The following is a 57,671-nucleotide window of genomic DNA, read 5'->3' as shown; positions in this document are numbered from 1 at the left end:
ACAGTCGTATATGGGCGTGATAAAAAGTCTGGAGACTTAAAACCAAAGCGTGCGTTGATCACTTCACTAGGACAGAAGCTCGAAAAAGGTTTTAAAGACAAAAAAATATAACAAACTGTTTAAGAGTGATTCGCAACGCGTGGCATTTTTACTATGCGTTGCGTGTAGTGGTTAAGGTGGTATGCGGAAGCATCGGTATTGCGTTGCTCACACCTTAACAGGGCGTTAGTTGGCGGGTGGTTTTTTGAGGCTAGTTCATTGTTATCTCAGGCTGTTCGTTCGGCATCCTCGGCAATTTGGCATTGTCGGTGTCAGTTCTTGAATCACTCAAACCAAAGCGTTTCTCAATGTTCGTGGATTTGCCTCATTTTGGTTTCGAGCCGGTTGGTTGCCAGTTTCGTGGGCGTAAAGTCGCGTGGAGTTTTGGTGTTTCAGGGGCGGGTTTATGCGCTTTTCATTTGCTCGTCAGAATTGCCGCCTCAATAACTTCAACGGGTGTTTTGTGTCTGCTTTCTTTGCCGGAGTGTAGTGGCTCACATTACTTTGAGTAAATCGTGGGTAACTTGGGTTTCGGTGTTGTGCGCTTGGGTTCGGTGGTTTACTTTTTCGTACGGTGGCGTTTCTGGCAGAGCAACGAACTAGCCAACTAACAAGTTACTCAAGTGGACGCCAAACGCTCGGCGGTTTTGGCTTGGAGTTCAGTGGGTTTTGCGAGTTCATCGCAAGCGCCACTTAGCAAGGCGTTAGTTGGCGGGTGATTTTTTAAGGCTAGTTCAGCGTCATCTCTGGCCATTCGTCTGGTGTTATCGGCAATTTGGCATTGTCGGTATCAGTTCTTGAATCACTCGAACCAAGTGCTTTTTAATGTTCGTGGGTTGCCTCATTGTGGTTTCGTGCAGGTTGGTGGCGGGTTTCGTGGGCGTAAAGTTGCGTGGAGTTTTGGTGTTTCAGGGGCAGGTTTATGCGCTGTTCATCTGCTCGTCAGAATTGCCGCCTCAATAACTTCAACGGGTATTTTGTGTCCGCTTTCTTTGCCGTATTGTAGTGGGTCACATTACTTTGAGTAAATCGTGGGTAACTTTGGGTGCGGTGTTGTGCGCTTGGCTGTGGTGGTTTATTTTTTCGTACGGTGGCGTTTCTGGTAGAGCAACGCACTAGCCAACTAACAAGTTACTCAAGTGGACGCTAAACGCTCGGCGGTTTTGGCTTGGAGTTCAGTGGGTTTTGCGGATTCATCGCAGGCGCCACTTAGCAAGGCGTTAGGAAATTTGAGGAAAGTTATGTACGCGGTGATAGTAGAAAATGATGTTTCTCAATGGGACGATGATACAGGCGTTTTGTATCATTTTCCGAAGCGATACTTAAAGTATCTAGAGCCAGGAACTCAAGTCATTTACTACAAGGGACGCATTAAAGACAAAGCGTATCAAGTAAGTAGATTGTCAAACGAACCACACTATTTTGGTATTGGAACAATCGGTAAAGTATTTCCCGATAGAAATAGTACTAAAAGTGACTACTTTGGGACTATCGATAGTTTTGAAACATTCTCTAAGCCAATCCTTGCCAATATAGATGGTAAATATTTAGAAAGTATTCCCTCTAACCTAATATCAAATTATTGGCGAAACGGTGTTAGGCCTATATCCAAAGAAAACTATGACCTAATATTAGGGCACCTTTCTAAAGATGCCCTACAAACTGCCAAGCCTAAGTATGGAGTGGAAGAAAGTAGCGACCAATCAAACATGTTTGAGTCATTTCATGAGGGTAACTTCAATAAGAAGTACGTCACTACGTATGAGAGAAATCCAAAATTAAGGCGCCAAGCAATAGCAATTCATGGGGCTATCTGCGCTGCGTGCGGTTTCGACTATGGCAAAGTTTATGGCAGCATCGGCGAGGGTTACATTCATATCCACCATAAAGTTCCAGTGTCGCGATTAGGTATTTCGACGTTAGTAGACCCAGAAAAAGATCTAGTCCCTTTATGCGCAAATTGTCACGCAATGGTTCATAGGAAAAAAGATCAGACTCTGTCGGTCGAAGAACTAAAAGTATTGCTGGGTTCAAATTCCTAACAAGCAATTTAAGAGGGATTCACAACGCTTGGCATTTTTGCTTCTACTTCAAATTTAGTGTTTGTGGCACAATGCTTTAGGTTGGGTGGATGCGTTGTTCACCCCTTAATTGGGCGTTATGTGTTTTGGAGTTCCGATGGAAGTAATGAAACTTGTATATGAATTAGATAACTCGGATGAGCGCCTAATTCAAAGTGTTGAAGAGCTAGATAAAGCAATCAGTCATATCGTTGAGTTGCTCGATAATTCAGCATGCTTGTATATGAATAAGAGCTACTCTAGTTCACTATTTTTCAGTATTACAGTGTTAGAAGAAGTGGCAAAAGCCCATCTTGGCTCTCACACAAATGGTAATCATCCCGAGAAAAAGCGGAATGTATTCAAAGACCATAAGACAAAGCACATGTTAGCAGCTCTTCCTACTGTAGCTATGGGGTCCCGACTTCAAGACGCAATAGGTGAGGCAGAAATGAACCGTATTATGGTAATGGCAAAGAGTTCGGCATTAGTCCAAGCTAGAGAGCATAGCCTTTACTTCCAAAGAGAAAACGGAAAACTTAAAATACCAAAGGAAAAAGTCAGTCGTAAATTTTCTCGCTCTATGCTGTTGTTCGCAATCGAAGTTTTTGATGACGCCTTATGTGGTTTAACTAACTTTTCTAATGAAGCAGCAGAGCAGACTGATGCATTGTTTGAGCAAATAAAAAACACATAACAAAGCGTTTAAGACAGATTCCCAACGCTTGGCATTTTTCATTTCATCGTTGGGTTTAGTGTTTACGGTGCAATGGTTTAAGTTAGGTGGTAGCGTTGCTCACTACTTAACGCGGCGTTATGCGAATTTCTGAAACAAACATTAACTTACAATGTGAAGTTGGTTTCGTTATGAAGCTATGGTCTCATTAAGTCGTTATGTATGCTGGAGATTGTAATGGGAATTGAAGCGTTAGTTTTTACACTTGATGTATTGATTACTACTTTTTGTATGTTTGTTGCTTCAAAGCTTTCTTTCGTAATGATTGATATCAAGTCACTCTTAATTATTGCGGTCTTGGTGTCGCTAGTGTCTTTGATTCCAACAGTAGGTTGGGTTCTAGGTTTGATGTTGTTTGTGTATCTATTAAGTAAGGCGGCTCATACAAACATAGGTGATTGTATTTGGGTTGTTCTATTCACAAAGGTAGTGTCTGTAGGTGTTACTTTAGCAATAGGTGGGCTATTCGCATAACAAGCAATTCAAGCTGATTCGCAACGCTCGGCACTTTCGGTTTCAATATGTTTGGTGATTACGGCGAAGTGTTTAGGTAATGTGGCAGTGTTGCTCACAACTTAATTGGGCGTTAGTTGGCGGGTGATTTTTTAAGGCTAGTTCAGCGTCATCTCTGGCCATTCGTCTGGTGTTATCGGCAATTTGGCATTGTCGGTGTCAGTTCTTGAATAACTCAAACCAAGCGCTTTTCAATGTTCGCGGATTTGCCTCATTTTGGTTTCGTGCAGGTTGGTTGCCAGTTTCGTGGGCGTAAAGTCGCGTGGAGTTTTGGTGTTTCAGGGGCAGGTTTATGCGTTGTTCATCTGCTCGTCAGGATTACCGCTTCAATAATTCCAACTGGTGTTTTGTGTACGCTTTCTTTGCTGGGGTGTAGTGGCTCACATTGCTTTGAGTAAATCGTGGGTAACTTTGGGTGCGGTGTTGTGCGCTTGCCTTTGGTGGTTTACTTTTTCGTACGGTGGCGTTTCTGGCGGAGCAACGAACTAGCCAACTAACAAGTTACTCAAGTGGACGCCAAACGCTCGGCGGTTTTGGCTTGGAGTTCAGTGGGTTTTGCAGGTTTACCGCAGGCGCCACTTAGCAAGGCGTTATAACAAATTTAAATAAAGGAAAGTTATGTACAAATGTCCGAAGTGTTCTTCTGAGGATACTTATAAAGAAAAAATTAACGGTATGGATACAGGTGATAGGGTTTGCAGAAGTTGTGGTCATATAACGTCAGCCTCTTCATTTAAAAAGAACAGTGATAGGGCTGTTGGCGCAGCGACTGGAGGTGCGATATTAGGAGCCTCGCTAGGTGGTCCGGTTGGGCTAGTCGTCGGTGGTTTGCTTGGAGCTTGGCTTGGAAATGCTGTTGACGAAAACAAGGAGAATAATAATGGATAAAGCTCTATTTATTCCATCTGCTATTGTTGCCGCTATTCTCATTTTGTTCTATGCCTGTCTTACGTATAAAAAAGGCTTAGATTTTGATCAACAAGCTATTACAAATATAATCTTGCAGTCTTTTCAACTCGTTTGTGGTTGTGTTTTGATTGCGAGTACATTTGTTGATGAACTGGCATCACTAGTATCCGACTTGAATCTATATATTCTTATTGCGGGTTCGGTATTGTTTGTTAATGCCCTCAAGACTGTTTATCGTGATATGCCTTTCTCGCTATCACGCAATCGAAGTCAAAAAACAGTTCAAACAGATCGCTAGTAAAAAATTTGTTATAACAAACAATTTAAGAGTGATTCGGCACGCGTGGCATTTTTACTATGCGTTGGTTTTAGTGATTAAGGTGGTATGCGGGAGCGTCGTATTGCGTGCCTCACACCTTAATTGGGCGTTAGTTGGCGGGTGATTTTTTAGGGCTAGTTCATCGTCTTCTTTGGCCATTAGTCCGGTGTTATCGGCAATTTGGCATTGTCGGTATCAGTTCTTGAATCAATCGAACCAAGTGCTTTTCAATGTTCGTGGATTTGCCTCATTTTCGTTTCGTGCACGTTGGTGGCCATTTTCGTGGGCGTAAAGTTGCTTTGAGTTTTGGTGTTTCAGGTGCAGGTTTATGTGTTGAAAATCTGCTCGTTAGCTTTGCCGTTGCAATAACTCGAACTGGTGTTTTGTGTCCGCTTTCTTTGTCGGAGTGTACTGGCTCACATTGTTTTGAGTAAATAGTGGGTAACTTTGGGTTCGGTGTTGTGCGCTTGGCTGCGGTGGCTTACTTTTTCGTACGGTGGCGTTTCTGGCAGAGCAACGAACTAGCCAACTAACCAGTTACTCAAGTGGACGCCAAACGCTCGGCGGTTTTGGTTTGGAGTTCAGTGGGTTTTGTGGGTTGGTCGCAGGCGCCACTTAGCAAGGCGTTATGTGCACGAGCAGGTTCAGCTAAAGTTAGCAGTTTCTGGAATGGTGTAAAACTTTGAATTTTCTAGCTCCGACATCGTCATAGCTTTTAAGCCAACATTCTCTCTATTCATGTTTACCCATTTCAGAAAGTTTGTTTGTGGTACAAACTCAACAAACTTTTTCCTTAATACTTCACTCGATACCGGAATAATTACTCCAACGCTTTTGAAAGCAGCTTTGATAATTTTAATATCGCATTTGTAGAGTTCTCGGGAATACTTTGCAGAAGTTTGATTTAGATAGTTTAGTTCTACGTTAAAACAGTATAGCTGTCGAGATATGTTCACTTCATGGCTGTGGGCGGTTTTAACACCAACTTTATAAGCACAATGAAACTCCCAGTCTTTGACACCACCAATGCCTACTGACTTAATCGTAGATAACCTATGAATAGGATTTTTAGTTATACCTATTTTGAAAACATCTATAGATGGAGAATAAGCTACGTATATATGATCGCAAATGTACTTGTTTCTGCGATAGGGCGTATCTAATGCGCCTTCAGGAATGTCATTAGCCAAAGAAGCCACCATACTGCGAGTTGATGCTCAAACAGTGGCATACTTACAAAACTAAAAAGTTGAGTTTGGTCAATTTGAGCGGAAAAAGTGCACATAACAAGCAATTTAAGAGGGATTCACAACGCTTGGCACTTTTGCTTCTACTTCAAATTTAGTGTTTACAGTACAATGCTTGAGGTTGGGTGGTGGCGTTGTTCACCCCTTAATTGGGCGTTAGTTGGCGGGTGAATTTTTGGGGCTAGTTCATCGTCATCTCCGACCATTCGTTCGATGCTATCGGCAATTTAACATTGTCGGTATCAGCTCTTGAATTACTCGAACCTAAGCACGTTTCAATGTTCGCGGGTTTGCCTCATTTTGGTTTCGTGCAGGTTGGTGGCGAGTTTCGTGGGCGTAAAGTTGCTTTGAGTTTTAGTGTTTCAGATGCAGGTTTACGTGTTGTTCATTTGCTCGTCAGGACTGCCGCTTCAATAGTTCCAACGGGTGTTTTGTGTCCGCTTTATTTGTCGGAGTGTAGTGGCTCACATTACTTTGCGTAAATCGTGGGTAACTTTGGGTGTGGTGTTGTGCGCTTGGGTTCGGTAGTTTACTTTTTCGTACGGTGGCGTTTCTAGCAGAGCAACGAACTAGCCAACTAACCAGTTACTCAAGTGGACGCCAAACGCTCGGCGGTTTTGGTTTGGAGTACAGTAGGTTTTGCAGGTTTACCGCAGGCGCCACTTAGTAAAGCGTTAGGTTGCAAGTGATTACTCGACTTTAAAGCCTGGTTTGAGTATGCAAGTAGATGAGCGTGCAATCTCAGTTTTGATATGGAGTAAATTTCTTCTTCGCCTAAACTTGAGAAGCATTTCTATTTTTGAAAGGAGAGTTGTCATGCGTTCATTTTGGTTAGTAGCACTGTGTATTTTTCCTTCGCATTCATTTGCGAACGTTAGCATGGAAAAAAATGGTGAATATGCGACTATATACGTTGTAAATAATAGTTCTAAAACATGTAGTTACGATATTGTCGTTAAGGATTATTCGAGTTTACTATCATCAGGCAAGAAAAAATGGAATATCAAAGCTGAAGTTGTATTCAAGGTAGCAGCAAACTCAAGTTATTCTTATGAATATTATTCTTCCGGAGCTACGAATTGGAAGTACCAGCTTAGAAATAAAACGTGTAAATAATGTTCTAGAGTTAAAGCAAGAACCTAACAAAGCATTTAAGAGTGATTCCCAACGCTTGGCATTTTTAATTCCATCGTTGGGTTTCGTGTTTACGGTGTCGTGGTTAAGTTTCGCGGTAGCGTTGCTCACACCTTAATGCGGCGTTATACGCTTTTGAGGAAATAATCCAATATGAACAAGGTAATATTCAGAAATTGCGATGAAGATAGTGAGTATTGGGTTGCTCTAGAGAAGCTGTTTCAAACGGAATGGCCTGACTTTCTGTTTGTAGATACCTATAAACTAGAATCTAACCTTCCGCCGGTAATTGTTGCTCTCAGAGAGAACCAAGTTATTGGAGGTCTCGCTTATTCGCGCTTTAAAGAACCTCATGGTGACTCGGAAGTTATTTGGCTTAACGCAGTTTTCGTATCCAATGAGTGGCGTGGTCAAGGTATTGCGAGTGAACTGATCAATCGAGGTGTTAGGCATGTATCAGCAGCAACTCAAAGTAACCTGTATGCTTACACAAATGTACCATCGTTGTATGAGTCTTTAGGTTGGTTAGCGGTTGACATTGAAAGTGAGCCAAATCATAAGGTTATGAAAGTTCCGTTGTAGTGTTAGCACGCGTATAACAAACGGTTTAAGAGTGATTCGCAACGCGTGGCATTTTTACTATGCGTTGGTTTAAGTGATTAAGGTGGTATGCGGAAGCATCGGTATAGCGTTGCTCACATATATGGTCTCCCCCTGTTTTGCAAGTCAGTAGCATGATTAAAAGCGCAGGTTAACTACCATATATACGGCCTGTTGTAACGGCTATCGCCTTGGCCAAGATGAGGCAGTCGAACACGCAGTCCTAATCACCTTATCGACTTTAAAAGCCAGTGTGAGCACAAGGTTTTCAACGTGTAGGATTTATCCTGTTATTCATCTCACTACGTACTTTGCAAAGGGTTGGTGGTGCATGGTGTTTATGCTGGTTGATACTCTTCGTTTTTGGCGATAACAGCCCAAGCTATCCGCATGAGTTTGTTTGCGAGAGCGACCGCAGCACGGTTAGGACCTCGTCGTTCTTGTAACTCAAGCATCCATTTACTGAGTTTGTCAGACTTGAACTTGGCTCGCCGTAAAGCAGCCCTAGCACCATGAACTAGTAACGACCGTATATAGGTGTTACCTTGCTTCGTGATGCCCAGAAGCATCACGTTGCCGCCAGTTGTGTCTTGCCTTGGAACCAGCCCCATCGCTGCAGAGGCATCTCGCCCAGTTTTGAACTGTTTTCCTGAGCCTAACCATACTGCAACGGCTTGACTAGTGAGTGGCCCAAAGCCAGGGATCGACATCAGTCGTTTGGCATTATCGAACTGTTTGACGGTTTGGTTAAGTTTGTCTTCAAACCAACTGATTTGCTCATCGATGTATAGATAGCGTTCGTACTGGCGTGATAGAAGCTCTCGTAATATGGGCGATAGCTGGTTTTCGGCGTCTTCGAGCACTTCGGGAATAGCTTTCCTGAACGAAGCCTTTCCTTTGGGTAGAACAATACCGTATTCAGCAATAAGTCCTCTAACTTGATTAATCAGACGGGTCCTTTCGGTGACGCATAGTCTACGCATTCGAATCAGTGATTGAATATCTTGCTGTTCGATAGATTTGTGTGGGACGGCAGGATGCCGTTGATAGAGGGCAAGTTCTGCAATCGCTTCGGCATCGTTATAGTCGTTCTTTTGTTTGCGTCGCTGACTTTTAACATGTTGAGGCGGGTATAAAAGTACCTCGTGACCGAACTCCACGAATTCTCTAGCCCAATAATGAGCTCCAGAGTAAGCTTCCATGGCGATGGTGCATGGACTTTGACTTGCGACATAGTTAAGTAGTTTACTTCGTTGAAGTTTTTTACGGTTGAGGTTCTTTCCTTTATGATTGATTTCAAAAAGAAAGAAGATATTTTTTGCTAAGTCGATGCCAATGATTTTATGCTGAGTCATGGTCTTCTCCTTTTGCTTCGGACCTGAACACTCCAAGCATGGCTCATGGCCATGTGAAGTGGTAGGGGGAGACCATCTCATCACCTTAACAGAGCGTTATGTGCTTTGACGAACAATTACAGTATTCCACTTGTTGTGAGGAAAATTATGAGCTGTTGGATTTGTGGTGAAGACGGAACAACGGGTGAGCACTTGGTAAAAGCGAGTGACTTGAGGGCTCTATTCCCAGTTAAAACTAGTAAAGAGCCGGTATATTTCCACAAGAACAAACGAAACCCTCAAAAGCTACAAAAGGTTGGCAATAATAAATTTGTTAAGTCGGAAGCAAAGTTATGCGCACATTGTAACGGTGCCAAAACACAGCCTTTCGATAACGATTGGCAAGCGCTTTCAGAGTATGTTCGTAGAAACTACCGACAACTCAGAGCTAACAGAAGAATAAAACTCAAAAATGTATTTCCCGGCAGGACAAAGCGAGCGGCGCTCAATGTTCACCTATATTTCGCAAAGTTGTATGGTTGCCGGGCTACTTCGGAAGAGCTGCCTATTGATACTGCCTCTTTAGCCACTGCCATCAATGAAACTAAAGCAAACCCTAAGTTACATATACGGCTGGAAGTCTGGGATCCAAAAACAAAACTTGCAGGTGTTTCAAAAATTGAAAGTAAGACCCAAGGTGGCGTGAGAGACACATATTGGTATTATGTGATTGACAATATTGTTGTATGTGTCTCTTTCAATGACTTCAAACCTAGCAACCGCCTAAATAAATCACACTGGCACCCACAAGGTAGTGGAAAGTACATTGATTTTAAAAAACGCACATAACAAATTGCTTAAGAGTGACGGCTAACCTTTGGCATTTTTGGTTTGGTTGAGTTTAGTGGTTACGGTGGCTTTGCTCAGGTTTTGTGGTTTAGCCGCACCTTAGCAAGGCGTTAGCCCTATCAGAGGAAAACAATGAAATTGACCTTTCCCCGAGATTAATACTGCCGCCTCGATGAAGTTTCCCATGTTTACGCCACTTGATTGGCATAATCAAGTGGCGACATATAATTTAGAGAGCTATGTGGTCGAATATGGTTGTCGTGCTCTCTCCATAGATTTATTTCGTAACGTGCTTCATCCAGAGTGCGGAACCAGTGTTGATTGAGACACTCATTTCTGAACTTGCCATTTAGGCTCTCCACAAAGGCATTTTGAGTCGGTTTACCTGGTTGAATAAAGGCGAGTGTTACCGACGTTGTCTTTGACCAAAAGAACATGGCTTTGCTGGTAAATTCCGTCCCGTTGTCGCAAACAATGTTATCTGGCTTACTGCGCACCTCGGTTAGTTGAGTTAAAAAACGGGCAACTTGCTGGCCACTGATTGATAGGGACACCAGCTGCCCAATGAGTTCTCGTGAAAAATCGTCAACGACATTGAGCACACGAAAACGTCTACCATTGCTCAATTGGTCAGAGACAAAGTCCATCGACCAGCGTTGATTGGCTCTTGTGGGTGAATTCATAACTAGTCTCGGGCGCTGTAGCTTTTTGCGCTTGTTCGTTCTGACTAGCAGTCCTTCCTCAGTGTAAATACGATACGTGTGCTTCTTATTCACAACTAAGCCCTCTGCTTTTAGTAAACTGTGCAGCATCAGATAGCCATAACGGGAATATTGAACGGCTAACGCTTTTAAACGTTCTCGTAAGGCCCTATCTACAGGGTTTTTAGCTTTGTATCGAAACGCCGTTCGACTCAAACAGGCAAGCTTACAGGCCGCTCTTTCACTCAGTCGGTGAGTGTCAATAAGGTATCGAGCAATAAGCTTTCGAGAAGATGGCGTTACCACTTTTTTGACACAACACCCTTCATTGCTTCGACTTCGAGCAACTTCTCCGCGAGGAGCCGCTTAAGCTTATTGTTCTCAGATTCAAGCTCTCTCAGCCTTTTGGCCTCATTCACTTCTAGCCCTGCATACTTGCTGCGCCAGTTATAAAAAGTGCCCGATGATATCCCCATGTCGCGACAGATGTCGTCAACCTTAGCGCCAGCTTCATGCTGTTTAATCGCCTTGATGATTTGCTCTTCCGTGTATCGCTTTTTCATTTTGAGATCTCCATTAGCTCTAGTGTATTAGAAATCTCATCAAAGTCATGGTGTTAATTTAGGGGGAAAGGTCAGTTACAACAGCTCGTTGAGCGACGAGGTTACAAGCGCGCGGCTGTCGCCCTAGCAGCCAAAAACGCTCGAATAATATGGGCATTATTAACGACTGAAAACGAGTACAAAGCTAACTATATAAGCGGTTAGCCCTTACCGAGTCAAAGCAATAGCAATTGATGAAAATACGGTCAGACCGAGATGCCTGAGCCTGTTTAATTGGGAAGTAGCAAATACTGTCTAACGAATGAGGCTGGCATCAAACGAATATCATCAGGGTGACGGATAGAATCCGGCAAAACACCGAATGTAGAGCTGCTGTCAGACCCACTGTTGTCAGCGGTAGCTATTGTTGACAAAAGAGGGAGTCCATGTAGCCCAATTAAGTAGTGAGCAACGCTGCCACCTACCTAAAGCATTGTGCCGTAAACACCAAAGCTGATTCAAACCTAAAATGCCAAGCGTTGCGAATCTGCTTAAATTATTGTTATGCGCCACTTGCGAACACCTCCATTCAATACCATAATTAGGTACTATTTGGTATTGGGAGATTACAATGGCTAAAAATACTAGCATCACTCTCGGCGAGCACTTTGATGGTTTCATTAGTAGCCAGATTCAAAGTGGACGCTATGGCTCAGCAAGCGAAGTGATTCGTTCAGCCCTGCGTTTACTCGAAACACAAGAAACGAAAATGAACACTTTACGACAACTGCTCGTTGAAGGTGAAGAAAGCGGCATGGCTGACTATGACCTCGATTCGTTTATCAGTGAATTAGATAGCGAAGAGAGAAAATGAAACCATTTCAACTTACCAACAAGGCAAAGTCTGATTTAAAAGATATTGCCTTGTTTACCTCTCGCAGATGGGGTCGCGAGCAACGAAATGTTTACCTTAAGCAATTCGATGAATCATTTTGGCTACTCGCTGAAAACCCTGACATCGGTAAAACTTGTGATGAAATCAGAGATGGCTACCGAAAATTTCCACAAGGGAGCCATGTTATTTTTTATCAACAAATTGGCAGCCAAAACATCCAGATTATCAGAATCTTGCATAAGAGCATGGATGTAAATCCAATCTTTGGCGCATAGCGTTGCGAATCTTCCTTAAATGGTGGTGATACTAAATTCAATGTTAAGAGACGGTGTTATGTGGGATAACAATAGCGCCAAAAACTAACTATTGACGCCATAGTCTCTTGTTATAAGCCATTTATCTTACGTTTTCTCCGACCTATAAACCACGACACGCCGTCAAACACCTTATTGAATACCACAATATAACCTACTGAGTTAGTTAGAAGCGTAAGTAGAAATAAGGGTTCATTGGTATTTGCTAAATCTGGACCAATCATCGTGATCACTTTAACTGATAGATAGCAACCAAACCCAACAAACAACCCTCTTAAGAAATTTTCGATTCTCATTAATTTACTCCTTCCTTGTGAGAAAACCTACAGCCCTGCAATGTAAACTCACTGATTTGCTCGTGGCTTATAACGCTCTGCTAAGGGGTGGGCAACGCAATACCGAAGTCGCCGCAAACCACCTTAATCACTACAATCAACGCACAGTGAAAATGCCACGCGTTGCGAATCCCTCTTGAGCAGTTTGTATGGATAATAACCAAGCCAAAAGGGTAAAGTGAGACCCAGGCTTTAGCTGCAACTAAAGCTTTCTATGTGGCAGTTCGATTGAACGCTGGCTCCTCTGTTGAGAGACCGATAACAAACATGAACGCCTCATAGGACTCCAAGCATAAACCTCGAATAGTCGACTGGGTCTCGAACCCGCATTTCGCAAGCAAGAGTTAGCTTATTATGAACACAAACACACTTCAAAACATTAATATCGGTGCTGATACTGGTAAATCACAGCTCGACATTTACATCCGTCCACTCGATGTCTTTTTTACCGTCCCAAACAACGAAAAGGGTATCAAACAAGCCTTAACTACCATCAAAAAACATAACCCGCAGCGTATCGTTATCGAAGCGACTGGGCGCCTGGAGATGCCCTTCGTGTTAGCGTGTACCGAGGCCGAGTTACCTATTGTTCGTGCCAATCCCGTTCATATCAAACGCTTTGCCGGCGCTATTGGTCGTAGAGCTAAAAACATACGTTTAATGAGTGATTTAGTAATTCGCCGCAATCAGCTGCTCGCGATGCAGACCATGGAAAAAAATCGTATTCAAATTTTGCCAAAGCACTTACATTCGACAATCACACCCATCCTGACAGCGATAAAAAACCAGATTTCAAAGATTGAAAATAAGCTTGTCAAACTCATCGAAGATTGCCCTGAATACCAAACGAAAAACACCCTCTTACAAAGCGTACCTGGTATCGGCAATATCGCCGCTGCGTCTATCATCAGCAATGTGCCTGAGTTAGGCTATGACCTTTCCCCCTAAATTAACACCATGACTTTGATGAGATTTCTAATACACTAGAGCTAATGGAGATCTCAAAATGAAAAAGCGATACACGGAAGAGCAAATCATCAAGGCGATTAAACAGCATGAAGCTGGCGCTAAGGTTGACGACATCTGTCGCGACATGGGGATATCATCGGGCACTTTTTATAACTGGCGCAGCAAGTATGCAGGGCTAGAAGTGAATGAGGCCAAAAGGCTGAGAGAGCTTGAATCTGAGAACAATAAGCTTAAGCGGCTCCTCGCGGAGAAGTTGCTCGAAGTCGAAGCAATGAAGGATGTTGTGTCAAAAAAGTGGTAACGCCATCTTCTCGAAAGCTTATTGCTCGATACCTTATTGACACTCACCGACTGAGTGAAAGAGCGGCCTGTAAGCTTGCCTGTTTGAGTCGAACGGCGTTTCGATACAAAGCTAAAAACCCTGTAGATAGGGCCTTACGAGAACGTTTAAAAGCGTTAGCCGTTCAATATTCCCGTTATGGCTATCTGATGCTGCACAGTTTACTAAAAGCAGAGGGCTTAGTTGTGAATAAGAAGCACACGTATCGTATTTACACTGAGGAAGGACTGCTAGTCAGAACGAACAAGCGCAAAAAGCTACAGCGCCCGAGACTAGTTATGAATTCACCCACAAGAGCCAATCAACGCTGGTCGATGGACTTTGTCTCTGACCAATTGAGCAATGGTAGACGTTTTCGTGTGCTCAATGTCGTTGACGATTTTTCACGAGAACTCATTGGGCAGCTGGTGTCCCTATCAATCAGTGGCCAGCAAGTTGCCCGTTTTTTAACTCAACTAACCGAGGTGCGCAGTAAGCCAGATAACATTGTTTGCGACAACGGGACGGAATTTACCAGCAAAGCCATGTTCTTTTGGTCAAAGACAACGTCGGTAACACTCGCCTTTATTCAACCAGGTAAACCGACTCAAAATGCCTTTGTGGAGAGCCTAAATGGCAAGTTCAGAAATGAGTGTCTCAATCAACACTGGTTCCGCACTCTGGATGAAGCACGTTACGAAATAAATCTATGGAGAGAGCACGACAACCATATTCGACCACATAGCTCTCTAAATTATATGTCGCCACTTGATTATGCCAATCAAGTGGCGTAAACATGGGAAACTTCATCGAGGCGGCGGTATTAATCTCGGGGAAAGGTCACCCTAAATCCAATTCTAGGGTGAAATTTGATTACAAGTGGTTCTGAGGAAGTTGTGATTGTCCGAGTACGGCTACAACTAAAATGAAGCCATCTTCTTTTGTAAAGTAAGCAGTATGCTTGCCCACGGGGAAATAGAACCCGCTTGGGTATATGTCATCACAACTGCGACCAACAGCTGGATTATCAGCAAGCATTTGAAAACCAGTTAGTAACGTATCTTTATAGCTTCGCCACTGGGTCTCGGAGAAGTTGTTAACTGTATAGCTTTTGATTTTCCGTAAATGAGTCTGGGCTAATTTACTCAGTTTGTATTTATTCTTTTGCATAGCGGGTTATAAGGCGTTTAAAAAGTCTTCACCATCAATCACATTGCCTTGTGCTAAGTCTTGTTTCGCTAACTCGAAACAGTGCTTAAGGTAATCGGTTTTCATTGCTTCTAGTTCTTCATAGTCCTTGATAGACATTACAACGACGGCATCTTTACTGTTTTTGCTAATCTTCACAGGCTCACGTTGGGCGCTTAGAAGTAGCTCACCAAAATTACGTTTGGCATCATTTGCTGTTAATGTGTGCATGATCAATCTCCAAATCTGGAATTACAGTAAGATTATAGTTGTTCGCATGAAATGGTCAATCTAATTAAATCGTGCGATTTGTGCGAAAGGTAAACTAACCAGTTACTCAAGTGGACGCCAAACTCTCGGCGGTTTTGGTTTGGAGTTTAGTGGGTTTTGCGAGTTCATCACAGGCGCCATTTAGCAAGGCGTTCTAGTGATAAATCGTATGGACGAAACATGAAATCGGAAAGAGAAAGTATAGAGCTTTCAAGAATCATAGATTTTTGGATCGATAAATCCAATGTGTTTAAAGGCTTTATCGATCTGAATGAACCAACTTGCTGGGCTTGCGGTCAGGGGTGGGATGGGCGATACGATATTGTAGGTGGTGATTACCTCAAAGCGTGGGCAAAATGTCCATTGCAAATTTGTCATATAATCCCGCATTCTTTGGGTGGTACAGAAGAGCCTTCAAATTTGGTTTTAATGTGCAAGGAATGCCATGATTTAGCTCCTAAGGCGAATACGATCAAAGACCATCTCATACGTATTCTGACTATTGGCTTGATTGTTTCAAGTGTTGTCTGGATGATTTGCCCGCAATCTTTGGGCGTGATCACAGGGCCGATTTCCATCATCATCGGCGTATTGTCAGGGGTAGCATCCACACGAAAATACGAACTACAAATAGAATTTCAACACGCTGATGAAACTGGCGTGCAATGGATATCAGTGGCGAAAACAAATGATAAGCATATTGAGAGCGTATTTGAACAGCAGGTTGGCAGAATACTAGAGCGTATCGCGTAGTCGGCTCGTTGATGTGGACGCGCTACGCGTGGTATTCCACTGGGCGCACCTCCTCACCTACACCCACCAAGAAAACATTGCTTTCGCTATCAAGACGTTGAACACTATCCGCGTGTTTCCTCGCTAAAAGAATGATGAGTATGTCCTTACCTCCTTGCCCGAATTGTCAATCTGAATACGTTTATCAAGACCAATCCCATTTAGTGTGTCCGGAATGCGCTTATGAGTGGAATCCTGATGAGGTTCAGGGTGAGCCACAAGTCAAAGATGCGAACGGAACGCTGCTCAGTGAGGGCGATAAAGTGACGTTGGCAAAAGATCTTAAGGTGAAAGGCAGTTCGCTAGTATTGAAAATTGGCACTAAAGCGCTCATTCGTCGCATTGCAGAAGGCAAAGATCATCAGTTGGACTGCAAAGTCGATGGGGCCGGTGACATGGTGATTACGGCGCAGTTTGTGAAAAAGGTGCAGTAGCACACCCATTGGCATTGCCATTGAGTGTGCGTTTTACTCGCGTTTCTAATGTGCGTTGCCTAAGTCCACTACTGAGGTGAGCTGTCGAGGCTACTGGCGACATCATCCATCATGATCTCGGTCGCATGAACGCCTCCATAAGTGAGATACCACGCAACAGGATCGATGTAGACAATGCGCTGCGCTTTGGCTGCGGGAGTGTGCGCGATAAGCGGATTGTCAAAGAGTTGCTGCGCGGCGCCGTGGGCCTTGCCAGTCGCTTGCTCTCGGTCGAGCACAAACAGTGTTGATGGTTTGGCATCGGCGATGTATTCAAACGAAATCAGTTTACCGTGCGGGCCAGTCTCGCTGGCCACTGTTTGGCTCGATGCGGGCAAAAATCCGAACTCTTCAAAGATGATAGAAAAGCGACTTTGTGGCTCGAAGGTCGAGATTTTTTTGCCACTGCTCATGACCATCATCGCGTCACGTTTCTCAGCGCGAACCGCAGACTGGATGGCGTTAATGCGCTGCTCGGTTTCTTCAATCTTCGACGCCATTTTATCTTCTTTGCCGACCAACGTCGCGATAGCACGCCAGTTCACTTGGGTATCGTGCCAATATTGTCCATTGGTCGTTGACAGCATGAGCGTGGGTGCGACCTCGTTGAGATCATCATAAATGCGCATCATGCGTTCATCGGCAATGATCAAGTCGGGTTTTAAGGTAAAGAGGGTTTCAAAATCGGGCTCAAACAGAGAGCCAACGTTGGTGACCGTCTCACCGTAGTGGGCCAAGTAGCTCGGCATCAGCATATGCACAGCGCCGATTGGCGTGACTTCGAGGAAGTCGAGCGTGTCGAGGGCGCTATGTGTCAACACGACAACCCGTTGTGCCGGCTTATCGAGTTCGATATGGCCTTTGATATGCGAGACATCGATTGATGCCGCATGTGCCTTGCAGGCCATCACGGCCAGCGTGAATTGAAATAATAGACGCGTAAACATGTGCATTACTCCGAAGCAGGTTGAGTCCATTGAATAGCAAACTGATCGCCGCGATAGGCAAACATCTCCAGGTGCGAGGTGAGCACTTGCTTGACGGCGCTGAGCGCCTCGGGGGTTTGTGCTGCGCAGTGAATATCTAAACTGTCGGGTTCGCTGAGGGTGAGTGTACACATTCCATAGGGAAAATAAGCGACGCCTTGGCGCTCGTTATACTCAACCTCAATCTTACGACTGAAATGTCGACATAAAGTGGTGAGGTAGCGCGCGCAGTGCTCAGAACGAATCTGAGCATGAACCTGGCAATCGTTAGGGGTGGGTTGGTTGGATTCCATAGTAATGTGCGCCTTAGGCTAAAGCCCAAGGCGCGTCTCCTTATCATTAGAATTCGTAAGAGGCGGACAGTTTGTAGTTGCGCCCGGGTTCTAGATCATCCAAGGTAGCGCCACGTGCGGCACCAGAGCGTGAGGCGTGCGAGGTGTAGGCTTCATCGAAAATATTGTCGATACCAAAGGTGACCTGCAAGCGATCCAGTTGGCTAGGGCGCCATTGAGCGTAGAGATCGTGCGTGTTATACGCTTCTTTAACTGGCTGATCCTCTTGAACATTATCTTCTTCCAGCACGATGATGGATGTCCAACCGACGGTGGTATCAATCGCTGCAAACTCATAGTCGATGCCGAGCGAAATTGAGTCACCGACGTCCATACTGCGTCCGTTCGCTGCAATCAGTGGGCCGCCTGTGGATTGGTTGGTGGTGTCACTGCGAGCGTAGGACGCTCGCGCACTCAGAGCCTGATAGCTGTAGGCCGCGCTGAGCTCAAAGCCTTTGATCTCCGCATCACCAATGTTCTCAATCAAGTAACTGCCATCATCTTGGTAGGATTCACCGATGTAGTCGTCAATCTCGTTTTGGAACAGCGTTAGGTTCGCACTGATGGCATGCTGGTCAAAGCGTTGGAAGTAGCGAGCGCCCACTTCGCTCGATAGGCCAGTTTCTGCATTAATATCGTCAGCGAGATAGGCGACATCTTGATAGGCGATAAAGGTTTCAAGCAGCTCCGGGCCCTTAAATAGACTGCGAGTGCTGGCAAAGAGCGTCCATTGCTCGGTGATATCCCAATCTGCGCCAAGCGCCCAAGTCCACTCGTTAAACGTGTCCTTGCTGGTTTCGGCATCACGGATGTAGTGGTCATAACGCAGGCCCGCTGTAAGTGCGAAACTTGGCGAGAGCTGAATTTTGTCTTCGAGATAGCCAGCGCTGCTTTTCGCATGCTCTTGCATAAATGGCGTACCCCCATAGGCACTTTCACTGGTTTTATCCATGTACTCAAGCCCATAGGTGAAGCGATGCGCACGCTCAGCCAACATCAAGCTAGATTGAAACTGAGCGGTGGCGCCCAAGTTTTGGTTTTTCGCGGTGTTCTGGCTGTGTCGGTTGGCTGGCCAGCGGCCAGTAATTGCTGACTCGTCACGATCAATTTGAGTGGTACTTGAATAGAGCGTGACTTTACCTTGATGGTTGTCGCCCCGCAGTTCATAGGAGCCCGTAAAGGTGTCGCGGTCATACTGAGTCGGGATTAAGTCTTCACCAGAGAGCTCAGTGTTGGCACTGCCACCCATATCCGGTCTTGGGCTGTAGTCGCCCTCATCACGGTAGAGGTCATAGCTGAGCTGAAAACGATGCAGATAAGAAGGCTCATAACCCAGTTTGAACAGCATATTCGAGACATCGCCGGCTGCGCCATAGGTGGTGTCACCATTGCCGTCTTTAAAGTCATCACGTTCGACGTAGTTCGCGTACACCATCGCATCAACATTATCGTTCAAGAGACCATATGCGGTGACAGAGCCTTGACGACTGTCGTTGCTGGCGACACCACCATACACACGGACGCCAAAGCTTTCGTTGTAACGCAGCAGGTCTCGAGCGTCTTTAGTCTCAAAATAGACCGCACCACCAAGGCTTGATTGGGTGACGGAGTTGTTGCCCACTTGGATGTCGACCGCTTTAAGGATGTCGGGGTTGAGTGTGAGGTTGCCGATATGGTGGAACATATTGGCGTGCTGCGATGCGCCATCGAGGCGGATGTCTAAGTCCGTTTCCCCGAGGCTACGAATGGTAATGCGTTGGTTAACGGAATGAGTTCCGCCGACATCGACGCCGGGTACACTGCGCAGTAGATCCGACATGTGATCCGCTTGCTTAATGGAGATGTCTTGATCGCCCAAGAACTCCGAGCTGCTCGAAACTTGAGTGCCCCAGACTGTGAGCGTTTCATCGCTCGTGTTGTCGCTTTGGGTCTCGGCATAGGCACCGCCGCTGAGTGTGACCGCAATGGCCAAGGCTAGAGTCGATACCGAAACGATCGGTTGGTGATGTGAGTTCATGAACTCCCTCTTATACATTGTAAATGATAATTAATATCATTAATGTTATGCTACACCGATAGCACATGAACAGCTTTTATGGTTATGCAAAATCGCCAACTTGTTATGAGGGAAGTTATGCATTCTAAACAGATCACTCCGTCACTGTTTCGCATGGAAATGGCGGACGGGATCAAAGTCTTCGGCGGCGGGCAGAGGAGTCAGCAAGAGAGCCTAGTGATCGCCCCCGCGACGCCATCGGTGATCTTTACCGTGTTGTTAGATGGAGATTTAGAGTTTGGTTATGACCAGCTTGAATGTACGCTTAGTGCGCAACCCCAGGCGCAAGTGATGGCCGTCAATCTCGTTCACCCTGCCAGTTTTTGGCGAAGTGTAGAGAAAGATCAGTGGGTCGCGAAAATTCACCTTGTGTTGCCGCGAATTTGGTTTGAAACAAAACCGCTTGAAGGCGGCGCTTTTCGTACTTTTTACTCCGCTCACCTCGCCAGTGTTTGTTTTGATTTGCCGAGCGTGGCCGCTAAAGAAATACAAAGACTGCTTCGCACCCCGCCCCCAGAGACGATTGCCAAACGCATCGAACTGGAGAGCGACATCCATCAGCTGCTTCTCCAATTGATGAGCCAGCTATGTGCGTGCGAGGTGACTCAGGCCCCTCATCATAGCGCGCGCCAAGACGTCGAGATGGCGGAGATTGTTGCCTTTATTGAAACCCATTTAACGCAGGCGCTGACTTTAGAGGCCATCGCTGAGTTTGCGCACATGAGCGTTTCGTCGCTGCAGCGGCTGTTCAAAGATCACATGAACATGACCGCTGCTCACTATGTACGGCGCAGAAAGCTGAATGATGCCAGAGTGAAACTGGCGACCGGTTGCATGACGGTCAGCGAAGCCGCTTACAGTTATGGTTATCGTCACCCCTCCAATTTCTCTCTCGCGTTCAAAAAACAGTTTGGTTACTCACCAAATCGAGTGGGTGAAAACGCAAGTCTTGAGCACAAGGAGCCAAGGGCAAAGCGAGTATTCACTTCTGAATGCCCAACGTAGCCCATTGTTTGAACGGGCTACGTTGGATCAGTGTTAAAACCATAACCCAGTGGGCAGCCTGAGTAAAAGTACATCACGCATCAGCAGATAAAACATCACCACGATAACAAATGAAGCGGTGAGGTGTTTACTCATAGAGCAGGTTTCTATTTTATCGAAATTCGCGATCAACATAATGGCAACAAAAGCGAGTAACGAGGATAGCCCAAAACCAAGCGTGGTCATCAAGAGCGTCCAGAGGGCCATAATGGCAATCAGAGCGCTTTGTCGCATAGTCGGGCTTATCTTTAGCGAAGACCAATTGACTGTATCGCTAGCGCGCCATACTTTACCGATGAGTAATACTGCCAAGACCATCATGGCGACCACAATATAAGTGGGAAATACTGCGCCTAGTTTAGACATGCTCTGCGTTTGATTGAGCAGCAGGCCACCTATGACGATAAGCAGTGCACCGATCGCTATGGTCGAGCCTTTGTGATCTCTTGGCGTGTCAGAGGGAGCAAAGTTATGCTTTTTTGCTGCCCAGAGCGGGAACACAAGCGCAATGATTGCACATATAATGATGCCAATAGAGATGGGGCGAGCAAAAAACATCTCGAAGACTTTACCTTGCGCCGAGCCTATCAAATAGGCCTGAACAAACCCTTGTTCTGCGATCTTTCCTAGTACTAAGCCAAGTACAATTGGCGAAGCACTGAAGCCAAATTTACCTAAGAACCACGCAAACACACCCAGTATGAACATCATAAAGGTGTCATGAGGGTTGCTGTGAATCGCATAACTCCCAATAACGGTTAAGAACGCGACGGTGGGGACCAACAACTGTTTTGGCGTTTTGGCAATCGAACGATAGGCATATTTTCCAAGAATTAAACCGACGGGCAGCATCAGTAGCGTTGCGATGATCAAACCGTAGATAAAGGTGTAGACAATGCTCCCTTGTTCAGTGAACAGAGACGGTCCAGTCTTAATGCCTTGGACGAGCAAAGCCCCAAGTATGATCGCATCAGGTGGCGTACCAGGAATGCCAAGCACCAATGTTGGGATAAAACCACCGCCAACGGTCGCGTTATTGGCTGATTCGGTCGCGACGATGCCGTCTGATGCGCCTTCGCCAAATTTTTGATCTTTCTTCGCATTGCGGCGAGCTTCTGTATACGCCACTAATCCCGCAATAGAACCACCTGCACCGGGTAGGATTCCGACGACGGTGCCGATAATGGAGCTTCGCATCAGATTGAATTTACTATTTTTGATGAGAGAAAAGGCGCGTGACAGCGACGATTTTCCTGATACCTCAGCAAAATCTAGATGAGGGGTTTTGTTCGCGACTAGGTCGATGATCACTGGAACACAATACAATCCAATGATTGCAGAGGTAATATCAATTCCGCCGAGCAGTGAGACCTGATCAAAGGTATAGCGGACGTCACCACCGACTACCGCCACGCCAACCGTGGATAGCAATAAACCGATGCAAGCGCCGATCAAGCCTTTGAGAGTGTTGCCCACCGAAAGAGACGATATGAGTGTCAGACCAAAAACCGCCATCCAGAAATATTCTGATGGACCAAATGCCAAGGCAACTTGAGCGAGTGGTGGTGCCAGCATCAATAAGGCAAGCCCCCCCACGATACCACCTCCTACTGAAGCGAACGTTGCCAGAGAAATGGCAAGGGCCCCTTCTCCTTTCTTCGCCATTGGATAGCCATCGAACGTCGTCGCGATGGCAGAAGGGGTGCCCGGAGTATTAACCAAAATTGCTGCAAACGCCCCACCATAGATAGCTCCGGTGTAAATTGCACCGAGGACAATCAAGCCCGAAGCGGGGCCCATCACATAGGTAAAAGGGACGAGAACTGCCACCGCCATGGTGGCAGACAATCCTGGCATTGCTCCGATTACTGTGCCGGCTACGACACCAACCAGTGCGAGTAATAGGTTGATCGGTGTGAGTGCATCAAGTAAATAACTAAGCAATTCCATCGTGAACCCCTATTTCACTAGCCCAAGCAGTTTTGCTACTTCTTGGTTTTCAGCTTTGTTTTTTTCAATAAATGCCTCCATCTCTTGATAAGGGATGTCGGTGAGCACAAATCCGTTGCTCTCCATTTTTTCCACAAAATCAGGGTCTTTATTGATATCGCCGATAATTCGAGAGAGCTCCACACGAATGGCCTCTGGGGTCGATTTCGGAACAGCGACGCCGCGGTATGCCCCTCCCACTAAATCGATGCCTAGCTCCTTGAACGTTGGGACATCTGGAAACGCCGCGAGACGCTCTTCTGCCGAGACTGCGAGCATGCGCAGTTTGTCACCAGCATTTGCCCCGGATGTGGCGTAGTTGAAACCTGCGGTCACCTGGCTACCCATTAACGCCGTCATGGCAGGACCAATACCGCTAAATGGGACGTAGGTTGTTTTCACACCCACCTGCTTATCAAACGATACCTGACCAATATGATTGGCTGAGTTGGATCCTGAGCCTGCAAACGTGACCAGTCCTGGATTGGCTTTTGCGTAATCGATCAGTTCAGGTAGGCTCTTGAATTGACTGTTTGCCGGGACGAAAATCGCGTTCGGAGTGTAATGAAAATAATAAATGGGCGTGAGGTCATCGGTCGTGTAGCCAGACTCCTTAACAATCGGCTGCATGATGGTGTGAGGGATATTTATCCCCATCACGGTATAGCCATCACCTTCCATACTGTTGAGCTGTGACCAAGCTACTGCGCCGCCCGCACCGGGTTGATATTGAATGACGGTTTTCACACCTGCGTGTTTTTCAAACACGGTCTGTTGAAAGCGTGCAGAAAGATCAGACTCGCCACCGGCGTTAAAGGGCAGAATATAATTAATGGGTTTGCTGGGGTAGTCATCGGCTGCAAACAGGGAGCCAGACAGCGATAGAGCACCGGCAGCCAGTGTTGTGAGCAATGGTTTAGTGATATAGCTTAACTTACTTGTTTTCATTGTTTCGTCCTCGTTATTGGTTCACTTAAGCGCGAAGCGGGTGACGATTTTTTATCGTTCTTATTTCGCGCCTTGATATTCTTTGTTCGATGAGCTCCTCTAAATGTGTGACGAGTTTTTAATGGTTTTGGATGTAGTCAATGACCGCATCGGTCACTTGCTTAGTGGTTGCTTTCCCACCAATGTCGGGTGTGCAAATCCCTTCGGAAGACACCGACTCTATGGCACTCATCACCAGGCGAGCGGCTTGATGTTCGCCTAAATGCTCGAGCATTTGGACTGCAGTCCAAAAGGTCGCGATAGGATTGGCAATTCCTTGTCCAGTGATGTCGAACGCAGAGCCATGGATCGGCTCAAACATTGAGGGATAAGGGCTATTTGGTGCGATGTTTGCTGTCGGAGCCACTCCTAAACTGCCTGCTAAGGCACCGGCAAGATCGGAAAGGATATCGGCGTGAAGGTTGGTGGCGACGATAGTATCGAGTGATTCAGGGTTAAGCGTCATTCTTACCGTCATTGCGTCCACTAGCATCTTGTCCCACGTGACATCAGGGAACTCTTTCGACACTTCCTCTGCAATTTCATCCCACATCACCATCCCGTGGCGTTGAGCATTAGACTTGGTGACCACGGTCAGGAGCTTACGTGGACGTTGCTGCGCAATCTCGAATGCATATCGCATGATTCTGGTTACGCCAGCACGGGTAAAGATCGACACTTCCGTTCCTACTTCTTCTGGAAAACCTTTGTGCGCGCGTCCGCCGTGACCTGAGTATTCGCCTTCTGAGTTCTCTCGGACGATGACCCAATCTAGGTCGCCTTTGGTTCTTCCCTTGAGGGGGGATGGGATTCCTGGGATGATTTTGGTTGGACGAACATTGGCGTATTGGTCAAAACCTTGGCAAATCTGCAGTCTTAAGCCCCACAAGGTAATGTGATCGGGGATGTCAGGATCGCCCACCGCGCCAAAGTAAATCGCATCGAACCCTTTTAGCGTGTCTAAGCCATCTTTGGGCATCATTTCGCCGTGTTGGCGGTAGTAGTCCGAGCCCCAGTCAAAGTGTTTGAACTCAAATCTGAGCTCCGGGAATCTGCTCGCTAGTGACTTAAGTACTTGAACCCCTGCTGAAATGACCTCCATCCCAATGCCATCAGCCGGAATGGTCGCGATTTTGTATGTTGACATAATGGTTACCTTCTTACTTGTTAGATTTTGATTATGAGATGTAAATAAATTGTTATCACTGGCGTTCTGTTATATAAATTAACGATATAATCAGGAGGTAAGATGAAGACGGAACAGCTTAGGTGTTTTATCGCCGCCGCCGACACTCTACATTTTGGGCGTGCTGCACAAAGTTTGAACATGCTACCCGCCGCGTTTGGGCGACAGATTAAGTTGCTCGAACAATCTCTGGGGCTCGTATTATTTAATCGTTCGACGAGAAGCGTGGAGCTGACGTTGATTGGTCAGCAGTTCTATTTTGATGCGTGTCATCTCATTGATCAGATAGATGCGGTAGAAAATCGGTACAAAAACTTGCGGATTGGTTCGCCTCACACATTGCGCGTCGGGGCAATTGACAGCGCCGCGATTGGGTTGCTGCCGAAATTGATTCTTAAATACAAGCGCTCTCATACGAACGCATCGATTCGTATCATCGAGGATAAAACTAAGCGCCTGATTCCAAAACTACTCTCAGGCGCGATTGATTTGGCGCTCATCCGACCGCCGGACAGTCTGAGTGAACGCATTGAAATCGAGCCTATTTGCCATGAATCACTGCGCTTGGCACTGCCAGACTCTCATCCATTAGCGACGCTCGAGCGTGTCACCATCGACTTGATTGCGGATTTTCCGATGATCGTACCGAACCGCAAAGACAGACCTCATAGTTACGACCTGACTTTTAAGTTGTTTCAGGCTGCAGGCTTTCAGCCCACGATTTCACAAGTGGCCAATGAAAAGCAGACGATTTTGAATTTGGTTGCTCAGGAAATGGGGCTAGCCATTGTGCCTTCTTGGTCAACCGGTGTCGCCCCATCGAATGTGTGCTTTAGGGAGATAGAGGGACACAGCCATATCGGTTTACCTTTGGCCGCAGCTTGGCTTAAAGGGTGCTCCGATTCTGTTAGGCAGGGATTGGTGGAAATGTTGAAACACTCACCAGAGCTGATCGACCAGTAGCGTGTTTCTCTCGCGAAAAGAGCTCTTGATGGCTAATCGCAGTATATTGAACTGTAACTATTGTCGTTTTTAATATTATTGAGACAAATTAGAGCGGGAGTTCACAAATTGACCAGTTAGTGCTTTTGACCGAGTTAGGGTGGAAAAAAATAGACTAGAGTGATTACTAAATACCTCACAAAAATAGGCTAGGTTGAATGCTGAAAAGCTCGTTGTTCCGTTCTGCTGTCCGGGCGCCTCGCGCTCTGCATTGGTATCACTGGGTCGTGATTGTGTTTTCGCTTGCGTTGACGCTGACCGCTTGGCAAGTGACGCTCAAACAGAGTCATCAGAAATCAAAGGTTCAATTTCAACATCAAGCCAAACAATTAGTCGCCTTGGTTCAAGAGCGGATGGAGAAGTATGAGGAAGCGCTATGGGCCGGCGTCTCTGCACTGCACATGCTTGATAGACCGGCGAGCCGCGCGGATTGGAAAGTGTTTGCCGATGAGCTGCGCATCGAGTCTCGGTTCCCGGGCATCAACGGGATTGGTGTGATTCATTACGTGCCAGAAGAGAAAGTGCCGACGTATTTGTCTTGGCAGCGTGAGACGATGGCGACCTATGCCATGCATCCCACGCGCTCTGGCAAGGAGTATTGGCCTATCACTTACATCGAGCCACAACAAGACAATCTCAAAGCGGTGGGTCTGGACATGGCGCATGAAACCAATCGTTACAGTGCGGCTCAGCGGGCGAAATCGAGCGGTCAGGCCAGCATCACCGGGCCGATCGTCTTGGTACAAGATTCTCAGCGCACGCCGGGCTTTCTTTTTTATGCCCCGTGGTATCGCCAAGGTATGGAAAACAATCAATATGGTGAAAGTGGCGGCGATTTTCAGGGTTTAGTCTACGCGCCTTTTGTGGTCTACAAATTGATGGATGGTACGCTCGACAGAAGTACACGTTTAGTGAATTTCAGCATCTATGATGGCGACACGGAGCTCTACAGTGAACTCAATGATAGCAACCGTCATTACGATGCTGATCCGACGTTTTCTGAGCAAATCAGTTTGGATTTGTATGGTCGTACTTGGGTGTTTCATGTTCAGTCCTCGCTGCTATTTAAAGAGCAGCAAAGCCTGAGTCAACCTGCGCTGATCTTAGTGTTTGGTCTATTGGTTGATGTTCTGCTACTGGTCATTTTCTTGATGCTCAGTCGTGAGAAAGAGCGCGCTCAGCAGTACGCCGATCAAGCCACCCAAGATTTGCAGTTGCGCACTCAAACCTTAGAGCAAGTGACGGCCGATTTAGAGAAGCGCAACCATGCGCTCGAAGAGGCCAACCACGAACTGGATCAGTTCGCTTACGTCGCCTCCCATGATTTAAAAGCGCCTTTGCGTGGTATATCCCAGTTGGTTACGTGGACCATCGATGACTTAAAACCCCATCTCACTGAGCAAACAGAGCAGTACGCCGCCTTATTGCAAAATCGAGTCAGTCGTTTGGAGCGCTTGCTGGATGATCTGCTGCTTTATTCGCGTGTAGGCAGGAAACAGTGGAGCTTAGATCTGTTTCATGTTGGGAATAAGATTGAAGAGATTTTTGAGCTGCTTAGCCCACCGCCAGGGATCACCTTAGAGTATGACGATCAGTTGGGTGAGATCTCCACCTTAGTCACGCCGCTTGAAATGGTACTGAGAAACCTGATTGGTAATGCGATTAAGCATCATGACAAGGAGAATGGTTTGATTCGCGTGACCGCTACGGAAATTGATGACCGTTATGTGTTTACCGTGCAAGACGACGGGCCAGGCATCCCTGAGGCCTATCAAGAGAAAGTGTTTGAACTTTTCCACACTCTGCAACCAAGAGACAAAGTAGAAGGCAGTGGCCTTGGCCTGTCGATTATTAAGAAAACGCTGGATCTCTATGGTTGCGACTATCGATTAGAAAACAACCTTGAACAGGGCTGCACGTTCCGTTTTAGTTGGCCCAAACAGCCGTACTTTGCCGCGCTAACCATCGAGCGCGCCAATCCAACCGTTACTCCATAAGGATGGGATTTAACTGATGAAAATCTTGATTATTGACGACGATACCATCGATAGAATTGCCGCGATTCGGACTTTGCGCGATACCGATTTACTTATCCAGGTGATCGACGAAGCAACGACGGCCCATGAAGGGCTCAAGATGGCGCTCGCCAATAAATATGATGTGATTTTGCTCGACTATCAGCTTCCACCTTCAAATGGCATTGAAGTGCTGATGCAATTGAGGAGCGTGAGCGATTTTTCTACCTCGATTGTGATGCTCAGCCACAGCAATGATGAGGAGTTGGCGCTGTCGTGCATTGAAGTGGGCGCGCAAGACTTCATCATGAAAAAAGAGATCACCGCGTCGCGATTACGTCGCGCTATCGTGATTGCCACCGAACGCTACTACCTCGAGCAGCAGATTCAAGCCAAACACACCGAGCTCAAACGTATGGCAGAAGAGGACAGTTTGACTGGGCTGAGTAATCGTTACTTTTTTGATGAAACCTTAAAAAAAGCACTATTGATTGCTTCTCGCTCGAAAAAGCCATTAATGCTCCTGTTGATTGATCTCGATAAGTTCAAAGACATCAATGATAGCCTTGGCCACGTTGTCGGTGATGCGGTCCTTAGGCATGTGGCTCAGCGTCTCTCCCATTGCTCACGAAAAAGTGATTACTTGTGCCGCATCGGTGGCGACGAGTTTGCCATTATTATCCAAAACCTTGAGATGAAAAATCACGTCCACCTATTGGTCCAGCGCCTGCTTAAAGCGTTTGAAGAGCCGATCATAGTGGAGAGCCATAGCATAGATATGACCATCAGTATTGGCATCGCTTCCGCGCCAGAGTGTGCCACTAACTCTGTAGAATTAACCAAGTGTGCCGACATCGCCTTGTACCGAGCCAAAGATCAAGGTCGAAATCAAGCGCAGTATTACTCGAAAGCGTTTCACAACTTGATTGAAAAGCGCATACGCATTGAAAACGATCTTAAACGCGCGATTCAAAATGATGAGTTTGAACTCTACTTTCAGCCTCAGTTTGACCGCAACGCCAACCTAGTGGGGGCAGAGGCGCTGCTGCGCTGGAATCACAAAAAGCTGGGTATTGTGTCACCTACCGACTTCATTCCGATCGCGGAGGAGTCCCATTTGATGATCGAAATTGGTCATTGGGTATTTCGCGCGGCGTTTGATCAACTCAAAATATGGAAAGAGCAATTTGCACGCTTTAGTGCCTCGTTTGTCGTGGCCATTAATGTCTCACCCAAGCAGTTGACGGAGCTGAGTTTAAAAACGCAGCTTGAAGAGTACCTTTCGTTTTATGAAGTCTCTCCGAGTCAGGTGGAGTTGGAGATCACTGAAAACTGCTTGGTCGCAGAAGGCGCCTCAACTGAGATGCTGCAACAGCTGAGTGGGCTGGGGTTCAAAATAGCGGTGGACGATTTTGGTACTGGCTACTCGTCGCTCTCACATCTCAAAGAGTACCCGATTGACATCATTAAGATCGACAAATCGTTTATGGCGAACGTTGAAGAGAAAAGCGCTCAGCAACTCTTTACGGCCATCTGTCTGTTTGCGACCAGTCTAGAGTACGATACCGTGGCTGAAGGTATAGAAACCGAGTACCAAAGCAGCCTTTGTCAGGGAGTCGGGGTGGCGCGTCATCAGGGCTATTTTTACTCGCAGCCATTGCCTGTTGAGGAGTTTGAGAAGAAGTATTTTGGCTAGAGCGCAGCGCTGATTAGTTCACCACGCTCTAGTTGAATCATCGCTTAATCGCGGTCAACCGCAAACGGAGACCATGCTTGACGTGTCGGCATCACTTCAAGGCGGTTAATGTTGATGTGATCGGGCAGCGTCGCCACGTAGAACATCTGTTCGGCAATGTCTTGCGCGGTGAGTGGGGTAGTGCTGTTGTAGAGCTTATCGGACGCCGCTTGATCGCCTTTGGTGCGTACCAAAGTGAACTCGGTTTCTGCCATGCCTGGCGCAATGTCAGTCACACGTACACCGGTGCCGAGCAAATCACAGCGCAAGTTGTAGCTAAATTGTTGAACAAACGCCTTGGTTGCCCCATAGACGTGGCTACCTGGGTAGGGCCATTGTCCGGCGATAGATCCCACATTAATGATGGTGCTGCCGGCGCCAGATTGGATCAAAGTCGGCAGTAGTGCGTGCGTCACATTCACCAATCCTGTGACGTTGGTGTCAATCATGGTTTTCCAGTCATCAAGCTCGACGTCTTGCGCCGCTTGCGGAGCCAAGGCCAGACCGGCATTGTTGATGAGCAGTCGCACGGCGGCAAATTCGCTTGGCAGTTCTGCCACGGCTTGTTTCACCGCGTCTGAATCACGAACGTCAAGTTGAATGATGTGCACAGGCACATTGAGTTCGGCTTTCAGTGCCTCTAAACGCTCGAGGCGGCGACCAGAGAGCACCAATGACCAACCCGCTTGTGCAAAACGCTCTGCCGCGGCTCGGCCAAATCCAGATGTCGCACCAGTGATAAATGCCACTTTTTTCATTCTTTGTTCCTTTTGATTGCCAGACTGAACTCGGAGCATAGCATGTTTTCGTTACTGGGGATGAATGCACAATCTTATCCTGCTTGCCGTTACGGTTTTGGTCTGGATGGGTGCGTTCGGCTGAACTACCTGACTGATATGCATCAAGTTTTCTTTTTTGGGGTTAAGGTCAGACCAAAATGGTGAGAGGAGAGAATCGATTGCACTAATATACAGCGCAAAAAATGACCACCCTTGCACAGTTAAGAAGCGGGTTAGAATAAAATTACTATAATTCAATGAGTTAAAATTAAATTGTTGAACGAGTTTTATTGGCACCCTTTTTGGATTGGTTGGATATAGATACCGACAGGTTGAATAACCATTCATCTATAAGGAGATAGCCACTATGAACATGACGTTCAAACTGAAACTGGCCGCTTTGGGCACCACACTCGCACTGAGCTCGTCTTTGGCATACGCAGAAGAGACGATCAAAGTCGGTGTGCTCCACTCGTTGTCCGGGACGATGGCGATCAGTGAAACCACACTGAAAGACACCGTGCTGATGTTGGTCGATGAGCAGAACAAAAAAGGCGGTTTGCTAGGTAAAAAACTCGAAGCCGTGGTGGTGGACCCTGCGTCCAACTGGCCACTGTTTGCAGAGAAAGCGCGCGAATTGATCGAAAAAGAAAAAGTCGACGTGGTGTTTGGTGGTTGGACGTCGGTATCACGCAAATCCATGTTGCCTGTGTTTGAAGAGCTCAACAGTATCTTGTTCTACCCGGTTCAATATGAAGGGGAAGAGTCGTCGAAAAACGTCTTCTACACTGGCGCAGCGCCAAATCAGCAGGCGATCCCTGCGGTTGATTACCTCATGAATGAACTCGGCGTTGAGCGCTGGGTATTGGCGGGCACTGACTACGTCTATCCGCGCACTACCAATAAGATCTTGGAAGCGTACCTCAAAGCCAAAGGGGTGGGGGAGTCTGACATCATGATCAACTACACGCCGTTTGGTCACTCCGACTGGCAGTCAATTGTCTCTGACATCAAGAAATTTGGCGCAGAAGGGAAGAAAACCGCGGTGGTCTCGACCATCAATGGTGATGCGAACGTGCCTTTCTACAAAGAGCTTGGGGCGCAAGGCGTCTCATCGGAAGACATCCCAGTGGTGGCGTTCTCTGTGGGTGAAGAAGAGCTGTCGGGTATGGATACCTCACCGCTGGTGGGCCACCTTGCCGCTTGGAACTACTTTATGAGTGTCGATACAGACAGCAACGCAGAGTTTGTCGAGACATGGCAAGCGTTCATCGGCAGTGAAGAGCGTGTCACTAATGACCCAATGGAAGCGCACTACATCGGCTTTAACATGTGGGCGCAAGCGGTGACGAACGCAGGTACGACCGACGCACAAGCCGTTCAAGATGCATTGATTGGTGTCTCTGTCCCCAACCTCTCAGGGGGCTACTCGACCATGATGCCTAACCACCACATCACCAAACCGGTTTTAATTGGTGAAATCCAAGATGACGGTCAGTTCGATGTGGTGTGGGAAACAACAGGTTTAGTCGCTGGTGATGCTTGGTCTGATTACCTTCCTGAGTCGGCGAAACTGTTCTCAAGCTGGTCGAAACCTTTCTCTTGCGGCGCGTTTAACGTCGAAACCAAGCAGTGTTCAGGTTCTAATTAATCACCACGATTGGCGCCCGGCTTTTACGTGGAAGCTGGGCGTCTTTTTTCCGTTGAGACCCTTTCCTTTTCACCCACGCAAGGACAGACATCATGAGGCCAAGGAGTGTGCCGATTATCAAGTTTATGTGGATCAGTCTATTGAGCCTGATCGGGTTGAATCTCGCCAATGCACAAAGTCAGGAAGACTTTGCCAGCATACTCAATGGCAAGAACAATCAAGCGAAAGAGCAAGCTATGACTTGGCTGGTGGAGACACAACCAGCCGAGGTAGCGAAGCCTATTTTGACCGCCTGGCTAGAAGGCGATCTCTACAGCTTAAAAGCCAACAAGCAAGATCTTTACATCGCGCCAGAGCTCAAAGCGCAACAAACCGCCACTCAGGTTTGGACGGGCGAGACACTCATGATTGAAAGTAAACGCCAGTTTAGCAAAGTGCGGGTGAATAACGCGTTGCGTGGTCTGATTCGCGCTGAAATCGCCTCACTGGGCCTAAGTAGTGCCAATGAAGCGGTGCGACTTTCGGCGGTGGTGGCGTTGGTGGGCAATACAGAGCCCAGCGTGGTGGCCAAGTTTAAAAAGCGTCTAGTGAGCGAAACCTCGCCCGCGGTGATTGAGCAGTTGCATCTGGCGTTGGCGGTGGACAGCGCCCTCAATGCGAGTGACCCGGGCCAAGTGGCGGCGATTGCGCTGCTGTCGGATTACAAACAGCCAGTGGTGGTGCAAACCCTCAATGCAGTGTTAAGCCGTGAGCAAGATGAGGAAGTGATTGAGGCGGCGCAAAAGGCCCTCGACCGCTACCAACAAAGCCAGCGTTTGTATTCGGGGGTGGAGACTCTTTTCTTTGGTCTTGGCTTAGGCTCGGTGTTGGTGTTGGCCGGCATTGGCTTGGCGATCACCTTTGGTGTGATGGGCGTGATCAACATGGCGCACGGTGAGCTTATCATGCTTGGCGCTTACACCACTTACGTTATGCAACAATTGATGCCCAATCACATTGGGTTGGCGTTGATACTTTCTATCCCGGCGGCATTTGTCGTCTCTGGGTTGGTGGGAGTTGCGATTGAACGCAGCGTGATTCGCCATTTGTACGGACGACCGCTGGAAACCTTACTGGCGACGTTTGGTATCAGCCTGATTCTGCAACAAGCGGTGCGCTCGGTGTTTTCGCCGCTCAACCGCTCAGTCAGCACGCCGGATTGGATGTCCGGTGCACTTAGCCTCAACCCCATGCTCTCTCTCACCTTCAACCGCTTGTACATCATCCTGTTTTGCGCGTGTGTTTTCATTGGTTTGGTGATGGTCTTGAAAAAAACACCTTTGGGTCTGCAAGTGCGCGCGGTGTCGCAAAATCGCGCGATGGCTCGTGCGATGGGGATCCGCTCAGAGCGTGTCGATGCCATGACGTTCGGCTTAGGTTCCGGGGTTGCCGGTATTGCAGGTGTTGCGCTGTCTCAACTTACCAACGTGGGGCCCAATATGGGCCAAGCCTACATCATCGACTCCTTCATGGTGGTGGTATTTGGCGGCGTTGGCAATCTGTGGGGCACCTTAGTGGCGGGGCTCGGCCTTGGGCTGTTTAACAAAATATTGGAGCCTTGGGCAGGCGCGGTACTGGCGAAGATCTTGGTGCTAGTTTTTATCATCCTATTTATTCAAAAACGTCCTCGTGGGCTTTTCCCACAACGTGGCCGAGCGGCAGAAGGTTAAGGAGTTCACATGAGTCAATCTATTCAGTCACGCTCGGTAGTGCTGTCGGCGATGCGAGGCGACAAAGGTGGCCAAGTGACCGTGGCGCTCATTCTGTTGGCGGTGGTGTTGGTGCCCTTGGCCAATACCTTGCTGCCCGTCGGCCATCTCTTTCATGTCGAGACATTCACGCTCTCTCTGATGGGCAAGTATCTCAGCTATGCCATGCTCGCCTTGGCGGTGGATCTGGTGTGGGGCTACCTCGGCATTTTGAGTTTGGGCCACGGCGCCTTTTTTGCCCTTGGCGGCTATGCGATGGGCATGTATTTGATGCGTCAAATTGGTGATCGTGGTGTGTACGGGAATCCGATTCTGCCGGATTTTATGGTGTTTCTAAATTGGCAAGAGCTGCCGTGGTTCTGGCTTGGTTTTGATCAGTTTTGGTTCGCGTGTGTGATGGTGGTGTTAGTGCCGGGGGCGCTGGCTTACCTGTTTGGTTATTTGGCGTTTCGCTCTCGCGTGTCGGGGGTCTATTTGTCGATCATCACCCAAGCGCTGACCTATGCCCTGATGTTGGCGTTTTTTCGCAACGAAATGGGCTTTGGCGGCAACAACGGCCTCACGGATTTTAAAGACATACTTGGCTACAGCTTGCAGCAAGACAGCACGCGCATCGTGTTGTTTATGGCCACCGGTCTGATGCTGGCCCTGAGTTACTGGGTGTGCCGCACTGTGGTGGCCAGCCGTCTTGGCCGCGTGGCGTTGGCGATTCGCGACACCGAATCCCGCACACGATTTATGGGCTATGACGTCGACGGCATCAAGCTGTGGGTGTTTGTCCTTTCTGCGGTGATCGCGGGCATTGCGGGGGCGCTTTATGTCCCGCAAGTGGGCATCATCAATCCCGGGGAATTTGCGCCGCTCAACTCGATTGAAGTGGTGGTCTGGGTCGCGTTAGGCGGCCGCGCTACCTTGTTCGGCGCGATTGTTGGCGCTTTGGTGATCAACTACGCCAAAAGCTGGTTCACCGTTGAGTTCCCAGAGGTGTGGCTCTTCGCCCTCGGGGGCATGTTCGTGCTCTCGACTATGTACTTCCCGAAAGGGTTGATGGGGTTTGTCAGCGACAAGCTCGCGAAGGTCGACACGCCTAAGCGCCGCGCAGCAAGCGATGAGGAAAGAGATAAGAGCAAAGAGGTGACGGCATGAACATGACCCATACAACATTGACCGATTCGGTCAAGCAACTGACCCGTCGTGATGAAGTCTTTTCGTTTCTCAAGCCCGATACCCACCCGTTGATTGATACGCGGCACAACATTTTGCTCTATGTCGAAGGCGTCAACAAAAGCTTTGACGGCTTTAAAGCCATCAACGACTTGAACTTGTACATCAAAGAGGGCGAGCTGCGCTGCATCATCGGCCCCAATGGTGCAGGAAAAACCACCATGATGGACATCATCACGGGCAAAACCAAACCCGACAGTGGGTCGGTGTGGCTTGGCTCCAACATCAACCTCCTGAAGATGAATGAGGCGCAAATTGCCAATGCCGGCATCGGACGTAAGTTCCAAAAGCCGACGGTGATTGAATGCTTAAGCGTGTGGGAGAACCTTGAGCTGGCGATGGCGGGCGTGCGCTCTGTGTGGGGTACGTACATCGCGCAGCTATCAGCCGAGCAGAAAGACAAATTGGAGTCAGTACTCACGCTGATTGATTTGCAAGACAGTGCAAGGCGACTCGCCGGTAACCTGTCGCATGGTCAAAAGCAGTGGCTTGAGATCGGTATGCTCTTGATGCAAAACCCGAAGCTGTTGCTGATCGATGAGCCGGTCGCGGGGATGACACACCAAGAGATGGATCGCACCTCTGAGCTGCTTAACTCGCTCGCCGGGAAACACTCGGTCGTGGTCGTTGAGCACGATATGGATTTCGTCCGTTCAATTGCCAGCCATGTCACTGTGCTCCACCAGGGGCATGTGCTGGCAGAAGGGACGATGGACCACGTCCAGGCCCATCCGCAAGTCAAACAGGTCTATCTGGGAGAGTAGTATGTTGACCATCAATGGATTGAACCAATTCTATGGCGAAAGCCACACCCTGTGGGACTTGAATATGACGATCCCCAAAGGCAAATGTACCGTACTCATGGGACGCAATGGGGTGGGGAAAACCACCTTATTGCAGTGCATTATGGGGCTGGTGAAGGTACAAAGTGGCGACATCAAACTGGGTGATCAGTCATTAATTAAACGTGACGCCGAAGATCGCCCGCGACTCGGTATCGGTTATGTGCCGCAAGGACGGCAAATCTTTCCGATGCTCACCGTGCAAGAGAACCTTGAAGTGGGATTGCCGATTCGCGCCAAAGGTGATCGCCAGATCCCAGAATTCATTTTCGAGCTGTTCCCGGTGCTTAAAGAGATGCTTCATCGCCGCGGTGGCGACCTGTCGGGAGGGCAGCAGCAGCAACTGGCGATTGGCCGTGCTCTGGTGGTCAACCCAAGTCTACTGATTTTGGATGAGCCCACGGAAGGCATTCAGCCCAATATAGTGCAAGAGATTGGTGACATCATCCGTATGCTCAATCAGCAATATGGTCTGACGGTATTGCTGGTGGAGCAAAAACTGCCTTTTGCCCGCAAAGTGGGCGATGAGTTTTGCATTTTGGATCGCGGCCGGCCGGTGGCCAATGGCCCCATGGACGCGCTCAACGACGCGCTGATTAAGGAGTATCTCACCGTATGATGTGTGATCCTGCTGTGGCATTTGCCTTGACGGATGCCAATGACAACGACAAACCCAGCCTTGAACAAAAACTCGATTCTGATACTCGCTCTGGCTGGAAAGCAAAACTGGCTCTGCTGTTTACCGACAGAGGAGATAAAACGGTGATCAAAGAGCGTCAGCAACAAGGCCCGCTGGCGATACAGCGGCCGCTTTATCCTGAGGGGCCCGTGTGCCATACCTATTTGTTGCACCCGCCTGGCGGCGTAGTCGGCGGCGACACGTTAGCCATCGAGGCAGAGGTGCGAGAGGGGGGACATGCTCTGGTCACGACCCCCGGCGCTACCAAGTTTTATCGCTCATCGGCGCGCTTTGCTCGCCAGACACAAATACTGCGCGTGGCGTCAAACGCCACCTTAGAGTGGCTACCGCAAGAGAACATCTTTTTCCCCGATGCCCACGCGCGAGTAGACACACAGATCCACTTAGAGCGTGATGCACAATTTATGGGCTGGGAGATGCACTGTTTTGGGAGACCCGCACTAAATGAGGGCTTTTTAAGTGGACATTTGGTAGGAAAAACAGAGATTTACTACCAAGGGAGCAAAATACTCAGCGAAGGGCTCAATATGAAAGGCGGCGATAAATATCTGATAAATAAGGGGTTGCTCGGCTTTCCAATGATGGGCACGTTTTATATCTCCTCACAGGACGAGGACTTAATCGAGCTGGTACAGAGCTTGCTCTGCTCTATACAAGATGATGTGGGTAAGGCGTCGTTGGTCATTGGTGCCACTCAGCTGGAAAACCTGATTGTCGTCAGGGCATTAGGTCAATGGAGTGAAGTGATTCTGGCCAGTTTTGAGCGTATTTGGCAGCAGATCAGGTTGCACTGGTTTGGCGAGAAGCCTCAGCCTCCGAGGATCTGGGCTACCTAACAAGGTGGACTGAGAGTGTGGATGCAAGCTGACTTACTCATCTACAGCACACTCATCCACAAGCACACTCAACCATAAACATGAGAGTGTAGGCGGCGGAACAAAGCGATGAATTGCGAGGGATAGCAATGGAACTCACCCCGAGAGAGAAAGACAAATTACTCATTTTTTGCGCGGGCCTGTTGGCGCAAAGTCGCAAAGAAAAAGGGCTAAAACTCAACTACCCAGAGTCGATTGCTCTGATCAGTAGCGCCATTTTAGAAGGCGCTCGGGAAGGAAAAAGCGTCGCCGAATTGATGGATTACGGGCGTACGTTGCTTACGGTAGAGGATGTCATGGAAGGGGTCGCCAGTATGATTCCGGACGTGCAAGTTGAAGCAACGTTCCCTGACGGCACCAAACTCGTCACCGTGCACGAGCCGATTGTGTAGTCAGTGATGGGTAAAGGCAAAGTCAATAGGACGAGGAGAAACAAGGATGGCAGGGACGACAATCGGTAAGGGTTGGGCGCCGGGTCAAATCGAGACCGCCGCCGGTGAGATTGTGCTCAATGTGGGCCGCCGCACCGTCAAAGTGAGCGTTGAGAATGTCGGTGACCGTCCGGTTCAAATCGGATCGCATTACCATTTTTTCGAAGTGAATGAAGCCTTGGTGTTTGACAGAGCGCTTGCGCGCGGGTTTCGACTCAATATCCCCGCCGGTACGGCGACGCGATTTGAACCTGGCCAATCACGCAGCGTTGAGCTAGTGGAATACGCCGGCAAAGGCGAAGTGTACGGATTTCAAGGCAAGGTGATGGGCAAGTTATAGCTCGATGGCGTTACACCACCAAGTTGAAAAACATGTTTACAGACAAGTTGATAGACAAATGGGTAATGCGCACACGCAACAGACAAGGATAAGTCATGGCAAGCATCTCTCGACGGGCATACGCCGAAATGTTTGGGCCAACAGTCGGAGACAGAGTTCGCCTCGCGGATACCGAATTGTGGCTTGAGGTAGAAAAAGATTACACCGTCTACGGTGATGAAGTGAAATTTGGTGGCGGGAAGGTGATTCGCGATGGCATGGGACAGAGCCAAAGACCAAGCCAAGAAACGCCAGATTTGGTGATCACCAATGCCGTTGTGCTCGACTATTGGGGCATTGTCAAAGCCGACGTGGCGGTCAAAGATGGTCGCATTCACGCGATTGGCAAAGCAGGCAACCCCGATGTTCAGCCCGGCGTCACCATAGTGATTGGCCCGGGCACTGAGGTGTTGGCTGGGGAAGGGGCGATTCTGACCGCTGGTGGCATTGACTCGCACATCCATTTTATCTGCCCACAACAAATTGAAGAGGCGCTCGCCTCGGGTGTCACCACCATGATTGGCGGCGGCACTGGCCCGAACACCGGCACCAATGCGACCACCTGTACGCCAGGCCCGTGGAATATGCATCGCATGCTCGAATCCCTTGATGGTTTTCCAATGAATTTTGGCTTGCTTGGTAAAGGCAATGCCAGCCAACCTGACGCACTGCGAGAGCAAGTTGCGGCGGGCGCGGTGGGGTTGAAACTGCATGAAGACTGGGGGACGACGCCAGCTTCTATTGATACCTGCTTGACGGTAGCGGATGAGATGGACGTGCAGGTGGCGATACACACCGATACCCTCAATGAATCCGGCTTTGTCGAATCGACATTGAATGCGATCGGCGATCGCGTCATTCATACCTATCACACCGAAGGGGCAGGGGGCGGTCACGCGCCAGATATTATTCGCGCCGCCGGCGAAGCCAATGTACTGCCGTCGTCGACCAATCCGACACGCCCGTACACCGTTAACACGGTCGATGAGCATTTGGACATGTTGATGGTGTGCCATCACCTCTCACCATCCATTGCGGAAGATGTAGCGTTCGCGGAGTCTCGCATCCGCCGAGAAACCATCGCCGCCGAGGATATTCTTCACGACTTGGGCGCTTTCTCGATGATCGCTTCGGATTCACAAGCCATGGGGCGAGTGGGTGAAGTGATCACACGCACTTGGCAAACGGCGCACAAAATGAAAGTGCAGCGCGGCAATTTGAAACAAGATTCTAGTTACAGCGATAATTTTCGTTTGAAGCGTTACATTGCCAAATACACCATCAACCCGGCGATCACACACGGGATGGCCCATGAAATTGGTTCGATTGAAGTGGGTAAATTGGCGGATTTGGTGTTGTGGAAACCGGCTTTTTTCGGCGTTAAACCGAGCGTGATTTTGAAAGGCGGCATGATAGCCATGGCGCCGATGGGCGATCCGAACGCATCCATTCCCACTCCACAGCCGGTCCATTACCGTGGCATGTTTGGCAGCTACGGCAAAGCGGCGCAAAAGACCTCGATGCTGTTTGTCTCGCAAGCCGCTCACCAAGCCGGGATTGCCGCTGAACTGAGCTTAGGCAGTCAAATCGGCGTGGTGAGCCACTGCCGTGACATCCGTAAAGCCGATATGAAGTTAAACGACTGGCAGCCGCACATCGAAGTGGACTCGCAAACCTATCAAGTTCGCGCGGATGGCGAGTTGCTGGTGTGTGAACCTGCAGACGTTCTGCCAATGGCGCAGCGCTATTTCTTATTCTAGGAGAACAACCATGATCGAACTGACGGAAATTGCTCAGGATATAACCATTCAACCCCACACATTTCTCAGTTTGCCGATCGACAGCCGTATCAAAAGCCGCTTAAAGGTCAAATTGGATGATGGCCGTGACGCGGGACTATTTCTTCCTCGCGGACACATTTTGCGCGGGGGAGAGCAGCTCAAAAGCCCATGCGGATTGGTGGTTGAGGTGATTGCAGCGCCAGAAAGTGTCTCGACCGTCTACTGCAGTGACCTGCATTTATTGACGCGCGTTGCTTACCACTTAGGAAACCGCCATGTGCCGTTGCAAGTGGCGTTTGGTTGGGTACGTTACCAGCATGATCACGTACTCGATGACATGGTCACTGGGCTCGGCGCGAAAGTGACGGTCGAGCAAGCGGCCTTTGAGCCAGAAAGTGGTGCTTATGGCGGGCGTTCTGCTGGGGGCCATCATCACCATCACCATCACTAAATGGCTATTTGATAGGGCGCGTGTTGTCAATGTTAACGACAGCGTGGCCAGTTTCTCTTTCAACCTATTTAAACGGATAGATGACTTACAAGGACAGTGTTATGCGAATCTCTTTTATTCCCTCCGTCGGCGCGTTTGCCGCCACCACGATGGCAAGCCCAGTATTTGCTCACCCCGGCCATGAGGGCAGCTCTTTTTCGGCTGGATTGACGCACCCTGTGACCGGGTTGGATCACCTCGTCATGCTGATTGCGTTCGGCATGCTGACTGCGTGTCTATCGGTCAGTAGGCGCGGCAAAGTAACGCTGATGCTAGCGGCACTCGCGACGTTATTACTGGGGCTAAGCGCAGGTAAAGTGTTTGGCGGCTTTGGTGGCGTCGAGCTGGCGATTGGGGCCTCACTGTTTGTGGTCAGCGGCGCCATATGGCAGTCATTCAATCGCTCCAAGCCGCTATTGAATTTGGCGGTTGGCCTCAGCGTTGGGCTGATGTTCTTTCATGGTTACGCGCATGGCGTTGAATCAACGGGCAGTGTTCTTCCCTTTGCCAGTGGCATGTTGACCGCCGCCGCCGGTTTGATGGTGCTGGGCTTACAGTTTGGCCGAGCGTTGTCGAGCCCTTGGTTATCGGTTGGCGTCGCGTCTGCCAGCGCTTTGATTCTGCTGCCGTAACGGATTTAGCCAATGATGAGCGAACCTCGCGCGGTGTATCGACTGTTCCAGCTGATCAGTCCCTCTTTGCCTATCGGCGGGTTCACCTACTCGCAAGGGCTAGAGTGGGCGGTCGAAGCACAATGGGTGACCGACAAAGAGGGCATGCACCAATGGTTGAGCAACATGCTGTTCAATAGCGTGGCGACCTTAGAACTGCCGTTGATTGACAGATACTTCGAGGCGCTCGGGAATGCGGACATCGCGCGCATTCAATCACTCAGTGACACCCTGTACGCCAGTCGTGAAACCAAGGAGTTGCGCGCCGAAGAGTCTCAGCGAGGACTCGCCCTCAAAACGCTTTTGGTGCAACTGGGGGTGGATCACGACGCGTTTCATCACCCTGAAGTGAAAATCAATCAACTGCTCGGTTTGTGTGTCGCCGCCGAGCAGTGGCAGATCGAACCTGAATCACTCAAACAAGGCTACCTTTGGAGCTGGGCGGAAAATCTCATTATGGCTGGGGTCAAATTGGTACCCCTTGGTCAAACGGATGGCCAGCGAGCGCTGATCGCTCTTAGCGACGAATTTGAGCACGCCATCGCGCACGCTCGGCAGATTGAAGAGTGGATGATGGGCAGCTTTACCCCTAGCGTCTCCATCGCTAGCAGCTTACACGAGACACAATACACACGATTATTTCGCTCATAACGACTGTGCAGTTTTGTACATAGAATTGGAGAAGAAGGACAATGGAGAGTTACAAACAGCCATTAAGGGTCGGCATTGGCGGCCCGGTAGGTTCAGGCAAAACCGCGCTGTTGGAAGTGCTGTGCAAAGCGATCCGCGACAAGCTCAACATCGCGGTGGTCACCAACGATATCTATACCCAAGAAGACGCAAAGATCCTTACTCGCGCCGAGGCGCTTGAGCCTGATCGTATTATCGGTGTTGAAACCGGCGGCTGTCCTCACACGGCGATCCGCGAAGACGCCTCTATGAACCTCGCCGCAGTGGAAGAGTTGGCCAAACGCCATCAAAATCTCGATGTGGTGTTCATTGAAAGTGGCGGTGATAACCTCAGTGCGACCTTTAGCCCTGAGCTCGCCGACCTGACCATCTACGTCATTGATGTGGCGGAAGGGGAAAAAATCCCGCGTAAAGGCGGGCCAGGCATCACACGCTCGGACTTACTGGTGATCAACAAAATCGATCTTGCGCCGTATGTTGGAGCGTCTCTTGAAGTGATGGAGTCGGATACCCAGCGCATGCGTCCGACCAAACCGTTTGTGTTTACCAACTTAAAAGAGAGCCAAGGGCTGAGCACCATCATCGATTTCATCGTGACACAAGGGATGTTGACCATGAAAAGCGCGTCAGTTTAACGTGCTTGAAAGGCTGGGTGCCAACGCTCGCATCTCGGCGCGGTTTAGGGTTATACTCCCCGAGTTTTTTACTGGGTTAACGCACGTCGGGGCGATGAATGATATCGAAAAACCAACTCAAATTACTGCGCGCATTGGGACAAAAGAAGCAGCGTAAAGCCAATGGACTGTTTTTAGTTCAAGGTGAAAAGAACGTCCTAGAGCTCATCGTGAGTGATCTTGAGGTCAAACAGATTTTCGCCACCCGAGACTTTCTCGACAAGCATCAAGAGACGCTGAGCGATTACGACTGTGTCGAAGCGAGTTTGGATGAGTTGACGAAAGCCAGCACGTTGGTAAGTAATAATTCGGCCATCGCCGTGGTGGCGATCCCTAACTTGCCAGTGCCAAAAGCGCAGGGTTGGCTCATCGCGTTAGATGGCGTCAGCGACCCGGGTAATCTAGGGACCATCATTCGTGTCGCCGACTGGTACGGCATCAAACACATCATCGCCAGTCAGGACTGCGCCGACCCCTATAACCCGAAAACCATCAGTGCGACCATGGGCAGTTTTGGCCGCGTCAGCGTGACGCAGTGCGACCTGCCTGCCTATCTTGCCAGTGCCAATTTACCCGTTTATGGCGCATTTCTAGAGGGCGAGAGTGTTCACACGACGCAGTTTGCGCCGCAAGGCATCATCTTGATGGGCAGTGAATCGCACGGTATCCGCGAGCACGCCGCTCAGCATGTGAGTGACAAAATCACCATTCCGGCGTTTGGCGGGGCAGAATCACTGAATGTCGCTATGGCGACGGGTATTATTTTGGACAACCTGCGCAGGCAGCATCAGTAGGCAGAGCGTCGGTCTATTTCTCCAGCATGCCGAGCTTATTGGGCACGCCATTCCACTTTTCAGCCTCGTCCATGGCGGGTTTGACTTCAGTGAGATTGGGCCACAGCTCGGCAAGTTCGGCATTTAACTCAATAAAGACTTGCTGATCTTCCGCGAGTTCTTCTTCTTGGAAGATGGCGTTGGCGTCGCATTCAGGTACACACAAGCCGCAGTCAATGCAATCTACGGGGCTTATCACCATGAAGTTTGGGCCTTCATAGAAGGCATCAGCAGGGCAGACCGCGACACAGTCTGTGTATTTGCATTGGATACAGTTATCAGTCACGACAAAGGCCATGGTGCGCACTCATCTTGGTTCATTTTCGAATCGGCGATAATACCGATCCCGCTGCGTTTGAGCAATCCTCAGCCGAGACAAAAAGTGGTTTTCGTATGACAGGCCAATCGAGTTGACGTAAAATGCGCGCCATTGTGAGCGGTGTAGGTAGACAGCGCCGCTAAGACACCATCCTAACTGAGATACTCGTATGATACGTTTAACTGAAATTAAACTTCCTTTGGATCACGAGGAAGACGCTATTTTCGCGGCGATCGTGAAAAAACTGGCGATTCCCGCTGATCAGATCCTCTCCTTTAATGTCTTTAAACGTGGCTACGATGCTCGCAAAAAAACGCAAATCTTGCTGATTTATACGCTGGATGTTGAAGTGGCGGATCAAGCTGCGGTGCTTGAGGCGTTTGTCAGCGATCCTCACGTCAAAGAAACGCCGGATATGGAATACAAATTTGTCGCCAACGCACCCGCGGACCTGACCGAGCGCCCTGTGGTGATCGGTTTTGGTCCTTGCGGTTTGTTTGCGGGTTTGATTCTGGCGCAAATGGGTTTCAAACCTATCATTGTTGAGCGCGGTAAAGAGGTGCGTGAGCGCACCAAAGATACCTTCGGTTTTTGGCGTAAACGCGCGCTGAATCCTGAATCGAACGTGCAGTTTGGTGAGGGCGGCGCAGGCACCTTCTCTGACGGTAAACTCTACAGCCAAATCAAAGATCCAAAACACTATGGTCGCAAAGTGATCAAAGAGTTTGTGGAAGCGGGCGCGCCAGAAGAGATCGCCTACGTGAGTAAGCCGCACATTGGCACGTTTAAGCTAGTAACCATGATTGAAAAGATGCGCGCCAAAATCATTGAGCTCGGCGGTGAGATTCGTTTTAGCACGCGCGTGGATGATATCCACATTGATAATGGCCAGATCACGGGGTTAACGCTCTCCAATGGCGAACAAATCCAGTCCCGTTACGTGGTACTGGCCGTTGGTCACAGTGCCCGCGATACGTTTGAAATGCTCTATAAGCGCGGTGTGGAGATGGTGGCGAAACCTTTCTCGGTCGGTTTTCGTATCGAACACAAGCAATCGATGATCGATGAAGCACGTTTTGGTCCAAATGCCGGCAACCCGATTTTAGGCGCGGCAGATTACAAGTTGGTGCACCACTGTAAAAATGGTCGTACCGTTTACAGTTTCTGTATGTGTCCGGGCGGCACGGTAGTGGCTGCGACCTCAGAAGAGGGCCGCGTGGTCACTAACGGCATGAGCCAATATTCTCGTGCAGAGCGCAACGCCAACAGTGCGATTGTGGTAGGGATTACCCCAGAGCAAGACTACCCAGGCCATCCACTGGCTGGGATTGAGTTCCAGCGTCAATTAGAGTCGGCGGCTTATGAGCTTGGCGGCGCGACGTATGATGCGCCGGCGCAAAAGATCGGTGATTTCCTTAAAGGCCGCGATCCGAGCGCACTGGGTGAGGTGGAGCCATCGTTTACTCCGGGTATTAAATTGACCGACTTAGCCAAAGCGTTACCGGATTTCGCGATTGAAGCGATTCGTGAAGCAATCCCTGCGTTTGACAAGAAAATCAAAGGCTTTGCGACAGAAGATGGGCTACTCACTGGTGTAGAAACTCGAACGTCGTCGCCGGTGTGTATCACACGGGGTAAAGATTACCAAAGTGTCAATCTAAAAGGTTTCTTCCCAGCTGGGGAAGGCGCGGGTTATGCGGGCGGAATTTTGTCTGCGGGCATTGATGGCATCAAGGTTGCGGAAGCGCTCGCCATTGCGATGACGCAGTCAGAGGCTAACTAAGCGCTTTTAAAGTGCGCGTCCTCAGAACGGCATCCAATAAAAACGACCCATCTTGCGATGGGCCGTTTTTTTGAGGGCAATTTACACCGTAAATCGGCTCACTAGTTGGTACAACTCGTTGGCGCGACCATTGAGCTCATTACTGCCTTGGCGGTTTTCATTGGCCAGATCCGCAGATTGCGAGCTTTGGTCTGAAATCACCACGATGCGCTGCGATATCTCCTGACCGACAAGGCTCTGCTCTTCGGTCGCGGTCGCAATCAGCGAGTTCATGTCCATAATGGTATCGATTGATTCCTGAATTTGGATCAACGCTTTGGTGGCCGCATTGGCTTCCTCAACAGTGGCTGAACCCCGTTTTTGGCTCGATTCCATCGCGCGTACGGCGTCATCGGAAGCGGCTTTCAGTTTTTCTATCATACTGTGGATTTCACCGGTGCTGTCTTGGGTACGACTGGCCAGTTTACGTACTTCGTCGGCTACCACCGCAAAGCCCCGACCTTGTTCGCCCGCACGCGCAGCCTCGATGGCGGCGTTCAAGGCCAACAAGTTGGTCTGCTCAGCGATGTCTTGAATCACTTCTAGCGATGAAGAGATATTTTGTACGTCGGCTTCTAGACGCGAAATCACCGACGCCGCTTGCATCACCTCTTCAGCTAGCGCTTCCACTGAGTTGGCGGCAGAGTTGACGATTTGACGCGCTTCTTTCGCGTTGTCGTCGGCTTCCTTGGCGGAGTTCGCCGCTTGGCTTGCGTTGTTGGAAATTTCAGACGCGGTTGTGGTCATTTCCGTCATCGCCGTTGCCACTTGTTCGGTCTCTTCACGTTGGCCCGAAGCCAGTTCATCGACCTGAGTCGCTCGCTGCGTCATGTTGTTGGTTTCAGCCAATACTTGCTGACCAACGTCGCTCACGCTGCGAATGATTTGTTGCAAGCTGGCAACGAACGCATTGAAGTTGGTGCTGAGTTTTGCAAACTCAGGTACTTTGAATGCTTCCATACGTGCGGTGAGATCCGCTTCACCGCTGGCAAATGAGCTGATAGAGGCATCAAATTGTTCAATGGGTGACATGATGGTACGGTTCACGGTGACAGCAAAAATCGCCACCAAAATGGCAATCACCAAGCAGAACAGGGCGATGGCAGACAAGGTGGTTTCAAGTGCTGAGGTGGTCGCCATCTCCATTTCAGCGACAATCGCATCGATGTCATCGGTGTAGAAACCCGTCCCGAGCATCAAATCCCACTGTGGGATAAAAATGGAAAAACTTAACTTCGGCAGTGCGACGGTGCCGCCTGGTTTAGGGAAGTAGTAGGTGGTGTAATCCCCGGTTTTGGCGTTTTTCAGCAAGTCTTGAACCAAGTAGTTGCCTTGCTGATCTTGTAGATTGTAAAAGTTGTCGCCAATGCCTTTATCGCTTTTCCCGACCACAACACGGATACCTTTGGAGTCATAACCAAAGATATAGCCTGAATCACCAAATTCGAGCTGTTTCAAGGTTGGGATCGCTTCTTCAAGCGAAGCGCCTTGGTCAAGAAACGGCTGGATCGCAGATTGCGCCATCTGCACGTAGTTTTTCAGCTCGGCTTTTTTCATGTTCATCATGTTCTCACGAGTAACCTCAATCTGTGTTTGATTGAGTTCTGTGGTTTTGATGTACGTAAAGCTAAGCATGCCCAGTGCTATAACGATAAGAGGTACAAGCGCTAATATGTATAGGCGGCTTTTGATTGTTAGACTCATACAAAACTTCCTGTTTATTATCATGCGGTTATCTAATGTAACCTAGCCGTTGTCATACCTTGGTTGTTATGAAAGTAGTGGTAGTCAACCAAAGGTTTATGAGTTAAGAGTAGCCTATATATCGACAGCGCAATGTGACGCTGAATAGTTGTGTTACTGTTTTTTGAACAAATTGTGTGGAATATCACCGATTCTATCGCTGGTAGGAGCAGTTCTATCTTGTTGTAAATGCTTGTGATTTCATATGAAATGACAGCGACAGTGCGGCGGTGGTTCGGGGTGAAAAAGTCGCTATTGAACGATAGCGCTAGGTCGGGCTGTCTCACTATGCTACACTCGCCGCCCCCAAGTGCCAGCAGAGAACCACACCATGAGCTTAAAGCAAGAGATCCAGCAACTTCACAACCGTTTAGACAGCGTTAATCGTAAACTTGATGCAGCAAAAAGCCGTCAAGACGATGAGATGATCAGTAAATTTACTGATGACGTGGAGTCTTTGACCAAGAAGTTGAACTCTCTAAAAGGTAAGCAGAAATACGACATGAACAAAGAGCGCAAAAGCTTGCTCGACATGCCGTTTTCTCGTGAAATTACCAAGGCTGAGCAGGCTGATCTCGGTAAGCTGAAAAAATCCGTTCGTGGCTTAGTGGTGGTGCACCCGATGACGAAACTCGGCAAAGAGCTGCGTTTGGAAGTGATGACAGGCTTCGCACCGAAATCATTCTAGCAGTTGGACAATGCCACAGTGCGCAATCCTGAGCTTCTGTGATTTGAGGCTAGGCAGTGACAAGATGAAATGAAAAAGAGGTCGCCAATGTGGGCGACCTCTTTGCATTGGACGATAGGATCAGTAGCCCATCAATTGCAGCAGATTCTCTGCGGTTTTAACCGCTTCTTTGCGGTTGGCAATATTGAGCTTCTGATACAAGTTTCGGATGTGGGTTTTGATGGTAGTGCCCGCCACATCGAGTTCTTGTGCAATTTGCTCGTTACTAAAACCCGAATAGATAAGCCCGAGCACTTGCCATTCACGTTGCGTCAATGGACTGGTGCGCACCAACTCAGGAATGTTTGGGTGATTGACCAACTTCTCGACAAACTCCTCATCAAAATGTACCGAACGGCTGCGCTGCGTGGTGGAAATATCTTTCAGCAGTTGCTGCGCGCGGTGACGTTCAAGGTCACCAAGCTCTTGTTTGGTGTTGAGTTTATTAAGGATGTGACCAATTTTGGCGCCATCCACCAAGAAGTTACCCAGCATTCCCGTTTGATTGGTGAGTTTTAAGGCTTCTTTGAGCAATTGACGCGCTTTCTCTTCATCTTGCTTGGAAATCGCCAATACCGCTTGGACAATCAGATTACGGTTGGTGTCGGTCAGTAAGTGCTTGTCTGCCGCTTCTTGCTGAATGAACTCGAGTGTTTGCTGCGCGTCTTCGTATCGCTCCAAATTGATCTGCGCTCGCGCAATATTACGCCATTGTAACTGAGTAAAGTGGTTGCAGGCGGTTTCTGGCCTCACGGCGGTATCGAGCCACTGTTTCATTGAGTCAAGATCGCCGCGTGCTTGCCAAAACAGAATCAACGACAGTGATGCGTTTGCGGTCCAATCGACGTGATAGGTCGATTGTTTGAGCAGATGCAGAATATGGTCGATGTATTTTGCGGCTCGGTCTAGCTCACCACGGCCAATCGCAATGCGAGCCAGCATCGAATAGCTATGTAAGTGCTTACTTGGGCTCTGTTTGCCCAGCACATCGATGCCTTTGAACGCGCAGTCTTCGGCTTCGTCCAAACGGTTCCAACACCAGAGGATTTGCGCGCGTACTCGCAGCAAAAATTCATGCATCGGCACTTGCTGCAGTTGTTGCTCCTCGATCAGTTTGAAGGCGTTGTCTTGCACTTCGTACGCAGCTTGCACATAGCCTTGTGCGATCAAAATCTCGCTTTGCTGTAACATCGCCCACAGCGCCTGATGATAGACCTGATACTGGCGAGCCAGTTTCTCTGTTTGCTGCATCATAGGCAACGCGCGGCTGAGACGGCCAAGGACGTGATTGACCTCGCCGACTACCGAGGTCGCAACAATGCGGCTTCGATAGACCGTGCTGTCAACTTGGCTCAGTGCCAGCTCAGCCAGCTCCAACGCTTTTTCTGGTTGGTTCTGGTTGATGGCGACTTGCGCGCGCAGGGCGTTGAATTCACCTTGCTCTTTGCTGCTGAGTACCACGTTGAACTGGCGCATTTGCTCATCGGCTTTGGCAAGCAAGTCACCGACATCGTTGTAGCGGTGCTGACTCTGAGCAAGCCACGCTTGCAACATACACAATTTCGGTTCGCTGTAGAGCTGCTCCGGCGATAACGAATCAATGGCCTGCTCTAGGGCTTTAAGTTCACCACCATTGAACATTTTCCAGCCAAACTGGCTCAAAATATCGGCGATCAGTTGGCTGTCTTTGGCTTCTTGCGCGTGTTTGAGTGCTTCATGGGGCGAGGATTGTTTGAGCCAAGCGCGCGCGGCGACTTGGTGCAGCTCTTGCTCTTTTTGCGGCATACGCGCTGAGCGCTCATGTGCAAGAAACTCGGCAAATAGATTGTGGAAGCGATACCAGTTTTGTTCACCTTCAAGCGGGTGGATAAACAACCCATAGCGGTTGAGTGACTCAATCATACTGAGAGCGTCATCACGCTGAGTCAGCGCTGCCACCATGCTGTCGTTGAAGTGATCCAGCACCGAACATTGCAGTAAGAACTGACGTGTCTCTTGGTCGAGAAGATCGAACACTTCTTCAATCAAATAATCCCACAGATGGGCGTGATTAAATTGCGAAAAAGACTCAGCCGATTGCGCCAACGTGCGATTTTGACCTTGCGCTTGAAGGGCGATCAACTGCAGGGCCGATGGCCAACCTTCGACGTAGTTGCGCAGGTTGTCTGCCGTGGCATCATCAATGCCATCGGCGATGCGCTGGTTGAAGAAACGGGTGGTCTCTTCGGTATCGAACGCCAGTAACTCGTCACCGATCTCAATCATCAGATCGCGCACACGTAAGTTGGCTGTGCCCAGGGGCGGCGCGGCGCGACTGGTGACGACTAATGTCAGATTGTCGGGCATGTGCTTGAGGAAAAAGCGCATCGCTTCGTGGATCTCATCGTCAGAAATGAGGTGGTAGTCATCGAGGACCACATAACACTCGTTAAAATACTCGGACATCTCCGCAAACACTTCACTGAACAAGGAGTGAAGTGAGGAAAATTGACGCTTTTCGGCCAATTTTTGCGAATTCGGGCAAGCCTGGTTGGTCGCTTTGTTTAGCGCTTGCAGCAGGTAGTTCATGAAGCGGAACGGGTCATTATCGCTTTCATCGATGCTGTACCAGCCGACATTAGGTTTGTCGGCGAGCCACTGGGCGGCCATGGTGGTTTTACCGTATCCGGCAGGCGAGCGAAAAAGCACCAGTTTGTAGCAGGGTGCTTGCTGAAGTAAATCAAGAACTCTTGGGCGTACGATGGCGTTGTGTAAACGGCCAGGACGCGTGAGTTTCGAAGGAATCCACATCTTCTCATCCTTATCTTATTGTCAGTGAACGTGTCAGCGAGCACGACGTCAAGATGGGTTGTTTTTTGTTCGATCTTTGTTGTTGAGTGGGATGTTACTTAAGAGTTGGGGGGATTGTTATGTGAGGAGAGCGACTTTTTCGCATATTTCACATTTTGCGCGTATCTACGCCCCTGTTTTGTGATTTGAGTCACGTTAATCTGTTCGGTAAAACTTGTATCAACTCATGATTTGCACGATAAATCGTGTAATTTGCACTCAGGATGAAAACATTCTGTGATTCACGCTGCATATTTTTCATTTGCCAGTTTTTGATTTCGACGAAGTTTCATACACCTTAGGTAAGGTCGTTTAGGGTCATGGTGTGATCTTAATCAACAGAGTCCAGTTCACTCATCGGTTTATTGCGAGTTGGATCACTGCTTGTTGTGAATTACGCCCTCTACGCCCTGACTCCTCCTCCTAAATCGCTACCGAAGTAGGAGGATGTTTTGCAAGACAGAGCATTGCACGATATGTCTCAGATGGATTGAAACCGATAAGTGAGATTTCTCTAATGAAACCTACTCAACAGAAAAAATTTGATAAAGCCAGCTTTCAAGCTGACGTTAAAATGCACCTTTCTGCGACCTACGCGAAAACCGTAGACACCGCGACACCGCGTGAATGGTACCTTGCTATGGGTAAAGCCCTGGCAGAGATCACCACGCTGGATCTTTTGAAAACCGAGCAAGACCCGCGCATCAAGAACGCGAAAAGCGTCAACTATCTATCCCTTGAATTTCTTATCGGTCGTTTAACCGGTAACAACCTAATCAGCTTAGGTCTCTACGAGCAGATCACAGATGCAATGGCCGAACTGGGCCAAAACCTGACCGACTTGTTGGAAGAAGAGCGCGACCCGTCTCTGGGTAACGGTGGTCTAGGTCGTTTGGCGGCGTGTTTTATGGATTCTTGTGCAGCGCAAGAGTTCCCAACCGTTGGTTACGGTTTGCACTACGAATACGGTCTGTTCAAGCAATCTTTTGTTGACGGACGTCAGCAAGAAGCGCCGGATGCTTGGCGTGGTGTCGAAGGCTACCCGTGGGAAGTCGCGCGCCCAGAATTGGCGCAAGAAATTGGTTTCTACGGCCGCGTTGAAGTGAGCTACGAGAACGGCAAAGAAGTACGCAAATGGGTACCGGGCATGAGCGTGAAAGCGATGCCTTGGGACTTACCGATTGTCGGTTATGAATCTGACACGGTATACCCGCTGCGTTTGTGGGAATGTCAGGCGATTGCGCCATTCTCATTGGCAAGTTTCAACAACGGTGATTACTTCGAAGCGCAGCACGCGCTGATTGACGCCGGTAACATCACTAAAGTGCTGTACCCGAATGACAACCATGAGAAAGGTAAAACACTGCGTTTGATGCAGCAGTACTTCCACTCAGCAGCATCGGTACGTGACATTTTACGTCGTCACGAAGCAGCGGGCTTTGCACTTGCGGATCTTCCAAAGCAAGAAACAATTCAGCTTAACGATACTCACCCAACGATTGCTATCCCTGAATTGATGCGCATTTTGCTCGATGAAAAAGGGCTATCTTGGGATAAAGCGTGGGAAATCAGTTCGCAAACCTTCGCGTACACCAACCACACACTATTGCCAGAAGCATTGGAAACGTGGCCAGAGTCTTTGATTCAACGTCTGCTACCACGTCATATGGAGATCATTTTTGAGATCAACCATCGCTTCCTACAAGAAGTGCGCGCAATGTGGCCGGGTGATGGTGAGAAGCAAGCGAAACTGTCGATCATCGAAGAAGGCTTCAACCGTATGGTTCGCATGGCAAACCTGTGTGTGATCGGTTCTTACGCGGTGAACGGTGTAGCGGCGCTGCACTCAGAGTTGGTGAAAAAAGATCTCTTCCCAGAGTTCCACGCGATGTTCCCAACGCGTCTGCACAATGTGACCAATGGTATTACGCCTCGTCGTTGGCTGAAGTTCTGTAACCCAGGTTTATCCGCGCTGATCACCGACAAAATCGGCAGTGAATGGCCAGCGAAGCTTGAGCAACTTGAAGGTATCGCGAAATACGCCGATGACGCCGAGTTCCAACAAGCGTTTATGGCGGTGAAGAAAGAGAACAAAGAGCGCTTGGCTAAGTGGGTATCAGACAACATGGGCATCGAGCTCGATACCAACGCGATTTTCGATGTACAAATCAAACGTCTGCACGAGTACAAGCGTCAGCACCTTGATTTGCTGCACATCTTGTCTCTCTACCACCGCATCATTAATGAGCCGGGTTTTGAGTGTACGCCGCGCGTCTGCTTCTTTGCGGCAAAAGCGGCGCCGGGTTACCACTTGGCGAAAGAGATCATCTTCGCAGTGAACAAGATTGCAGAGAAGATCAACAACGACCCACGCATTGGCAACAAGCTGAAAGTCGTCTTCATCCCTGACTACCGCGTGAGCATGGCAGAGATCATCATCCCAGCGGCGGACGTGTCTCAGCAAATCTCGTTGGCCGGTAAAGAAGCATCCGGTACGGGTAACATGAAGATGGCACTCAACGGTGCGCTGACTATCGGTACTATGGATGGGGCAAACGTTGAAATCCGTGAAGAAGTCGGCGACGACAACATCTACATCTTTGGTCTTGAAGTCGACGAAGTGGTTGCACTGAAGAAGGCTGGCTACAACCCATACGATTACTACCACGCGGACCCACTGCTCAAAGCGTCACTGGATCTACTGGCGGGTGAAGAGTTCACGCCGGGTCAACCGGGCCTACTGCGCGCGACCTATGACAGCCTACTCGACGGCGGTGACCCGTACCTCTGTCTAGCGGACTTCGCGTCTTACGTGGAAGCGCACGAGGCGATGGGCAAACAGTACCTAGACCAAGCGGGCTGGGCGAAGAAAGCCATCTTGAACACGGCGCTGGTCGGTAAGTTTACCTCCGACCGCTCGATTCGAGATTACGTCAATAATATTTGGAAGTTGGAAGCGGTTAAACGCTAAAACGACTCAAAAAGCCAAGGCGTTCGCGCCTTGGCTCAATTCTTTATAACGATTTAATAACCCTACATTTGAAGGTATAAGCAGTCCTTCGGAGAGAGCGATGAAACATCACAATGCATTAAAACAAGTCGCTGAAATGGCTAGAATTGCCGACAGCTACGTGAGCGCGTGGGGAGATGAGGCAAAAGTGGAAGAGGCCACCATTCTCCACTTACTAAACTCTTTAGGCTATGACACAACCAACGACGAGACTCTTCTTAAGTCCGCAGAGCGTAAACACAAGAAAGATGTGTTGGACCCTGTGACTGTGGTGCGCGATGGCGACCCATTTGAAGTGGCTTTGAATCTAGGCGTGAGCGCACGTGAAAGTGAGTTCAGTTGGCGTTTGGATACTGAGCAAGGAGAGGTACTTGAAGGCTATCTTCAATCGCAAATCGTGCGAGATGAGCGCAGTGAGGGTGGCCCTTTAGTGTTTGCCTTACCGAACGATCTAGCGTGGGGTTACCATAAACTCACGATCGTTCGTAAGCGTCGTAAAGCCCCGTATGAGGCGACCTTAATTGTGACGCCAAGCGCGTGTTACAAGCAAGATTCGATTCTATCGGGCAAGAAAATGTGGGGCCCGAGTGTTCAGCTCTACACACTGCGTACCCAACACAACTGGGGAATGGGTGACTTTGGCGATCTAAAACAGCTGGTGGCCGATATTGCCTCGCGCGGTGGTGATTTTGTGGGTCTTAACCCTATTCACTCCTTGTTCCCAGCCAACCCTGAGGGGGCAAGTCCTTACAGCCCGTCCTCTCGCCGCTGGTTGAACATCCTATACATCGATGTGAGCTCGGTGCCTGAGTTTGCGCTCAGTGTAGAGGCGCAGCAGCAAGTGGGCAGTGCTCAGTTCCAGCAACGCCTACAAAAAGCGCGCGAGTCTCACTGGGTAAACTACAGCGAAGTCGCGGAGCTCAAACTGAGCGTGTTACCGCTGCTGTTTGCGGAATTTAAAAAGCGCCATCTCGATAAGAACACCGAGCGCGCTCAGCAGTTCTTATCGTTTGTCGAAGAGGGTGGAGACAGCCTACTTCACCAAGCCGCGTTTGATGCCTTGCACAGTGAACTGCACGCCAAAGACAGTAACGTCTGGGGCTGGCCGGTGTTCCCTGAGCAGTATCGCCACTTTGATAACAGCGCGGTGCAAACCTTCATCAAGCAGAATCAAGACAAAGTCCATTTGTACATGTATCTGCAATGGGTCGCGGACACACAGATTAACGAAGCGCAGGCTCTAGCAGAAGAAAAAGGCATGTCGGTGGGGCTATACCGCGACTTGGCGGTTGGTGTGGCCGATTCAGGTGCAGAAACCTGGGCCGACAATGGCAACCTGATCTTAGATGCCAGCATTGGTGCGCCGCCGGATGTACTAGGGCCGCTTGGTCAAAACTGGGGCTTACCACCGCTCAACCCACAAGTGTTGCAAGCAACGGGGTATGACGCTTACGTTAAGCTTCTGCGTGCCAATATGAAGCATTGTGGCGCTCTGCGTATTGACCACGTGCTTGGATTGCTGCGTCTATGGTGGATCCCTAAGGGTGAGAACGCAACGAAAGGGGCGTACATCTACTACCCTGTCCAAGATATGTTGGCGATCCTTGCGCTCGAATCACATCGTCATCAATGCAGTGTGATTGGTGAAGACTTAGGTACGGTGCCGGACGAAATCGTTGAGTTGCTGCGCGATGCGGGCGTGCACTCATACAAAGTGTTCTTCTTCGAAACTTCAGAAGAGGATGGCGGCTTTATCTCACCTAAGCACTACGCTGAGCAGTCAATGTCTGCGTTGTGTACTCACGACATGCCGACGCTTCGCGGTTTCTGGCACTGTGATGATTTGAAACTGGGTAAAGAGTTGGGTTTGTATCCGAACGAAGCGCAGCTACAAGGTCTGTTTGCGGATCGTTTGGAGTGCAAACAAGGGATTTTGGACTCGGTCGCATGGCACGGTTATCTGCCTGAAGGCGTTGGTCGAGATGCGCAGTACGTACCGATGGATTCTTACCTAGCCGAAGCGTTGCAACTGCATGTCGCTGCGGGTTCTTCGACTCTGCTCAGCGTGCAGTTGGAAGATTGGTTAGAGATGGATAAGCCGGTTAACATCCCAGGAACCGTGAACGAATACCCGAACTGGCGTCGTAAATTATCAATGAATCTCGACGAAGTATTCGCCAATGATGGGGTAAACCGTATCGCTCGTAAACTTACGGAAGTACGTGCTAAGGTGAGTAAGTAAGGACTTGCTTAAGTTACGTAAAAAAGTATCGAATGCGTCACTCTATGTAAGGTAGCAATTCGGTAAACTTTCATTAAGCTATCTAAGCCCGCATTATTCCCGCGGGCTTTGTTTATATTAGTGGTACCCCCAGCTAATAATGGGATGATTGATACCAATGATACTTGCAGTCGGAAGGTTAGGTTAGGGAGAGAATAACTTGAAAAAAGTGACCAAGATTGACAAAAAAACACAAAAATATAACCAACTTTCTCACGCTCAATTTGCAGACCCATTTTCATTTTTGGGGCCTTTTATTGAGGATAAAACGTCAAGTTTGCGCGTTTGGATGCCGGGAGCCGATAAAGTCGAGTTAGTGATTGATGGTGAACCGCGCATTGAGTTGCAGCGAGAAGAAGATTCAGGCTTTGTATTAACCGAGGCTAAAGATTTGCGCTTTACCCACTACCAACTCGTGGTCGATTGGCAGGGGACAGAGCAATGGGTGGATGATCCATACCAATATCACACCATTTACGCAGAATACGAGGAACTGCATACCCCCAAGCAGATGTATCACCACATGGGCGCTCAGTTTGTCACCCTAGAGCGTGACGGCAAGTCCATCTCAGGGACGCGTTTTCTTGTTTATGCACCGCACGCATCTGCGTGCAGTTTGGTCGGTGAGTTCAACCAGTGGGATGGCCGCCGTCATCCTATGCAGCGCTTAGATTACGGTATTTGGGGCTTGTTTGTGCCTAATCTACCTGAAGGCACTAGCTACAAGTTTGAACTCAAAGGGCCCAATGGCGAAGGCTTACCGCACAAAGCCGATCCGTGGGGCGCGTACGCAGAGCAATACCCCTCTTTTGCCTCCGTCACCTACGATCACTCTCGCTATCAGTGGCAAGACAGTGAGTGGCAGCAGCGCCCTGTCACGCAAAAACGCAATGAAGCGCTGTCATTTTATGAGTTGCATGCCGGTTCTTGGCGCCGAGATGACAACGGTGATTTCCTTAATTACCGAGAACTCGCCGATCAGCTAGTTCCTTACCTTGTTGATATGGGCTACACCCACGTTGAATTGATGCCCGTCTCTGAGCACCCATTCTATGGCTCTTGGGGTTATCAACCGGTCGGTCTGTTTGCGCCAACCAGCCGTTTTGGCTCGCCCGATGATTTCAAATATTTTGTTGAGCAGTGTCACCTTGCAGGTCTAGGTGTGGTGCTTGACTGGGTGCCCGCCCATTTCCCTTCTGACGATCATGGTCTGGCGAATTTTGACGGTACGCCTCTTTACCACGATCCAGATCCGCGTCGCGGTTGGCACCAAGATTGGAACTCGTTCATTTACGATTTGGG

Annotated in this window: 52 protein-coding genes and 2 pseudogenes (2 of these 54 cut by a window edge); 39 read left to right on the top strand and 15 right to left on the bottom strand. The window is 48.8% G+C overall.

Going from position 1 to position 57,671, the window contains the following annotated elements; all coding sequences use genetic code 11:
- From AC6R10_RS05135 to AC6R10_RS05110, 6 genes are all read left to right on the top strand, one after another.
- Positions 1-111, top strand: partial view of a hypothetical protein gene (locus AC6R10_RS05135; RefSeq protein ID WP_500671659.1) — the end only. Its footprint begins 876 nt before the window's first position; the window shows 111 of its 987 coding nt (coding positions 877-987); the start codon falls outside the window, past its left edge; the stop codon is at positions 109-111.
- A 1,169-nt stretch (positions 112-1,280) separates the two neighbouring features.
- A complete protein-coding gene (locus AC6R10_RS05130; RefSeq protein ID WP_500671658.1) occupies positions 1,281-2,081 on the top strand; it encodes an HNH endonuclease in 801 nt (266 codons plus the stop codon).
- 136 nt (positions 2,082-2,217) lie between these two features.
- Positions 2,218-2,796 (top strand): AbiV family abortive infection protein, encoded by a 579-nt coding sequence (locus AC6R10_RS05125; RefSeq protein ID WP_192076284.1) that lies wholly within the window; start codon positions 2,218-2,220, stop codon positions 2,794-2,796.
- Positions 2,797-3,012: 216 nt separating this feature from the next.
- Complete coding sequence (locus AC6R10_RS05120; RefSeq protein ID WP_500626247.1) at positions 3,013-3,309, top strand: hypothetical protein; 297 nt, start codon at positions 3,013-3,015, stop codon at positions 3,307-3,309.
- Between the two features lie 657 nt (positions 3,310-3,966).
- Positions 3,967-4,236, top strand: coding sequence for a glycine zipper domain-containing protein (locus AC6R10_RS05115; protein ID WP_176289444.1), 270 nt, complete (start codon positions 3,967-3,969; stop codon positions 4,234-4,236).
- On the top strand, positions 4,229-4,555 hold the full coding sequence (locus AC6R10_RS05110) for a hypothetical protein (protein ID WP_071236629.1): 327 nt from the start codon (positions 4,229-4,231) through the stop codon (positions 4,553-4,555). Before AC6R10_RS05115 ends, AC6R10_RS05110 begins: the two co-directional genes overlap by 8 nt.
- A gap of 665 nt (positions 4,556-5,220) precedes the next feature.
- Here AC6R10_RS05110 and AC6R10_RS05105 read toward each other — a convergent pair.
- Positions 5,221-5,766 carry a GIY-YIG nuclease family protein gene (locus tag AC6R10_RS05105; RefSeq protein WP_500671657.1) on the bottom strand — a complete coding sequence of 182 codons (546 nt, stop codon included), beginning with the start codon at positions 5,764-5,766 and terminating at the stop codon, positions 5,221-5,223.
- An 873-nt stretch (positions 5,767-6,639) separates the two neighbouring features.
- On the opposite strand from AC6R10_RS05105, the gene AC6R10_RS05100 reads away from it, so the two are divergent.
- Positions 6,640-6,939 (top strand): hypothetical protein, encoded by a 300-nt coding sequence (locus AC6R10_RS05100; RefSeq protein WP_500671656.1) that lies wholly within the window; start codon positions 6,640-6,642, stop codon positions 6,937-6,939.
- Between the two features lie 171 nt (positions 6,940-7,110).
- Entirely contained in the window at positions 7,111-7,539 is a 429-nt protein-coding gene (locus AC6R10_RS05095; RefSeq protein ID WP_500671655.1) for a GNAT family N-acetyltransferase, read from the top strand.
- A gap of 356 nt (positions 7,540-7,895) precedes the next feature.
- Here AC6R10_RS05095 and AC6R10_RS05090 read toward each other — a convergent pair whose 3' ends face one another.
- Complete coding sequence (locus AC6R10_RS05090; RefSeq protein WP_500671654.1) at positions 7,896-8,912, bottom strand: IS110 family RNA-guided transposase; 1,017 nt, start codon at positions 8,910-8,912, stop codon at positions 7,896-7,898.
- Positions 8,913-9,059: 147 nt separating this feature from the next.
- On the opposite strand from AC6R10_RS05090, the gene AC6R10_RS05085 reads away from it, so the two are divergent.
- Positions 9,060-9,740 (top strand): hypothetical protein, encoded by a 681-nt coding sequence (locus AC6R10_RS05085; RefSeq protein ID WP_500671653.1) that lies wholly within the window; start codon positions 9,060-9,062, stop codon positions 9,738-9,740.
- 188 nt (positions 9,741-9,928) lie between these two features.
- Here the strand turns inward: AC6R10_RS05085 and AC6R10_RS05080 are convergent.
- Positions 9,929-11,004 (bottom strand): IS3 family transposase gene (locus tag AC6R10_RS05080; protein ID WP_500671652.1). Its coding sequence is split into 2 segments (ribosomal slippage): positions 9,929-10,755 and positions 10,755-11,004, totalling 1,077 coding nucleotides; the frame shifts between segments, so codons are not numbered across the junction.
- An 81-nt stretch (positions 11,005-11,085) separates the two neighbouring features.
- Between AC6R10_RS05080 and AC6R10_RS05075 the strand changes: the two are divergent.
- From AC6R10_RS05075 to AC6R10_RS05055, 5 genes and pseudogenes are all read left to right on the top strand, one after another.
- Positions 11,086-11,208 (top strand): annotated as a pseudogene (locus AC6R10_RS05075) (IS110 family transposase); the annotation flags it as partial.
- 406 nt (positions 11,209-11,614) lie between these two features.
- Positions 11,615-11,857 (top strand): type II toxin-antitoxin system ParD family antitoxin, encoded by a 243-nt coding sequence (locus AC6R10_RS05070; RefSeq protein ID WP_072609711.1) that lies wholly within the window; start codon positions 11,615-11,617, stop codon positions 11,855-11,857.
- The gene (locus AC6R10_RS05065) at positions 11,854-12,153 is read left to right on the top strand and encodes a type II toxin-antitoxin system RelE/ParE family toxin (RefSeq protein WP_134837614.1); all 300 of its coding nucleotides are present in this window, start codon (positions 11,854-11,856) and stop codon (positions 12,151-12,153) included. Before AC6R10_RS05070 ends, AC6R10_RS05065 begins: the two co-directional genes overlap by 4 nt.
- Before the next feature lie 728 nt (positions 12,154-12,881).
- A pseudogene (locus AC6R10_RS05060) lies at positions 12,882-13,460 on the top strand (transposase); the annotation flags it as partial.
- A 73-nt stretch (positions 13,461-13,533) separates the two neighbouring features.
- A protein-coding gene (locus AC6R10_RS05055; protein WP_500671651.1) for an IS3 family transposase occupies positions 13,534-14,609 on the top strand; the annotation gives its coding sequence in 2 pieces (ribosomal slippage) (positions 13,534-13,783 and positions 13,783-14,609; 1,077 coding nt in all).
- Between the two features lie 79 nt (positions 14,610-14,688).
- Here AC6R10_RS05055 and AC6R10_RS05050 read toward each other — a convergent pair.
- A complete protein-coding gene (locus tag AC6R10_RS05050) occupies positions 14,689-14,985 on the bottom strand; it encodes a type II toxin-antitoxin system RelE/ParE family toxin (RefSeq protein ID WP_047104309.1) in 297 nt (98 codons plus the stop codon).
- Between the two features lie 6 nt (positions 14,986-14,991).
- Entirely contained in the window at positions 14,992-15,234 is a 243-nt protein-coding gene (locus tag AC6R10_RS05045; RefSeq protein WP_500671650.1) for a type II toxin-antitoxin system Phd/YefM family antitoxin, read from the bottom strand.
- Between the two features lie 219 nt (positions 15,235-15,453).
- On the opposite strand from AC6R10_RS05045, the gene AC6R10_RS05040 reads away from it, so the two are divergent.
- Positions 15,454-16,026, top strand: a complete 573-nt coding sequence (locus tag AC6R10_RS05040) for an HNH endonuclease (RefSeq protein ID WP_500671649.1) — start codon at positions 15,454-15,456, stop codon at positions 16,024-16,026.
- 140 nt (positions 16,027-16,166) lie between these two features.
- Positions 16,167-16,499, top strand: a complete 333-nt coding sequence (locus AC6R10_RS05035; protein ID WP_500671648.1) for a zinc ribbon domain-containing protein YjdM — start codon at positions 16,167-16,169, stop codon at positions 16,497-16,499.
- 68 nt (positions 16,500-16,567) lie between these two features.
- Here AC6R10_RS05035 and AC6R10_RS05030 read toward each other — a convergent pair whose 3' ends face one another.
- From AC6R10_RS05030 to AC6R10_RS05020, 3 genes are read right to left on the bottom strand one after another with little or no spacing between them, the layout of a single operon-like run.
- On the bottom strand, positions 16,568-17,485 hold the full coding sequence (locus AC6R10_RS05030) for a siderophore ABC transporter substrate-binding protein (protein ID WP_500671647.1): 918 nt from the start codon (positions 17,483-17,485) through the stop codon (positions 16,568-16,570).
- 5 nt (positions 17,486-17,490) lie between these two features.
- The gene (locus tag AC6R10_RS05025) at positions 17,491-17,817 is read right to left on the bottom strand and encodes a DUF2218 domain-containing protein (protein ID WP_500671646.1); all 327 of its coding nucleotides are present in this window, start codon (positions 17,815-17,817) and stop codon (positions 17,491-17,493) included.
- A gap of 46 nt (positions 17,818-17,863) precedes the next feature.
- Positions 17,864-19,873 (bottom strand): TonB-dependent siderophore receptor, encoded by a 2,010-nt coding sequence (locus AC6R10_RS05020; RefSeq protein ID WP_500671645.1) that lies wholly within the window; start codon positions 19,871-19,873, stop codon positions 17,864-17,866.
- A 117-nt stretch (positions 19,874-19,990) separates the two neighbouring features.
- Here AC6R10_RS05020 and AC6R10_RS05015 point away from each other — a divergent pair, with 117 nt between their 5' ends.
- Positions 19,991-20,917: a helix-turn-helix transcriptional regulator gene (locus AC6R10_RS05015; protein ID WP_500671644.1), complete on the top strand. Its 927-nt coding sequence runs from the start codon at positions 19,991-19,993 to the stop codon at positions 20,915-20,917.
- A gap of 33 nt (positions 20,918-20,950) precedes the next feature.
- Here the strand turns inward: AC6R10_RS05015 and AC6R10_RS05010 are convergent, their stop codons facing one another.
- The 3 genes from AC6R10_RS05010 to AC6R10_RS05000 form a co-directional block, all read right to left on the bottom strand.
- Entirely contained in the window at positions 20,951-22,906 is a 1,956-nt protein-coding gene (locus tag AC6R10_RS05010; protein ID WP_500630636.1) for a tripartite tricarboxylate transporter permease, read from the bottom strand.
- A 9-nt stretch (positions 22,907-22,915) separates the two neighbouring features.
- The gene (locus tag AC6R10_RS05005) at positions 22,916-23,893 is read right to left on the bottom strand and encodes a Bug family tripartite tricarboxylate transporter substrate binding protein (RefSeq protein WP_487903832.1); all 978 of its coding nucleotides are present in this window, start codon (positions 23,891-23,893) and stop codon (positions 22,916-22,918) included.
- Positions 23,894-24,011: 118 nt separating this feature from the next.
- Positions 24,012-25,079 (bottom strand): tartrate dehydrogenase, encoded by a 1,068-nt coding sequence (locus AC6R10_RS05000; protein ID WP_500671643.1) that lies wholly within the window; start codon positions 25,077-25,079, stop codon positions 24,012-24,014.
- A gap of 102 nt (positions 25,080-25,181) precedes the next feature.
- Between AC6R10_RS05000 and AC6R10_RS04995 the strand changes: the two genes are divergently transcribed.
- The 3 genes from AC6R10_RS04995 to AC6R10_RS04985 all read left to right on the top strand — a co-directional run bounded on the left by AC6R10_RS04995 (position 25,182) and on the right by AC6R10_RS04985 (position 29,831).
- Positions 25,182-26,081 carry a LysR family transcriptional regulator gene (locus tag AC6R10_RS04995; RefSeq protein WP_500626238.1) on the top strand — a complete coding sequence of 300 codons (900 nt, stop codon included), beginning with the start codon at positions 25,182-25,184 and terminating at the stop codon, positions 26,079-26,081.
- Between the two features lie 197 nt (positions 26,082-26,278).
- Positions 26,279-28,117: a CHASE domain-containing protein gene (locus tag AC6R10_RS04990; protein WP_500671642.1), complete on the top strand. Its 1,839-nt coding sequence runs from the start codon at positions 26,279-26,281 to the stop codon at positions 28,115-28,117.
- A gap of 16 nt (positions 28,118-28,133) precedes the next feature.
- The gene (locus tag AC6R10_RS04985) at positions 28,134-29,831 is read left to right on the top strand and encodes an EAL domain-containing protein (RefSeq protein WP_500671641.1); all 1,698 of its coding nucleotides are present in this window, start codon (positions 28,134-28,136) and stop codon (positions 29,829-29,831) included.
- 44 nt (positions 29,832-29,875) lie between these two features.
- Here the strand turns inward: AC6R10_RS04985 and AC6R10_RS04980 are convergent, their stop codons facing one another.
- On the bottom strand, positions 29,876-30,628 hold the full coding sequence (locus AC6R10_RS04980; RefSeq protein WP_487903052.1) for an SDR family NAD(P)-dependent oxidoreductase: 753 nt from the start codon (positions 30,626-30,628) through the stop codon (positions 29,876-29,878).
- Between the two features lie 388 nt (positions 30,629-31,016).
- Here AC6R10_RS04980 and urtA point away from each other — a divergent pair, with 388 nt between their 5' ends.
- The 14 genes from urtA to AC6R10_RS04910 all read left to right on the top strand — a co-directional run bounded on the left by urtA (position 31,017) and on the right by AC6R10_RS04910 (position 43,599).
- Complete coding sequence (gene urtA, locus AC6R10_RS04975) at positions 31,017-32,300, top strand: urea ABC transporter substrate-binding protein (RefSeq protein ID WP_334552934.1); 1,284 nt, start codon at positions 31,017-31,019, stop codon at positions 32,298-32,300.
- A 125-nt stretch (positions 32,301-32,425) separates the two neighbouring features.
- Positions 32,426-34,009, top strand: coding sequence for an urea ABC transporter permease subunit UrtB (urtB, locus tag AC6R10_RS04970; RefSeq protein WP_500671670.1), 1,584 nt, complete (start codon positions 32,426-32,428; stop codon positions 34,007-34,009).
- Positions 34,010-34,030: 21 nt separating this feature from the next.
- Positions 34,031-35,194, top strand: coding sequence for an urea ABC transporter permease subunit UrtC (gene urtC / locus AC6R10_RS04965; protein WP_334553425.1), 1,164 nt, complete (start codon positions 34,031-34,033; stop codon positions 35,192-35,194).
- A 2-nt stretch (positions 35,195-35,196) separates the two neighbouring features.
- Positions 35,197-36,036 carry an urea ABC transporter ATP-binding protein UrtD gene (gene urtD / locus AC6R10_RS04960; RefSeq protein WP_500671669.1) on the top strand — a complete coding sequence of 280 codons (840 nt, stop codon included), beginning with the start codon at positions 35,197-35,199 and terminating at the stop codon, positions 36,034-36,036.
- 1 nt (position 36,037) lies between these two features.
- Complete coding sequence (gene urtE, locus AC6R10_RS04955; RefSeq protein ID WP_500671640.1) at positions 36,038-36,733, top strand: urea ABC transporter ATP-binding subunit UrtE; 696 nt, start codon at positions 36,038-36,040, stop codon at positions 36,731-36,733.
- Positions 36,730-37,650, top strand: coding sequence for an urease accessory protein UreD (locus AC6R10_RS04950; protein WP_500671639.1), 921 nt, complete (start codon positions 36,730-36,732; stop codon positions 37,648-37,650). The genes urtE and AC6R10_RS04950 overlap by 4 nt, the downstream gene beginning before the upstream one ends.
- A gap of 128 nt (positions 37,651-37,778) precedes the next feature.
- Complete coding sequence (ureA, locus tag AC6R10_RS04945; protein WP_487903048.1) at positions 37,779-38,081, top strand: urease subunit gamma; 303 nt, start codon at positions 37,779-37,781, stop codon at positions 38,079-38,081.
- A 46-nt stretch (positions 38,082-38,127) separates the two neighbouring features.
- Positions 38,128-38,460, top strand: coding sequence for an urease subunit beta (locus AC6R10_RS04940; protein WP_500671638.1), 333 nt, complete (start codon positions 38,128-38,130; stop codon positions 38,458-38,460).
- Between the two features lie 95 nt (positions 38,461-38,555).
- Positions 38,556-40,259 (top strand): urease subunit alpha, encoded by a 1,704-nt coding sequence (ureC, locus tag AC6R10_RS04935; RefSeq protein WP_500671637.1) that lies wholly within the window; start codon positions 38,556-38,558, stop codon positions 40,257-40,259.
- A gap of 10 nt (positions 40,260-40,269) precedes the next feature.
- A complete protein-coding gene (gene ureE, locus AC6R10_RS04930) occupies positions 40,270-40,731 on the top strand; it encodes an urease accessory protein UreE (RefSeq protein ID WP_500671636.1) in 462 nt (153 codons plus the stop codon).
- A gap of 101 nt (positions 40,732-40,832) precedes the next feature.
- The gene (locus AC6R10_RS04925; RefSeq protein WP_500671635.1) at positions 40,833-41,402 is read left to right on the top strand and encodes a HupE/UreJ family protein; all 570 of its coding nucleotides are present in this window, start codon (positions 40,833-40,835) and stop codon (positions 41,400-41,402) included.
- A 12-nt stretch (positions 41,403-41,414) separates the two neighbouring features.
- The gene (locus tag AC6R10_RS04920; protein WP_500630253.1) at positions 41,415-42,092 is read left to right on the top strand and encodes an urease accessory protein UreF; all 678 of its coding nucleotides are present in this window, start codon (positions 41,415-41,417) and stop codon (positions 42,090-42,092) included.
- Positions 42,093-42,133: 41 nt separating this feature from the next.
- Positions 42,134-42,766: an urease accessory protein UreG gene (gene ureG, locus AC6R10_RS04915; RefSeq protein WP_500671634.1), complete on the top strand. Its 633-nt coding sequence runs from the start codon at positions 42,134-42,136 to the stop codon at positions 42,764-42,766.
- Positions 42,767-42,864: 98 nt separating this feature from the next.
- Positions 42,865-43,599, top strand: a complete 735-nt coding sequence (locus AC6R10_RS04910) for a TrmH family RNA methyltransferase (protein ID WP_487903042.1) — start codon at positions 42,865-42,867, stop codon at positions 43,597-43,599.
- Positions 43,600-43,612: 13 nt separating this feature from the next.
- On the opposite strand, the gene fdxA is transcribed toward AC6R10_RS04910, so the two are convergent.
- On the bottom strand, positions 43,613-43,936 hold the full coding sequence (fdxA, locus tag AC6R10_RS04905; protein ID WP_334553421.1) for a ferredoxin FdxA: 324 nt from the start codon (positions 43,934-43,936) through the stop codon (positions 43,613-43,615).
- 190 nt (positions 43,937-44,126) lie between these two features.
- Between fdxA and AC6R10_RS04900 the strand changes: the two genes are divergently transcribed.
- Positions 44,127-45,740, top strand: a complete 1,614-nt coding sequence (locus tag AC6R10_RS04900) for an NAD(P)/FAD-dependent oxidoreductase (protein ID WP_500657710.1) — start codon at positions 44,127-44,129, stop codon at positions 45,738-45,740.
- Between the two features lie 81 nt (positions 45,741-45,821).
- On the opposite strand, the gene AC6R10_RS04895 is transcribed toward AC6R10_RS04900, so the two are convergent.
- Positions 45,822-47,483: a methyl-accepting chemotaxis protein gene (locus AC6R10_RS04895; RefSeq protein ID WP_487903040.1), complete on the bottom strand. Its 1,662-nt coding sequence runs from the start codon at positions 47,481-47,483 to the stop codon at positions 45,822-45,824.
- A gap of 370 nt (positions 47,484-47,853) precedes the next feature.
- On the opposite strand from AC6R10_RS04895, the gene AC6R10_RS04890 reads away from it, so the two are divergent.
- A complete protein-coding gene (locus AC6R10_RS04890; protein WP_500671633.1) occupies positions 47,854-48,210 on the top strand; it encodes a YibL family ribosome-associated protein in 357 nt (118 codons plus the stop codon).
- 120 nt (positions 48,211-48,330) lie between these two features.
- Here the strand turns inward: AC6R10_RS04890 and malT are convergent, their stop codons facing one another.
- Complete coding sequence (gene malT / locus AC6R10_RS04885) at positions 48,331-51,039, bottom strand: HTH-type transcriptional regulator MalT (RefSeq protein WP_334552907.1); 2,709 nt, start codon at positions 51,037-51,039, stop codon at positions 48,331-48,333.
- Between the two features lie 556 nt (positions 51,040-51,595).
- Between malT and AC6R10_RS04880 the strand changes: the two genes are divergently transcribed.
- From AC6R10_RS04880 to glgB, 3 genes are all read left to right on the top strand, one after another.
- A complete protein-coding gene (locus AC6R10_RS04880) occupies positions 51,596-54,049 on the top strand; it encodes a glycogen/starch/alpha-glucan phosphorylase (RefSeq protein WP_334552905.1) in 2,454 nt (817 codons plus the stop codon).
- A 100-nt stretch (positions 54,050-54,149) separates the two neighbouring features.
- Complete coding sequence (gene malQ, locus AC6R10_RS04875; protein WP_500671632.1) at positions 54,150-56,330, top strand: 4-alpha-glucanotransferase; 2,181 nt, start codon at positions 54,150-54,152, stop codon at positions 56,328-56,330.
- 199 nt (positions 56,331-56,529) lie between these two features.
- On the top strand, positions 56,530-57,671 hold the 5' portion of the coding sequence (gene glgB, locus AC6R10_RS04870) for a 1,4-alpha-glucan branching protein GlgB (RefSeq protein ID WP_500671631.1). 1,042 nt of this gene lie beyond the right edge of the window; the window shows 1,142 of its 2,184 coding nt (coding positions 1-1,142); the start codon lies at positions 56,530-56,532; its stop codon lies off the right edge, out of view.

Source organism: Vibrio sp. R12-SG2-ISO1 (assembly GCF_059834045.1).
Note: the sequence above shows the minus strand (reverse complement) of the source record. Positions and strands in the feature narration are given on the sequence as shown.

What these genes read in the sequence shown, in the direction of transcription:
- AC6R10_RS04920 (WP_500630253.1), top strand. Translation starts at nt 41,415, where the DNA reads ATGATGAGCGAACCTCGCGCGGTGTATCGACTGTTCCAGCTGATCAGT.
- AC6R10_RS04895 (WP_487903040.1), bottom strand. Translation starts at nt 47,483, where the DNA reads ATGAGTCTAACAATCAAAAGCCGCCTATACATATTAGCGCTTGTACCT.
- urtA (WP_334552934.1), top strand. Translation starts at nt 31,017, where the DNA reads ATGAACATGACGTTCAAACTGAAACTGGCCGCTTTGGGCACCACACTC.
- AC6R10_RS05130 (WP_500671658.1), top strand. Translation starts at nt 1,281, where the DNA reads ATGTACGCGGTGATAGTAGAAAATGATGTTTCTCAATGGGACGATGAT.
- AC6R10_RS05020 (WP_500671645.1), bottom strand. Translation starts at nt 19,873, where the DNA reads ATGAACTCACATCACCAACCGATCGTTTCGGTATCGACTCTAGCCTTG.
- ureG (WP_500671634.1), top strand. Translation starts at nt 42,134, where the DNA reads ATGGAGAGTTACAAACAGCCATTAAGGGTCGGCATTGGCGGCCCGGTA.
- AC6R10_RS04900 (WP_500657710.1), top strand. Translation starts at nt 44,127, where the DNA reads ATGATACGTTTAACTGAAATTAAACTTCCTTTGGATCACGAGGAAGAC.
- malQ (WP_500671632.1), top strand. Translation starts at nt 54,150, where the DNA reads ATGAAACATCACAATGCATTAAAACAAGTCGCTGAAATGGCTAGAATT.
- AC6R10_RS05070 (WP_072609711.1), top strand. Translation starts at nt 11,615, where the DNA reads ATGGCTAAAAATACTAGCATCACTCTCGGCGAGCACTTTGATGGTTTC.
- AC6R10_RS04925 (WP_500671635.1), top strand. Translation starts at nt 40,833, where the DNA reads ATGCGAATCTCTTTTATTCCCTCCGTCGGCGCGTTTGCCGCCACCACG.
- AC6R10_RS04985 (WP_500671641.1), top strand. Translation starts at nt 28,134, where the DNA reads ATGAAAATCTTGATTATTGACGACGATACCATCGATAGAATTGCCGCG.
- urtE (WP_500671640.1), top strand. Translation starts at nt 36,038, where the DNA reads ATGTTGACCATCAATGGATTGAACCAATTCTATGGCGAAAGCCACACC.
- AC6R10_RS05120 (WP_500626247.1), top strand. Translation starts at nt 3,013, where the DNA reads ATGGGAATTGAAGCGTTAGTTTTTACACTTGATGTATTGATTACTACT.
- AC6R10_RS05040 (WP_500671649.1), top strand. Translation starts at nt 15,454, where the DNA reads ATGAAATCGGAAAGAGAAAGTATAGAGCTTTCAAGAATCATAGATTTT.
- urtB (WP_500671670.1), top strand. Translation starts at nt 32,426, where the DNA reads ATGTGGATCAGTCTATTGAGCCTGATCGGGTTGAATCTCGCCAATGCA.
- AC6R10_RS05110 (WP_071236629.1), top strand. Translation starts at nt 4,229, where the DNA reads ATGGATAAAGCTCTATTTATTCCATCTGCTATTGTTGCCGCTATTCTC.
- AC6R10_RS05000 (WP_500671643.1), bottom strand. Translation starts at nt 25,079, where the DNA reads ATGTCAACATACAAAATCGCGACCATTCCGGCTGATGGCATTGGGATG.
- AC6R10_RS05030 (WP_500671647.1), bottom strand. Translation starts at nt 17,485, where the DNA reads ATGTTTACGCGTCTATTATTTCAATTCACGCTGGCCGTGATGGCCTGC.
- fdxA (WP_334553421.1), bottom strand. Translation starts at nt 43,936, where the DNA reads ATGGCCTTTGTCGTGACTGATAACTGTATCCAATGCAAATACACAGAC.
- AC6R10_RS05115 (WP_176289444.1), top strand. Translation starts at nt 3,967, where the DNA reads ATGTACAAATGTCCGAAGTGTTCTTCTGAGGATACTTATAAAGAAAAA.
- AC6R10_RS04990 (WP_500671642.1), top strand. Translation starts at nt 26,279, where the DNA reads ATGCTGAAAAGCTCGTTGTTCCGTTCTGCTGTCCGGGCGCCTCGCGCT.
- AC6R10_RS04880 (WP_334552905.1), top strand. Translation starts at nt 51,596, where the DNA reads ATGAAACCTACTCAACAGAAAAAATTTGATAAAGCCAGCTTTCAAGCT.
- AC6R10_RS05035 (WP_500671648.1), top strand. Translation starts at nt 16,167, where the DNA reads ATGTCCTTACCTCCTTGCCCGAATTGTCAATCTGAATACGTTTATCAA.
- AC6R10_RS05045 (WP_500671650.1), bottom strand. Translation starts at nt 15,234, where the DNA reads ATGCACACATTAACAGCAAATGATGCCAAACGTAATTTTGGTGAGCTA.
- AC6R10_RS04995 (WP_500626238.1), top strand. Translation starts at nt 25,182, where the DNA reads ATGAAGACGGAACAGCTTAGGTGTTTTATCGCCGCCGCCGACACTCTA.
- ureC (WP_500671637.1), top strand. Translation starts at nt 38,556, where the DNA reads ATGGCAAGCATCTCTCGACGGGCATACGCCGAAATGTTTGGGCCAACA.
- AC6R10_RS05010 (WP_500630636.1), bottom strand. Translation starts at nt 22,906, where the DNA reads ATGGAATTGCTTAGTTATTTACTTGATGCACTCACACCGATCAACCTA.
- AC6R10_RS04910 (WP_487903042.1), top strand. Translation starts at nt 42,865, where the DNA reads ATGATATCGAAAAACCAACTCAAATTACTGCGCGCATTGGGACAAAAG.
- AC6R10_RS05125 (WP_192076284.1), top strand. Translation starts at nt 2,218, where the DNA reads ATGGAAGTAATGAAACTTGTATATGAATTAGATAACTCGGATGAGCGC.
- ureE (WP_500671636.1), top strand. Translation starts at nt 40,270, where the DNA reads ATGATCGAACTGACGGAAATTGCTCAGGATATAACCATTCAACCCCAC.
- malT (WP_334552907.1), bottom strand. Translation starts at nt 51,039, where the DNA reads ATGTGGATTCCTTCGAAACTCACGCGTCCTGGCCGTTTACACAACGCC.
- AC6R10_RS05085 (WP_500671653.1), top strand. Translation starts at nt 9,060, where the DNA reads ATGAGCTGTTGGATTTGTGGTGAAGACGGAACAACGGGTGAGCACTTG.
- AC6R10_RS05065 (WP_134837614.1), top strand. Translation starts at nt 11,854, where the DNA reads ATGAAACCATTTCAACTTACCAACAAGGCAAAGTCTGATTTAAAAGAT.
- AC6R10_RS05100 (WP_500671656.1), top strand. Translation starts at nt 6,640, where the DNA reads ATGCGTTCATTTTGGTTAGTAGCACTGTGTATTTTTCCTTCGCATTCA.
- AC6R10_RS05005 (WP_487903832.1), bottom strand. Translation starts at nt 23,893, where the DNA reads ATGAAAACAAGTAAGTTAAGCTATATCACTAAACCATTGCTCACAACA.
- AC6R10_RS05015 (WP_500671644.1), top strand. Translation starts at nt 19,991, where the DNA reads ATGCATTCTAAACAGATCACTCCGTCACTGTTTCGCATGGAAATGGCG.
- AC6R10_RS05050 (WP_047104309.1), bottom strand. Translation starts at nt 14,985, where the DNA reads ATGCAAAAGAATAAATACAAACTGAGTAAATTAGCCCAGACTCATTTA.
- AC6R10_RS04980 (WP_487903052.1), bottom strand. Translation starts at nt 30,628, where the DNA reads ATGAAAAAAGTGGCATTTATCACTGGTGCGACATCTGGATTTGGCCGA.
- AC6R10_RS05095 (WP_500671655.1), top strand. Translation starts at nt 7,111, where the DNA reads ATGAACAAGGTAATATTCAGAAATTGCGATGAAGATAGTGAGTATTGG.
- AC6R10_RS04940 (WP_500671638.1), top strand. Translation starts at nt 38,128, where the DNA reads ATGGCAGGGACGACAATCGGTAAGGGTTGGGCGCCGGGTCAAATCGAG.
- AC6R10_RS05025 (WP_500671646.1), bottom strand. Translation starts at nt 17,817, where the DNA reads ATGGAATCCAACCAACCCACCCCTAACGATTGCCAGGTTCATGCTCAG.
- AC6R10_RS04890 (WP_500671633.1), top strand. Translation starts at nt 47,854, where the DNA reads ATGAGCTTAAAGCAAGAGATCCAGCAACTTCACAACCGTTTAGACAGC.
- AC6R10_RS05090 (WP_500671654.1), bottom strand. Translation starts at nt 8,912, where the DNA reads ATGACTCAGCATAAAATCATTGGCATCGACTTAGCAAAAAATATCTTC.
- AC6R10_RS04950 (WP_500671639.1), top strand. Translation starts at nt 36,730, where the DNA reads ATGATGTGTGATCCTGCTGTGGCATTTGCCTTGACGGATGCCAATGAC.
- ureA (WP_487903048.1), top strand. Translation starts at nt 37,779, where the DNA reads ATGGAACTCACCCCGAGAGAGAAAGACAAATTACTCATTTTTTGCGCG.
- urtD (WP_500671669.1), top strand. Translation starts at nt 35,197, where the DNA reads ATGACCCATACAACATTGACCGATTCGGTCAAGCAACTGACCCGTCGT.